45 protein-coding genes (1 of these 45 running past the window's edge) are annotated in these 57,671 nt (G+C 63.9%); 14 read left to right on the top strand and 31 right to left on the bottom strand.

The window, feature by feature from the left end; all coding sequences use genetic code 11:
- Window positions 1-2,396 (top strand): hypothetical protein (locus GR138_RS27445; protein ID WP_160862453.1); only part of this gene is annotated, 2,396 nt, incomplete at its 5' end.
- 733 nt (window positions 2,397-3,129) lie between these two features.
- Here GR138_RS27445 and GR138_RS27450 read toward each other — a convergent pair.
- Window positions 3,130-4,143, bottom strand: coding sequence for a LacI family transcriptional regulator (locus tag GR138_RS27450; RefSeq protein ID WP_246200766.1), 1,014 nt, complete (start codon window positions 4,141-4,143; stop codon window positions 3,130-3,132).
- 691 nt (window positions 4,144-4,834) lie between these two features.
- Between GR138_RS27450 and GR138_RS27455 the strand changes: the two genes are divergently transcribed.
- The gene (locus GR138_RS27455) at window positions 4,835-6,787 is read left to right on the top strand and encodes an ATP-binding protein (protein WP_160862454.1); all 1,953 of its coding nucleotides are present in this window, start codon (window positions 4,835-4,837) and stop codon (window positions 6,785-6,787) included.
- Between the two features lie 39 nt (window positions 6,788-6,826).
- Here the strand turns inward: GR138_RS27455 and GR138_RS27460 are convergent, their stop codons facing one another.
- The 5 genes from GR138_RS27460 to repA (GR138_RS27480) form a co-directional block, all read right to left on the bottom strand.
- Complete coding sequence (locus tag GR138_RS27460) at window positions 6,827-7,240, bottom strand: type II toxin-antitoxin system VapC family toxin (RefSeq protein WP_160862455.1); 414 nt, start codon at window positions 7,238-7,240, stop codon at window positions 6,827-6,829.
- Window positions 7,237-7,485 carry a type II toxin-antitoxin system VapB family antitoxin gene (locus tag GR138_RS27465; RefSeq protein WP_160862456.1) on the bottom strand — a complete coding sequence of 83 codons (249 nt, stop codon included), beginning with the start codon at window positions 7,483-7,485 and terminating at the stop codon, window positions 7,237-7,239. Before GR138_RS27465 ends, GR138_RS27460 begins: the two co-directional genes overlap by 4 nt.
- Before the next feature lie 70 nt (window positions 7,486-7,555).
- Complete coding sequence (gene repC / locus GR138_RS27470) at window positions 7,556-8,770, bottom strand: plasmid replication protein RepC (RefSeq protein WP_160862457.1); 1,215 nt, start codon at window positions 8,768-8,770, stop codon at window positions 7,556-7,558.
- Between the two features lie 260 nt (window positions 8,771-9,030).
- Window positions 9,031-10,086: a plasmid partitioning protein RepB gene (gene repB, locus GR138_RS27475; protein ID WP_160862513.1), complete on the bottom strand. Its 1,056-nt coding sequence runs from the start codon at window positions 10,084-10,086 to the stop codon at window positions 9,031-9,033.
- Entirely contained in the window at window positions 10,086-11,339 is a 1,254-nt protein-coding gene (gene repA / locus GR138_RS27480) for a plasmid partitioning protein RepA (RefSeq protein WP_420853725.1), read from the bottom strand. Before repA (GR138_RS27480) ends, repB begins: the two co-directional genes overlap by 1 nt.
- Window positions 11,340-11,725: 386 nt before the next feature.
- Between repA (GR138_RS27480) and GR138_RS27485 the strand changes: the two genes are divergently transcribed.
- Window positions 11,726-11,971: a WGR domain-containing protein gene (locus GR138_RS27485; protein WP_160862459.1), complete on the top strand. Its 246-nt coding sequence runs from the start codon at window positions 11,726-11,728 to the stop codon at window positions 11,969-11,971.
- A 417-nt stretch (window positions 11,972-12,388) separates the two neighbouring features.
- On the opposite strand, the gene GR138_RS27490 is transcribed toward GR138_RS27485, so the two are convergent.
- The 13 genes from GR138_RS27490 to GR138_RS30915 form a co-directional block, all read right to left on the bottom strand.
- On the bottom strand, window positions 12,389-14,482 hold the full coding sequence (locus tag GR138_RS27490) for a DNA topoisomerase (RefSeq protein ID WP_160862460.1): 2,094 nt from the start codon (window positions 14,480-14,482) through the stop codon (window positions 12,389-12,391).
- 73 nt (window positions 14,483-14,555) lie between these two features.
- Window positions 14,556-15,557 carry a P-type DNA transfer ATPase VirB11 gene (gene virB11 / locus GR138_RS27495; RefSeq protein ID WP_160862461.1) on the bottom strand — a complete coding sequence of 334 codons (1,002 nt, stop codon included), beginning with the start codon at window positions 15,555-15,557 and terminating at the stop codon, window positions 14,556-14,558.
- Window positions 15,554-17,005 (bottom strand): TraB/TrbI/VirB10 family type IV secretion system protein, encoded by a 1,452-nt coding sequence (locus tag GR138_RS27500; RefSeq protein WP_246200768.1) that lies wholly within the window; start codon window positions 17,003-17,005, stop codon window positions 15,554-15,556. Before GR138_RS27500 ends, virB11 begins: the two co-directional genes overlap by 4 nt.
- Before the next feature lie 78 nt (window positions 17,006-17,083).
- Window positions 17,084-17,842 carry a TrbG/VirB9 family P-type conjugative transfer protein gene (locus GR138_RS27505; RefSeq protein WP_160862462.1) on the bottom strand — a complete coding sequence of 253 codons (759 nt, stop codon included), beginning with the start codon at window positions 17,840-17,842 and terminating at the stop codon, window positions 17,084-17,086.
- A gap of 27 nt (window positions 17,843-17,869) precedes the next feature.
- Window positions 17,870-18,544, bottom strand: a complete 675-nt coding sequence (locus GR138_RS27510) for a VirB8 family type IV secretion system protein (protein ID WP_160862463.1) — start codon at window positions 18,542-18,544, stop codon at window positions 17,870-17,872.
- Between the two features lie 91 nt (window positions 18,545-18,635).
- Window positions 18,636-20,057, bottom strand: a complete 1,422-nt coding sequence (locus GR138_RS27515) for a TrbL/VirB6 family protein (protein WP_160862464.1) — start codon at window positions 20,055-20,057, stop codon at window positions 18,636-18,638.
- Window positions 20,054-20,890, bottom strand: coding sequence for a type IV secretion system protein (locus GR138_RS27520; RefSeq protein WP_160862465.1), 837 nt, complete (start codon window positions 20,888-20,890; stop codon window positions 20,054-20,056). Before GR138_RS27520 ends, GR138_RS27515 begins: the two co-directional genes overlap by 4 nt.
- On the bottom strand, window positions 20,887-21,018 hold the full coding sequence (locus tag GR138_RS30865) for a hypothetical protein (protein ID WP_261005543.1): 132 nt from the start codon (window positions 21,016-21,018) through the stop codon (window positions 20,887-20,889). The genes GR138_RS27520 and GR138_RS30865 overlap by 4 nt, the downstream gene beginning before the upstream one ends.
- The gene (locus tag GR138_RS27525) at window positions 21,015-23,375 is read right to left on the bottom strand and encodes a VirB4 family type IV secretion/conjugal transfer ATPase (protein WP_338091186.1); all 2,361 of its coding nucleotides are present in this window, start codon (window positions 23,373-23,375) and stop codon (window positions 21,015-21,017) included. The genes GR138_RS30865 and GR138_RS27525 overlap by 4 nt, the downstream gene beginning before the upstream one ends.
- Window positions 23,368-23,655 carry a VirB3 family type IV secretion system protein gene (locus tag GR138_RS27530; RefSeq protein ID WP_261005541.1) on the bottom strand — a complete coding sequence of 96 codons (288 nt, stop codon included), beginning with the start codon at window positions 23,653-23,655 and terminating at the stop codon, window positions 23,368-23,370. The genes GR138_RS27525 and GR138_RS27530 overlap by 8 nt, the downstream gene beginning before the upstream one ends.
- 144 nt (window positions 23,656-23,799) lie before the next feature.
- Complete coding sequence (locus tag GR138_RS27535; protein ID WP_160862466.1) at window positions 23,800-24,111, bottom strand: TrbC/VirB2 family protein; 312 nt, start codon at window positions 24,109-24,111, stop codon at window positions 23,800-23,802.
- Between the two features lie 86 nt (window positions 24,112-24,197).
- Window positions 24,198-26,270 carry a transglycosylase SLT domain-containing protein gene (locus tag GR138_RS27540; protein ID WP_160862467.1) on the bottom strand — a complete coding sequence of 691 codons (2,073 nt, stop codon included), beginning with the start codon at window positions 26,268-26,270 and terminating at the stop codon, window positions 24,198-24,200.
- A 626-nt stretch (window positions 26,271-26,896) separates the two neighbouring features.
- On the bottom strand, window positions 26,897-28,063 hold the full coding sequence (locus tag GR138_RS30915; RefSeq protein ID WP_160862468.1) for a GDSL-type esterase/lipase family protein: 1,167 nt from the start codon (window positions 28,061-28,063) through the stop codon (window positions 26,897-26,899).
- A gap of 118 nt (window positions 28,064-28,181) precedes the next feature.
- On the opposite strand from GR138_RS30915, the gene GR138_RS27550 reads away from it, so the two are divergent.
- From GR138_RS27550 to GR138_RS27570, 5 genes are all read left to right on the top strand, one after another.
- Window positions 28,182-29,318: an ROK family transcriptional regulator gene (locus GR138_RS27550; protein ID WP_160862469.1), complete on the top strand. Its 1,137-nt coding sequence runs from the start codon at window positions 28,182-28,184 to the stop codon at window positions 29,316-29,318.
- Window positions 29,319-29,496: 178 nt separating this feature from the next.
- On the top strand, window positions 29,497-30,807 hold the full coding sequence (locus GR138_RS27555) for an ABC transporter substrate-binding protein (RefSeq protein WP_420853726.1): 1,311 nt from the start codon (window positions 29,497-29,499) through the stop codon (window positions 30,805-30,807).
- Between the two features lie 67 nt (window positions 30,808-30,874).
- Window positions 30,875-31,747, top strand: a complete 873-nt coding sequence (locus tag GR138_RS27560) for a carbohydrate ABC transporter permease (RefSeq protein WP_202402886.1) — start codon at window positions 30,875-30,877, stop codon at window positions 31,745-31,747.
- Window positions 31,747-32,559: a carbohydrate ABC transporter permease gene (locus tag GR138_RS27565; protein WP_246200770.1), complete on the top strand. Its 813-nt coding sequence runs from the start codon at window positions 31,747-31,749 to the stop codon at window positions 32,557-32,559. Before GR138_RS27560 ends, GR138_RS27565 begins: the two co-directional genes overlap by 1 nt.
- Before the next feature lie 250 nt (window positions 32,560-32,809).
- Entirely contained in the window at window positions 32,810-33,907 is a 1,098-nt protein-coding gene (locus tag GR138_RS27570; protein WP_160862470.1) for a calcium-binding protein, read from the top strand.
- Between the two features lie 324 nt (window positions 33,908-34,231).
- Here GR138_RS27570 and GR138_RS27575 read toward each other — a convergent pair whose 3' ends face one another.
- The 4 genes from GR138_RS27575 to GR138_RS27590 form a co-directional block, all read right to left on the bottom strand.
- Window positions 34,232-34,810, bottom strand: coding sequence for a helix-turn-helix domain-containing protein (locus GR138_RS27575; RefSeq protein ID WP_160862471.1), 579 nt, complete (start codon window positions 34,808-34,810; stop codon window positions 34,232-34,234).
- Between the two features lie 298 nt (window positions 34,811-35,108).
- The gene (gene repC, locus GR138_RS27580; RefSeq protein ID WP_160862472.1) at window positions 35,109-36,452 is read right to left on the bottom strand and encodes a plasmid replication protein RepC; all 1,344 of its coding nucleotides are present in this window, start codon (window positions 36,450-36,452) and stop codon (window positions 35,109-35,111) included.
- Window positions 36,453-36,701: 249 nt separating this feature from the next.
- Window positions 36,702-37,946 carry a plasmid partitioning protein RepA gene (repA, locus tag GR138_RS27585; RefSeq protein WP_246200780.1) on the bottom strand — a complete coding sequence of 415 codons (1,245 nt, stop codon included), beginning with the start codon at window positions 37,944-37,946 and terminating at the stop codon, window positions 36,702-36,704.
- A 624-nt stretch (window positions 37,947-38,570) separates the two neighbouring features.
- The gene (locus GR138_RS27590; protein ID WP_160862473.1) at window positions 38,571-39,131 is read right to left on the bottom strand and encodes a cupin domain-containing protein; all 561 of its coding nucleotides are present in this window, start codon (window positions 39,129-39,131) and stop codon (window positions 38,571-38,573) included.
- 236 nt (window positions 39,132-39,367) lie between these two features.
- Here GR138_RS27590 and GR138_RS27595 point away from each other — a divergent pair, with 236 nt between their 5' ends.
- The 4 genes from GR138_RS27595 to GR138_RS27610 all read left to right on the top strand — a co-directional run bounded on the left by GR138_RS27595 (window position 39,368) and on the right by GR138_RS27610 (window position 43,944).
- Window positions 39,368-40,093, top strand: coding sequence for a response regulator (locus GR138_RS27595; RefSeq protein ID WP_160862474.1), 726 nt, complete (start codon window positions 39,368-39,370; stop codon window positions 40,091-40,093).
- Complete coding sequence (locus tag GR138_RS27600) at window positions 40,062-41,027, top strand: cytochrome-c peroxidase (protein ID WP_160862475.1); 966 nt, start codon at window positions 40,062-40,064, stop codon at window positions 41,025-41,027. The genes GR138_RS27595 and GR138_RS27600 overlap by 32 nt, the downstream gene beginning before the upstream one ends.
- Entirely contained in the window at window positions 41,024-43,462 is a 2,439-nt protein-coding gene (locus GR138_RS27605; protein ID WP_160862476.1) for a DAHL domain-containing protein, read from the top strand. Before GR138_RS27600 ends, GR138_RS27605 begins: the two co-directional genes overlap by 4 nt.
- Window positions 43,463-43,650: 188 nt before the next feature.
- Window positions 43,651-43,944, top strand: coding sequence for a DUF6916 family protein (locus GR138_RS27610; protein WP_160862477.1), 294 nt, complete (start codon window positions 43,651-43,653; stop codon window positions 43,942-43,944).
- A 4-nt stretch (window positions 43,945-43,948) separates the two neighbouring features.
- Here GR138_RS27610 and GR138_RS27615 read toward each other — a convergent pair whose 3' ends face one another.
- Genes GR138_RS27615 through GR138_RS27630 form a run of 4 tightly spaced genes read right to left on the bottom strand, consistent with a single transcriptional unit; the run spans window position 43,949 to window position 46,163 of the window.
- Window positions 43,949-44,494 carry a GNAT family N-acetyltransferase gene (locus tag GR138_RS27615; protein WP_160862478.1) on the bottom strand — a complete coding sequence of 182 codons (546 nt, stop codon included), beginning with the start codon at window positions 44,492-44,494 and terminating at the stop codon, window positions 43,949-43,951.
- A 20-nt stretch (window positions 44,495-44,514) separates the two neighbouring features.
- A complete protein-coding gene (locus tag GR138_RS27620) occupies window positions 44,515-45,048 on the bottom strand; it encodes a phage tail protein (RefSeq protein WP_160862479.1) in 534 nt (177 codons plus the stop codon).
- 31 nt (window positions 45,049-45,079) lie between these two features.
- Entirely contained in the window at window positions 45,080-45,610 is a 531-nt protein-coding gene (locus GR138_RS27625) for a phage tail protein (RefSeq protein WP_160862480.1), read from the bottom strand.
- Between the two features lie 22 nt (window positions 45,611-45,632).
- A complete protein-coding gene (locus GR138_RS27630) occupies window positions 45,633-46,163 on the bottom strand; it encodes a phage tail protein (protein WP_160862481.1) in 531 nt (176 codons plus the stop codon).
- Window positions 46,164-46,400: 237 nt separating this feature from the next.
- Between GR138_RS27630 and GR138_RS27635 the strand changes: the two genes are divergently transcribed.
- Window positions 46,401-54,251, top strand: a complete 7,851-nt coding sequence (locus tag GR138_RS27635; protein WP_160862482.1) for a putative Ig domain-containing protein — start codon at window positions 46,401-46,403, stop codon at window positions 54,249-54,251.
- Between the two features lie 525 nt (window positions 54,252-54,776).
- Window positions 54,777-55,079 carry a hypothetical protein gene (locus tag GR138_RS30385; protein WP_246200772.1) on the top strand — a complete coding sequence of 101 codons (303 nt, stop codon included), beginning with the start codon at window positions 54,777-54,779 and terminating at the stop codon, window positions 55,077-55,079.
- Between the two features lie 105 nt (window positions 55,080-55,184).
- On the opposite strand, the gene GR138_RS27640 is transcribed toward GR138_RS30385, so the two are convergent.
- The 4 genes from GR138_RS27640 to GR138_RS27655 form a co-directional block, all read right to left on the bottom strand.
- Entirely contained in the window at window positions 55,185-55,766 is a 582-nt protein-coding gene (locus GR138_RS27640; protein WP_420853727.1) for a DUF995 domain-containing protein, read from the bottom strand.
- Between the two features lie 93 nt (window positions 55,767-55,859).
- Window positions 55,860-56,816: a glycoside hydrolase family 26 protein gene (locus tag GR138_RS27645; RefSeq protein WP_160862483.1), complete on the bottom strand. Its 957-nt coding sequence runs from the start codon at window positions 56,814-56,816 to the stop codon at window positions 55,860-55,862.
- A 17-nt stretch (window positions 56,817-56,833) separates the two neighbouring features.
- The gene (locus tag GR138_RS27650; RefSeq protein WP_246200774.1) at window positions 56,834-57,340 is read right to left on the bottom strand and encodes a DUF995 domain-containing protein; all 507 of its coding nucleotides are present in this window, start codon (window positions 57,338-57,340) and stop codon (window positions 56,834-56,836) included.
- 28 nt (window positions 57,341-57,368) lie between these two features.
- Window positions 57,369-57,671: the final stretch of a UDP-glucose dehydrogenase family protein gene (locus tag GR138_RS27655; RefSeq protein ID WP_160862485.1), read on the bottom strand. 1,125 nt of this gene lie beyond the right edge of the window; only the last 303 of its 1,428 coding nucleotides appear in the window; its start codon lies off the right edge, out of view — the gene reads right to left on this strand; it ends in the stop codon at window positions 57,369-57,371.

Here is a 57,671-nt window from a genome sequence, read left to right on the forward strand (position 1 = left end):
TCAAGGCGACCGGTGGCTGCACCATCGACGTGCTTTGCCAGCCCAACCGCAAGGCCAACCGCGACTGCACCGGTTTTCATACCGAGATCATCGCCCGTCCTCACTCGGACAAGGACGGCCAGCCGATCGTTCTGTCGGTTCTGCTTGTTCCTCAGGAGGACGGCGACTGGCAGGTTGCCAGGACGATCATCAAGAAGGTCGTCGGCTGCGAACGCCTCGGCCCCCTCGAACCGGAGGACGATCTTTCCCGCGCCTTCTGCTCGCCCAAGGGAACCAAGGCACTCGGTCCGGCCAACATGTTGCTTGCCCTTCGACGCGACCAGTGGGCTGGAACCCTTGCGGAATTCACCCCGCTTCGCAAGATCGCATCAGCCCCGACCGAGCCCTACCATGAGCTTCCCTTCTCGGTTCACCCCACGGAATTCGTCATGTCCTTCGATGCCGACGCGGACGCTTTCTCGCAGTTCCTGCAAATCCTGGCACTCCAAGAGATTTCCGTCAGCCGCGGCGAGACCCTGACCTTCGGTTCCCACTATGGTTTCGCCTCCTGCGAGGCCTACGCGGTTACGGTCCTCAAGACCGTGCTGCCCGACCTCTTCAAAGAGATCGACCCTGCTTTCCTGACACTGCACGAATTGACCACCACGCTGGCTAAGAAAGCCGACCGCCTGTATCTGGCCAAGATCGACAATGCCCGCATCTACGACTTCGGTGACGATGACAAGCGCGACAGGGCATTCGAGGATGTCACCGACGACGCCGGGCGCTTCCACGCCGCAATTGAAGCGATCTGCACCGACGAGAAGCTGAACCTGCAGCCGAACGCGGAGCTTCCGAGCTGGAACAACTGGTTCAACAATGCTCTGGCCGTTCCCGAGGACAGACAAGCACGCTTCGTGTATCTGCAGTGCGCCAAGGCGGTCTTGACGCTTCTGGAGGAGATGGCCGAAACGCTTGCGGGCAAGACGATCCTTGTGCCGCAATCCGAGGAGGGCATGGCGGAGCTCGATGCGCTTGTGGACAACCTTGAGGAGGCCAACAGCCCTTGGGCGAACCTGCTCCAACGCACGTCCGATCCCGCCGTCGACAAGCTCATGGCGAAAATGAGTGGGACGGACCCTGCCTCCATCATCGACGCGTTGAGCTTGGAGGACATCAAAAAGGATCTCTCCAGCATGGCAGGCAGTGAGGCTCAGCGCTCGCAATGGGACAAGGCCGTGAACGCCTTGGTCAGGCTGGGTGACTTTGCAGGGCAGGTGCAAGACATCGACGGGAACAATGCTGCTTTGCGCTTTCAACAGGCTCTCTCGGAGTTCATGGCCCTTCAGGACAGCGACGACGAAGACGAGGACGAGGACGAGGACGAACCGGCAGACGAGCGCCCCCTGACTGATCGCGAAATCCGAGAGGAGATTGCCGCCGTCATTCCCGCGTTCATCCCGACACAGTCTGTGAGCGGCGCGACCCAAGTCCCAGCCGCCATCCCCGACACCACGGCCCAGGCTGAGAGCGAGGCAACCCCGGACGCCACCGAACTGAGACGCCAAGCCTATGAGCTCGTCCACATCATGATCGTCAACAACCCGAGCCGCAAGAGACGCATCCTTGCCGCCTGCCTCGCCATCTTCAAGGCTGTTCCCGATGTGGGCATCGCCCTCATGTTCTTCTGGCAGGTCATTCGATACGCAGCCTCGGCGGATGGTGGCATCCGCGTGTCCGCGGGCATGAACGCCGTTGCCGTCACCTCCTACACCCTTGCGCAGCCCGCCTTCGAGGTGCTTACCCAGCATGTCGCCTTGGCCATGGGAGCCTATCGCGCCCCCGTTGTTACTGCACTGCCCTACCCGAAGAGGATCGTCCAGGAGTACAGCTATGCCTTGAAGGGCGGGCCATTGATCGGCTTCCTGTCCAAGTTCATCAACGATGTCGAGCATCCCATGGTCGGCGGCGGGCGTCTGGGCTGGGAGCTTCTGGGTGTGGTCCCCGGACTGTTGCTCGTCTCGGCCGACAGAATTCTTGAGGACTACTACATCTTCAAGCAGGAGTACGAAATCCTCAGCTCGACCGATCCCCGCCGCCTTCGGTTTGGCAGGGCGCTGAAGCAGATCCTCAAGGACTTCCTGTCCATCGAGCACTGGGTCAAGAAGAGGGTCGTCACCTTTGCCGCCCTCTATGCCCACGAATGGACCGCCAGCAGCTGGTACTATTTGTTCCAGAACATCTCGAACCCCTACAACCGCACCTTTGTCGGTTCCGTCCAGTTCGGCACGTTCTTCGTCAGCTTTGTCTTTCTCAGCCAGATCGCCGAGAAGCTGTTCGACACTACTGCGCCGGTGGCCAAGAACATTGTTGGGAAGATGCGCCGCCGCCTTCCCGATGTGGAGCGCAGCGAATAGTTCGCTTCGGCATCATGCCGATTGGTTATGCCGTTGAAGAGTGGATGGAGTGGCGGAAAGGAGGATGGCTTGGCACGGAGGACTTCGAGAATAGGTAGATAGTAGATAGCTCAATACATGAAATTCATGCCCTGAAGAGGTTCATACCTCTGTTCCCGTGACCACCGTAAAACGCAGTGACAGGTTAGAGTTAGAGTTAGAGTTAGAGTTAGAGTTAGGGTTAGGGTTAGGGTTAGGGTTAGGGTTAGGGTTAGGGTTAGGGTTAGGGTTAGGGTTAGGGTTAGGATAACAGGATATATTCTCATGTAGTTACCGGAAGCCTTTTCGGGTCCGACGACCGCTTGCGGCCTCCCAAAGCGAAGCGTGGGCCAGGCGGCGGTCCCGAAAAGGCTGGAGGTAACTACATGAGAATATATCCTGCCACACAAAAGGCTGGAGAAGCTCGCCACACAAAAGGCTGGAGAAGCTCGCCACACAAAAGGCTGGAGAAGCTCGTCAACGGGCATCATGCCGGCGCCCGCCGAGGAACCTTTGCGGCTGGTCGTTGAGATAGGGGTGCGTGGGCGAGATCGCGTTGGATACGGTCGCCAGGTCAGTATCGCCGGTATAAGCGGCGAATACGCGTGTTGGCGTTTTCTATAGCGCCTTTCTGCCATGCTGTGCTGGAACGGCAGGCGCGAGATACCGGATCGTTCCCAGCATCACGCCGGGAAAACACCTCGCACCGCGCGCTTCAGGGAATTTCCGGGATCTGCCAGATGACGTTCGCCGGGATGGCAAGGCTTTGCAGGGCCTCGGCCGGCTGGCCGTCGATGGCGGCGATGAGGGACTTTGTCAGCTCGCGTCCCGCCTCGCGCACGTCCTCGTGCACGATATGGTACTGCTCGCGAAAGATGGGCAACCGCTTGAAGAGCTGCTTGGTGACGATGTCCACCTCGCGCCCCGGAGACACCCCGGCATCGGCCAGGCCGGCAATGATGGCGAGCAGCGCACCGCCGGTTCCGCTGACGCCGCCGGAGCTGCTGACGATGCCGTCCGGGCGAACGGGCTGCCGCATCAGGTCGCGGACGGCATAGCGGATCTGCTCGATCGAATTGTCGTTCGTCACCGCCTGGAAGCGGACCTCTTCCAGCCCGTGTTGCGAAAGTTCGCGCTGAAAGCCTTGCCGCATATGGTCGTGGAAGCTCAGATCCGCGGGGGGCGCCAGAAGCGCCAGCCGCCGTCGGCCGAGATTGGCGAGCCGGCGCACGGCGATCCGCGCGAAAGCCTCGTTGTCGAAATCGTAATAGGGATGCTGCAGCCCGGCGAATGTGCGCCCATGCGTCGCGAATGGCATGTCGTGCTCGAGCATGTAGCGCACCCGCTCGTCGTCCGGTTCGATGCGCGAGATGATGATGCCGTCGACCGATTCCGTTTCGACAAGATAGCGGATGGGCTCCATCGCATCCTTCAGCCGCGAATAGGGCGTGACGATGAGATGGTAGGCTGTGCCGGCGAGCGCCTCGGTGATGCCGAAGATCATCTCGGAGACGAAGCTGCCGACCTGTTCCTGCGTATCCAGCACGAGGCTGATGACGTTGGTCTTGCCGGTACGCAGGCGAAGTCCGGCCCGGCTGGGACGGTAGCCGAGGTTGCGCGCCTCCTCCTGCACCGACATGCGGGTCTTCAGGCCGATTTTCGGATCGTCCCTCAGGGCGCGCGACACGGTGGTGACGCCGAGCCCCAATGCGGTGGCGATCGTCTTCAATGTGGGCGGACTTCCGTGCCGAACCAACGTGATACCTCTTTCTCACGCCTTTGTTCCCCACGCCAAGGGCCGGCTGGCGCCATTCAGTCTAGGTCGCGCCCTCGTCGTTTTGCAAGCTCGACCCCGTGCCGCCGTACTGCGCAATTCCAGGCCCTGTGCGCCGGCCCAAAGCCCTGCCGCACAACAGGATTCCCGGCCGCAACCCTGACTCGAATTCATCGGCCAGTCACGAGACTCTAAGCATAGTGCGATCGACGTCAATTTCTATGGGAACCAATTTGACCGTCAAAAGTTTAATGGACAAATCGAATGTGTATCGTTACAACATGGCGGATAGGTGCCAAAAAGCGCCAAAACTACCGAGTGCATGCCACGGTCTGTCCCGCGGGGAGTGGGGTCGTCGTGGTGGGGCAGCAAATGGCCTCCTTTCGTAAGACAACGTTCGCGTGCAGGGGCAGTCACCCCGTCCGTCGTCTTCCGCTGTGAAGTGGAGGGGTGGATCCTCATGCGAACATGCCTTCCGGAAACGCCCTTTGCGGTGATGGGAAATGCGATGATCGAGCAACCGTCGGGGCTTTTCACGCCTGCATGAAGGCATGGCAGTCCCCGTCATCATCGCCGGAGCGGCACATGACGTGTTTCTCCGGGCCGGTCCGTTGCGCGATCCTGCAAACCAGGAAGTGAGGATGGCATGCTGATCGTTGAAAGCCTGACCGACCGGACCGCCGCGCATTCCGTCGCCGCACGCGCTCCGAACCCGCGGAAGACGCCATCCAGGCGATGTGCAATCCTTCCCTCCGGCGTCGTGCTGTTATGCCTCGTTCTGGCCGATCCCGCGCCGGCCCGCGCGACGGCACTGCCCCTCGACACGCGCAGCGCCGCGACCACAGGCGAGCAGATCGGCCGTCCCGACCCGTTTGCTGGCCTGTCCGAGAGCGGGTTTGCACAAGCGCCGGAGCCGGTGCGGCTCGCCTCCGTCTCCAAGGAATGGAAAACGTTTCTCAGGAAGACGCGGATCGATCGGCTGCCCCAGTCGCTTGCCCGGTCGCTGCAACGCCTGGGCCAGGATGACGAGCGGCCGTCGGTCAAGCGACGCAAGACCGTGTCCCCCGCCAAGCGGCGCTACGACCGGGACGTCGCCACTGTTCTCTGGCAGACCAACCAAATGGCCATCGAGCGTTTTGCCGTTCCGCAGCCGCGCCCCTCACGTTTTGTCCGCGACGACGAAGCCGGGCCGGTCCTTGCCGCAGCCGTCGCCATGCCCGCGCCCGGCCTTCTGTCCGCCCATCGGCACGCCCTCGGTGCGGCGACGGCGTGCCTGATGCTTCTGTCCGGCCTCCTCGCCTATCATCAGCGTGCCAGCGCGCGCCAGGCGCGAAACCGCATCCGCTCCGAAAAGGCGATCTACGATGCCATTGCCGGGCTTCCGCAGGAGGCCCACGGTTTCGCACCGGCTGTCGGCACCATCCTCGACCGTGTTGAAGAGGCCTATGGCCTGTCGGCCGCGTCGATCACCCTGCTCGATCCGGAAACCATCACGATCCAGGGCATCTACGCATCGCAGACGCGCTCCCCGACAACGGACGGGCTGGTGGAGGAGGCCATCCTCGAGCTGCACAATCGCAGCAGCACGCTGTCGGACCTGACGCTGTGGCGCTATCCGGAGCCGGCCCTCGAGGCGGCCGACGGCCAGGCCGAGCCCGACGCCATCACCTCGGTCGCCTGGCACGGCGATCGCACCGGGGTGATGCTGACCGCGCAGTGCCGGCCGGGCAGCGCCCGGCGCGCGACGGATGCCAAGACGCTGCAGTTCCTGACGCAGATCCTGGCCAAGGTCATCGAGGGGCGCCGCGACATGACGCCCTCCTTCGTTTCGAGCGCCGCGCCCGCCAAGTCGTCGCACAGCGGGGAAGAACTCGCCGGCACGATCGCCCATGAATTCAACAATCTGCTGATGCCGATCATGGGTTATGCGGAAATGGCGGCGGACGCGCTCAATCCCGGCTCCTACCCGCGCGCCTATGTCGAACGCATCCAGAGCGCCGGCGAGCGGGCAAAGCGGGTGGTGGAACAGATCCTCGCCTTCAGCCGGCAGCCGGAGCATCCCTATGGATCCTTCGACGTCGCGACAGCGACGACCGAGATCCTGCCGGACCTGAAAATGTGCGTTCCGGCCTCGACGAATTTCCGCATCCGCCTTCCCGATGGCCCGGTCTGCATCCGCGGCAACGCGCTTGCCCTGCAGCAGGCCGTGCTCAATCTGTGCAAGAATGCCGGCGAGGCCGTCAGCGACGGCGGCACGGTCACGCTCGGCGTGACGGTGATCCAGCAGACCGCGCCCCGCGCGATGACGCAGGGAGAGCTTGCCGCCGGCCGCTATGTCCGGGTGAGCGTCAGCGACACGGGCGGGGGCATTGCGACGCCGGACCTGCGCCGGATCTTCGACCCCTTCTTCACGACGCGCAGCCAGGACGGCGGCACGGGGCTCGGCCTGCCCATGGTTCTCAGGGCGGTCAAGCTTCTCGACGGCGGCATCAACGTGCGCAGCTCGCCGCGCTGGGGAACCCGCTTCGACCTGTTCTTTCCCTATCCGGTCAGGGCCAGCGCGACCCTGCCGAACTGGGCGACCATGGCGGTGGAATAGCCGGCGCAGCTCGACGGCCGCGACAACGCCCCGCCGGGCTCAAAACGCCCAGGGGTCGATCAGGTCCAGGCCGGTTCCGGCGAAATCGCGCAGGTTGCGGGTGGCAAGGCGGCCGCCGTTGACGCGGGCGATGGCGGCGATCATGCCGTCGGGCGCAGACATGACGCGCCCTCCCCTCGCCGCCTCGCCCATGATGACGCCATAGGCCAGGGCCGCCTCTTCCGTGAGCGCGAAAATTCGGTCGGCGAAGCGGCGGCGCCAGTCGTCCAGGCCCTGGCCCAGCCGGTCGGCCCGCTGGTCCGGCCTTATCTTCTCGATGCCATAGGCGATTTCGGCGATCGTCACGGTCGGCAGCGCAAGCTCCGCATCAAAACGCTCGAGCCAGGCGATCACCGGCTCCGCCGGCGTCTTCTTCAGCGTTTCCGACACGACATTGGTATCGAGAAAGATCAAAGGTCTGGCCCCGCATGCGGCGTGCGCTGCGCGCGGATCACCGCTTCGAGATCGAGATCGGCGCCGAAACTGCCAGAAACCCGGCGATAGAAGCTCTTCGCCGGCTCCCGGCCGGTCTCGCGCACGCTGTAGGCCTCAAGCGCGCGTTCGACGATGTCGGCGATCGAGCGGTTTTCCCGCCGCGCCAGACGATGCGCGAGATCGCGCGCGCGGGCGCTGCGGACGGAAAGCTGTGGTTCAACCATGGCAAAACTCCTTTGGCCGAATATAGGCGGAAAGCGCCCTGCCATCAAGATGGCAGATGATGGCAGGCGGTCACCGCCGCGGTTTCTCCAGCGCCTGCAACATGGGATAGACGCTGAAGACATTGCGCGCCGCCTTGTCCGTCAGGTCGCGCAGATAGCCGCCGGGCGACCGGATCGTCTCGGCCCGCTCGAGCATGGCGGCGATCGCCACGGCGGCGGCGGCGTCTCCCATGGCCGCCCGCGCCTTGCGCCAGGCATCCGGCGAAATGCCCAGCATCGACCGGACAAGATCGGCCGTCGCGATAAGATCCGTCCAGTTGCGGATGCCGTTCGGATTGTAATCGCCAATTTGCGGGCACAGTCGCTTCAGCCGCGTCAGGCTGATCGCCATCTTCCGCTCTGGTGCCGCCTTTTCTGTCTCCGCCGGTTCTGCCTGCTTTATGTCATGGCCGTCTTGTTCAAACGGGTAGTCTGTTTTTGAATTCTGTATATGGCGCTCGTCATGATGGTCATTGGCGCTCATTTCGTCTTCTGAAAGACTTGAAAGATAAGCATTTTCCACCTCGGCACGAAGACGCGCAAGACCATCGCGGCGCGGCGCGAGCACATCGCGCGCAGCCCGTCGGCCAAGCCCCCCGGCAAGCGCGGCAAGACGCAGCGCATAATCGGCCCAGTCCCCTGCCCTGCCCTCCTCCAGGGCGCAGGCGACGATCTTGGCGATATCCCGCTGGTGCAGCGTCACCTCGCCGCGCAGCGCCCGCAGGGCGCGGTCTTGCGCGCGCGCCATCTCGGCCGCCTCGAAGATTTCCCCGGCCCGCAGCGCAAGCGGCGCCAGATCGAAGCCGAAGGCCTCCTCCGCGACACCCCTGTCGTCGCGCCGGCAGTAGCGCTTGCCGTTGGCGCTGTCGCGCCGAAAGATCATGCCGGCCTCGACAAGGGCGGCGAGATGCCGGCGGATCGTCGCCGGCGCCATGCCGCGCGCACGCAGCGACAGCTCGCGGTTGGACGGAAAGACGATGATCGCCTCTCGCCCATCCAGCGCCCGCGCCGTCGCGAAGGAGACGAGCGCCTCCAGGACCGCGATCGTGCGGTCGCCGAGGCCATAGACCTGGCGCGCCTCCGTCAGCGCCCGCAGCAATTGCCACTTGTCGGCGCAGCCGCCGTCGTTGCCGCCCTCGCCGGCGCGCAGTCTTTCCTGCCTTTCGGCCGCGTCCTGCTGGCGCTGAAACAGGCGCGCAGTCATCCGCCCGCCGCCGAAAGGCGTCGTCGCAATGCGTTCCATCATCGTTCGGTCTCCTGGCTTGAGGCAAGGAGGTCCCGTCAACGCCGGCCATCAGGCAGACGAAGTCTCTCTTTCGCGCAACGCTACGGCCGGGCGACTCTTGACTTTGACTGTTGGAAGTGATTCTCTCGAATTGCTACATAGAAGAGGGCTTCCGAAATGGTGACGTTTTGGGGGCCTTTTTTCTTGTCTTCGCGCGTCCTTTCCGTGGTTTTCCTGGCTTTACCCGGCTCGCCTTGCGGCCGAATCACGTGGTCTTGCGATCAGGGTTTTTCCCCTGCCGCTCCCTTTCGGGCGGCGAGGAAGGCGGCATAGTCCGCCTGCAGGCGCCCCGTCACGGCGGCGATGAAATCCGCATCGACATCCGGTGCAAAGGCGATCCGCGCCGACTTGCCCTTCCGCTCCAGCCTTGCGAAGACCGCACCGTCCGGTCGGGTCAGCGCCTCGCCGGCGGCGGCAGCTTTCTTCGTCCGCCGCGTCAGCCTGTCGAACAGCAGCTGGAACCGCGTGTCGCTGCTGGCGGCCTGAAACCGTCCGGACGACACTTCGTCCGTCGCCTTCTCGATTTCCGCCCCGTTGCCGCTCGCAAAAAGCGCCCCGAACGCCATCCATCGCTCGCGGCCAACCTTCGGCGCCGGGCCGATGTCACGCACGAAGCGAAGGGGCACCGCATCGGCGACCTGCAGCAGGCGCGACAATTCGCTTTTCTGCACGGCCAGCGCGTCGCCGACGAGCTTGCGCTCGAAGCCGCGCGCAACGAGCGCATGGGCAAAGAGAGCCCGCTCGATGAAGCTGAGGTTGCGCCGCTCGGCGTTCTCCTTGCCCTGCGCCAGCACCAGCTCGTCGTCCGAGAGCGGCCGGACAATCGCCCGGACCGGCTGCCCAAGGCGCTGCGCGGCTCGGAAGCGGCGATGACCGTAGGCGATCTGGTAGCGGTCGCTCCCCTCCCCTGCCGGCCGCACGAGGATCGGCACCTGCTGGCCGTTTTCGCGCATGCTCTCGACGAGCGTCAGGAAATCGGGATCGTCGCGCTCGGCGTCGGACAGCCGGTCGTTCACGAAGGAACGGTCGATCCTGTCCGTGTCGAGTGCCACGATGCGCTCGCCCTCCTCGAGGGTCTGGCGCAGCGCGCGCGCCTCTTCCGCCTCACGGGTGAGCGAGGAGAGCGTCAGCCCCATCGCCTTGACCGCACCGGACGAAGCCCGGCCGGTCTCTGGCGCAGCGGGCAGTGATTTCGTCTCGGGCGCCCGCGCCTCGGCGGGCACGATATCGCCGCCGAACAGCGACTTGATGGAGTTCTTGCGGTCGCGGCCGGTCATCATGCGCGTCCCCATGCCTGGTGAACCAGTTGTTCGATCTCGCTGTTGACGGATTCCAGCGAATCCATCGCCCGGTCATAGGTGCCGCGCGAAAAATTCTCGCGGCCGACCTCGTAGAGTGTCTGCTTTGTGAGGCCGGCATCGGAAATCGCGGTCGATTTCAACATGGCCGAGGTCAGCACCCGCTCGCCGAACAGCGAGCGAAGGAAGCCGACGATCTGCGCCTGCGGTCCGTCATGCGGCTCGTAGCGGGTGACGAGGTAGCGCAGGAAATCGAAGTTGAGCTGGCCGCCCGCCTCGCGCACGACGCCGAGCAGGTCCGACGTCATGAACAGGAACTGGCTCATCGAGGCGACGTCGAGCATCTGCGGATGCACGGTGACGATGACCGAGGTGGAGGCGCACAGCGCCGACAGCGTGAGATAACCGAGCTGGGGCGGGCAGTCGATGACGACGACGTCATAGTCGTCGGCGACCGAGGCGAGCGCCGACTGCACGCGGGTGAAGAACAGGCCCTGCGTATCCCCTGCCCGCCGCTCGGCAAGTGCGCGCGGCGTCGAATGTTCGAATTCCTGCAGTTCGAGATTGCCCGGCACGAGGTCGAGATTGTGGAAATAGGTCTTGCGCACGATGGAGGCCAGCGGGCGGGCCTCGCCGTCATAGCGGATGGCGCCGTAGATCGTGTCATTGCCGACAAGGTCGAGTTCCGGCTGGTAGCCGAACAGCGCTGACAGGGAGGCCTGCGGATCGAGGTCGATGGCAAGCACGCGGTGGCCGGTCATGGCAAGGTGCTGGGCCAGATGCACCGAGGAGGTCGTCTTGCCCGATCCGCCCTTGAAGTTGGTGACGGAAATGACCTGCAGGTGCTCGCCCCGTGCGGGATCACGAAAGCGGACATAGGAGCGGGCCTTGGCGACATTGCCCTTGGCGCGCGCCTGCTCGGCCAGATGCTGGCGCAGCGCATCGATATCGGCGAGCGAATACATCCGCCGTCCGCCCGGACCGGTGGCGAGTTCCGGCCCCTCCCCTGCCAGCGAAATCTGCCGCAGATAGCCGTCCGACACGCCGATCAGTTTCGCAGCCTCGCCGGAGGTGAAGCTGCGCAGCGTCTTGCGCGAGGCCGGCGGGAACAGACGTTCGCGCATCGCCTTGAGCTGCAGGGACAGCGCCTGCGCATCCTCCGCGATGGTCTCGTCCGCCGGCCGCAGCGGCACTGTCTGTTCCCCGGGGCTGTTTTCCGACGGCAAGGCCATCTCCATTCTCCATCTACGCCCGATCGGCGGCGCCCATGCGCCCGCGCTGGGCGGTTCGTCCATTATGTGCGCGATTCTCGTCACCGGGGATATACGGGGATGAAAAAAGCTACAGACATTCTTGGCAGTTACGGCGAGCGACCTGATATTCGCTCCTTTCCGTAAGGGACGGTGCGGCAACGACCGAGTCGCGTCAAGTTTTTTTTGGTTAACGATTGCTTAACGCCGGAGAGCGTCGTGAGGCCGGCATCAGGCCGGTCCCGGGGCCTCTCGCGGCGTTGACAGCTGTCAACCGCATGGAGCCATCACCGGCATGAATCGATCGCCCCTGACCGATTCACAAAACGCGTTGGACAGGGTCGTACTTTGCCCGGACAGTGCCTGCCATGCAATCTGGCCCATCGATCCATTTCGAGCGTCGCGACCCGGCACGCAACATGAAGCGCTTCTACCGGCTGACGGTTCAGCAGGATCTTTTCGGGACGGTGCTGCTCGTCCGCGAATGGGGTCGCATCGGCGTCTCCTCCCACCAGCAGACGCAGGAAGCGCCAGACCTTGCCGCCGCAAGCCTGCACGCACAACGGCTCGCCGGCGAGAAACAACGCCGCGGTTATGTCCCGGTGGCCCGTTGACGCCCGGCGGTTGACAGCTGTCAACAGCGTGATGCCAGCTCGCCGCCGACATTTCCGACAATCACGGAAACCGGCACGGATGGCGGGGCCGTTCTGCCGGACCTGTTCGGACGACGAGAGCAGCACGTCGTCCAGCATTTCTTCTCAGGCGTTCCAGCGGCACCAGTTCACGCGCGCCAAGCCGCGGCCGCTTGCGCGGCGGGTCGGCCTCGTCGTCCGACGGTCTATCGGCTGCGGCGGGCAGCGGCGCCTCGGCCGCATCGTCGGGCGCCGTGTTTGAAACGCTCTCGCTTCTCGCTCTCTTGACCATGGCCGTCTCGTTCTCCGCTTCAACCGATCCCCGAAGTGCTGCCGTTGCCGGCACAAAAATCTCCGCCCCGGGGCAATGGCGAGGGCCTGCTCAGCGCGGCGCGGACGTCAGGGCGTGCCGCCTGGCCGCGCCGGCGTCCGTCTGCCGGAGGGTCTGCGTCTCTGGCGCCGTCCCCGCCGTGGTCGCTCCCGATCGGGCTGGCCGCCGCGGTCGCCGACCGTGTAGTCGCATCCCTCGGCAAAACCGCTGCATCCCCAGAAGAAGCCGGTGCTGCGCTTCTTCTGGATGCGGCGCATCGGCTTGCCGCAGACCAGACAGGCCGGCGCGCTTTTCTGCATGTCGAGGCCGTTTCGCTTGAGGGTGGCGATCTCGTCAGCGATATGCCCGACGAGATCGTGAACGAAGGTCTCGACATCATAGGCGCCGCCGAGGATCGCCTTCTGCTGCTCGTGCCACACGGCGGTCATATCGGGATATGTCGCGGCGGGGGGCAGGGCGTCGTGCAGCGCCAGACCGTCCGGCGCGGCGACGATGGAATGGCCGCGCTCGGCGAGATAACCCCGGTCGAAAAGCGCCTTGATGATGGTGTCGCGGGTGGCGGGTGTGCCGATGCCGCCATGTTCGCCCGCCTTGCCGTCGTCCTTCTCGACGAGAAGCTCGCGCAGGTGGCTGTCGCGGATATATCGGGCGACGCCCGTCAGATCGGCAAGCAGGGTTGGCATCGTGTACAGCGCCGGCGGGCGGGTCTGCGTGCGCTCGGCCGTCGCCGACGAACATGTCCCGGCCTGGCCCTCGACGAGCGCGCGCAGATCGTCGCCAGCGCCATGTTCGCGGCTTCCGTCAATCGAATCAATGGGTTCATCGCCATAGAGCACTTTCCATCCGGGCGCGGTGGTGGCCGTTGCGCTGGCGGCAAAGCGGCGGCCGGCGACCGCGACCAGCACCTCGGTCTGGGCGGCGCGGTGCTCCGGCCAGAACTGGGCGATATAGGCCCGGGCGATCAGCCCGTAGATATGCTGCTCATCCTCCCTCAGCGCCGCGCTGTCCGTCGCGCTGCCCGTCGGGATGATGGCGTGATGGGCCGAAACCTTTGCGGAATTGAACGCCCGACCGCGCACGGAGGGATCGGCGCGCGTCGCAGCGGCGCGAAGGTTCGGGGCCTTCCGCGCGATCGCCGCCAGCACGGCAGGGGCATCGCCGTGCTGCTCCGCGCTCAGATATTCGCAGTCCGACCGGTTGTAGGTGATCAGTCTGTGCTTTTCCCGCAGGGTCTGCGTGATGGCCTTCACCTCGTCCGGCTTCAGCCCGAACAGGCGCGATGCATCGATCTGCAGTTTCAGAAGATTGTAGGGCAGGGGAGGGGGCGTCCGATTCGGCCGCGTCACGGCGCTGAGGATTTTCGCCGCCCCGCCGCGCACCGCGTCGGTGATGCGCGTGGCATGGTCCGCACTGCTGAGCCGGCCCTCGCCATCGACCGGGTCGCCGGCGGCACAACGGTAGCGCGCGGAAAAGCGTGTCCCGCCGAAAACGAACAGGCCTTCGACGACGAAATAGGGGACCGGCCGATGGGCGGCATTCTCGCGACAGCGGCGCACGACGAGGCCGAGGATCGGCGTCTGCACGCGGCCGACGCTGACGACGCCCTGATGACCGCGCGCCTGGGCTGCGAGCGTATAGCCGCGCGTCATGTTGAAGCCGTAGAGCTGGTCGCCGATGCAGCGCGCCTCGGCCGCGGCCGACAGGCCGGCGAAATCGCTGTTGTCCCTGAGCGCTGCGAGCTGACGGCGCACCACCGTGATGTTGTTGTCGTTGATCAAAAGCCGCAGCACCGGCAGGCGGCATCTGGCATAGGCGAGGATCTCGTCGACCAGCAATTGGCCCTCCTCGTCCGGATCACCCGCATGCACGACGCTGCTGGCTGCCGCAAGCAAGGCGAGGATGATCTTGAGCTGCGCCTGCCGCCCGGCATCCTCCGTCGGCTTGCGCCGCCAGGGAATGTGGACGATGGGCAGGTCGTCCATCGACCACTTGCCGTAGCGCGGATCGTAATCCTCGGGCTCCAGCAGCTTGAGCATGTGGCCGTAGCACCAGGTGACCCGGTCCTCGCCGCAATCAAAGTAACCCTCCCGGCGCGCGCCTCCACCCAGTCCGGCGACAATGGCCCGGGCGAGTTCGGGCTTTTCGGCGATGAACAGTCGCATCGAATCTTCCTTGAATGTCGTGCCGCGCGGGCTTGCCGGGCCGGGCCGGCCGCCGACGCCGCGTGTGGCCGGATCAGCCGGGATTCTGGGACGGGAGGTAGATTTCGAGAACGCCGCGCTGGCCGTGGCGACGGCCGACCTGGACGACGAGATCGATGGTCTTCTTGGCGTACTGGATGATCTCGCCGTGCGACATCTGCACGCCGGAGCGCATCACCATCAGCGCCAGACGGTCGAAGGCGAGTTCGGGGCTGTCGGCATGGATCGTCGTGATGGCGCCCGGATGGCCGGTGTTGATCGCCTCGAGAAAGTCGTAGGCCTCGACGCCGCGGATTTCGCCGACGATGATCCGGTCCGGCCGCATGCGCAGGCAGCTTTCGAGCAGCCGCGAGGGACTGCGCGCCGACTTGTCCTTGCGGTCGGCGATCAGCCCCACCTGGTTCTTGTGCGGCGGGTTCAGTTCCTGCGCGTCCTCGATGGTGACGATGCGCTCGTCCGGATCCGCCATGGACAGCAGCGCGCGCGCCACCGTCGTCTTGCCGGAGGAGGTACCGCCGGAAATCAGGATGTTGAATTTCTCGTCGATCACCTGCCGAAACAGCGCCTGCAGGTCGCCGGCCTCGGCAAGTGCCCCGATTTCCTTGTGGCGCTGCCGCCGGGCCTCCTCGACCCGGATCTGGCCGCCGTCGACGAATTTGATGTCGGCGCTGTTCAAGGTGCGCGTCAGATATTTGCGGATCGACAGCGAGACGCCGTGTTCGATCGCCGGTTCGATGACGACCTGCACACGCTGCGGATTGCCCCAGACCATCACCCGGCCGGAGACGATCGGATGCAGCGCGCCCAGCGTGTTGCGGGTCTCGCCGGCGAGCTGCGCGCCGAGGCGCTTGATGGCGTGGGGCGACAGCTCGACATCGACCTGCTCCATGTGCACGGCGCCTGCCACCTCGACGAAGATCGATCCGTCAGGATTGATCGACAGCTCGTTGATACCGTCGTCGACGAGATAGTCGCGAAGCGGGCTAAGATATTGTTCGACGTAGGAAATTTCCCGGTTTGGCTGATGATAGTTCATCGGAAGATGAGATCCCTGTTGACGAAGACGCGGATTTCCTCGCCCTGCGGGACGCGGATGACGGGGGGAAGGGAAAGGTATTTTTCCAGGATGCTCGAGCTCTGTTCGGAAAGCTGGTCGCCGGCATTCGACGCCACTTCGCCGGCCACCTGCTGGCCGACGCCGACATCGCCGCCGCCCCGTGATGACGAGCCGGCGCCGTTGCCGACATTGATGGTCGTGCCGCCGTTTGACTTGCCGCCGATGGCGGCAAGCGCGGTCGGGATCGCCGTGATCGTGCTGATCAGGGCCGCGGCGCCGAACTTCGTCTTCAGCCGGTTGTCGACATTGCCCGCGGTTCCGGCACGCCCGAGCACGTCCGTCCCCGTCGAGCCGAGGGCGACCGACTTGCCCTCCGGCGTCACCGCGCGGTTCCAGGCGATAAGGACGCGCTTCTGCGCGACCTCCACGTCGTTGTTGAAGGTGCCGATCAGCACCGTGCCCGCCGGCATGAGGACGCGCCGGCCGTCGAAGGAATAGACCGGCTCGGTGACCTGCGCGCGCAGATTGCCGGGCAGTTCCGTGTCGATCGCGGTCTCCAGCACGGCCGAAATGATGGTGCCCTGGACGACGGTGCGCGACGGGTCGGCGAGCGAACTGGATTTCGCCGTCTCGAAGACCGAGCTTGCGGCCGAGGCCAGAAAGCGCTCGTTGCCGTCGAGATCGTTCGGATCGGCCTGGAAGCCGCCGAGCGACGCCAGCGAATTCTTCGAGTCGTCGACCACCACGCCTTTTGATTCCCGTTGCAGGTCGTCGAGTTCCTCGCGCTCCCTGCGGCGCTGCTCTTCAAGCCGGATCGCCTCTTCCGTGCGACGCTTTTCCTCCTGAAGCCGCTCGGCCTCGGCCCGCAGCCGCTGGTTTTCGACTGACATGCGCTTGCGCTCTTCCGCCAGCTTGTCGCCCATCTGCTCGTTGTACTTCTGCAGCAGGTCCTTCACGTCGTTGAGCGAAATCTCGGGCTTCTTGTTGGCGCGGGCGACCGCCTCGAACTCCTTCTTCAACTGCTCGAAACGCTTGCTCCATTCGACATTGGGATCGACCGCTTCGGCCTTTTCCTCCTCGAGGGGCGGGACGACGAAGTCGAGCGCCGCGGTCTCCTTGCTCAGTCTCTCAACTTCGAGATCGACCTCCGAGGTCTTCGGCCCCGTCCTGGTTTCGACGAGGCCCAGCATCTGCAACGCCGCCGTGGGGCCGACCGCGATCACGAAGCAGGCGAAGGCGACCGCCGAAAGCGTGCCGACCGCCAGGAAACGCCCGCTCCTCTGCCGCCGGCCGCCGCCCATCTGCCGGGCGCGGCGCTCTTCCAGCAGCGCGTCGCGTTCCGCCGCGCGCTGGCTGTCGGCCTCCATCTTTGCGTCGTCGATGGCGTCGATATCGTCCTGGTGATCGTCCTGTTCCTTGTCCGTCATGACGATCCTCCCTGGTGCTGTTTGCCGTGCCGTGTGAACACGCCGGAGCGGCGGCGGGCCGGCTGCCGTTGTTTCTTGTCATTTGACATGGCCGACATCCTTCCTGGTGGCCTGCGCCATCTGGATGGCACCGGCCCTGCCGATGCAGACCATCTCGTCGCCGATGCGCATGACCCAGAAGTCGCTGGTGCCGTCGACGATGATGCGATCGCCATCGGTGCGCGAATTGACCAGCTTTTCCTGGCGGTCGTGGCCGACCTTGAACACCGCGGGCCGCTGCGCGCCCTTGGGCAGGATGAACGTCGTCTGCAAAGTGTTGTCGTGCACGGCGATCGGGCGGAACGGCGTCTGCCCGGACACCATGTAGTTCTGGTTGATCGGGCCGCCCTTCACCAGGCTCTTGTCAACGGCGGTGAACTCTTCCGGATAGGTGAACACCGTGCGGAAGGCCTGGTCGGCGCCCGCTTTCATGCCCGCCTTGATCTCGCCGGCCGAAATCAGCTCGAACGTATAGACGCGCCGGTCGGTGTAGATCGTCATGTTGGTGAGCGCTTCGTCGATGATCGGCTTCAGGCTGATGACATTGCCCATCTTCAGCTTGACCACCTCCCAGGAGGCGCTGTCGCCGATCAGGATAGATTCGACGTTTTCCCCGTCGGCGAACTGCAGGGCCGTCACCGACTTCAGGTACAGATTGAGCTTGTAGACGTTATTTTCGTCATAGACATACCGCTTGATGCGGATATCGGACTTGAAACCGACGGGAGCCTGCTCCGCAAAAACGGGGTGGGAGAGGCTGAACAGGAAAAACAGGGGAAGAAAAAATCTATTCATCATCTTAAAACCTATTCAAAATCAGGAAATCTATTCAGCAGTCTCCGCATCTATTCTGTAAGCCAGCACGTTGAAGCCGAGCGGGTTCTTCCAGACGGTCTCCAGCGTCGCGTCTTCCTTCGGGGAAAACTCGTAGCCGATGGTCGCAACGAAGGTCCGTTGCGCCGTTTGCTTGCCCTTTTCCTCGCGGAACTTGGTGAGCCGCACGCGGGCGAGGTTGGTTCCGCCGCGCCGCAGCGACGGCGTCAGCGAGATCGACTTGACGGTGACCCGCACACGAACCTCGTTTCCGTAGACGTTCGGCGGATATTGCAGCGAACTCGACTTCCAGGTCTCGGCCAGCGTCTCGGCCGCATTTTTCGACGACCGGCTCATCACGTCGGGAATGCGCGAGCGGTTGTCGGCCGGATCGTAGGTTTCCCGGTCGACGACATAGGACACCAGCTCGGCCTGCAGCACGGCATCCTGCTGCTCGAGGGTGGCCGGGCGGACCTGCACGATCTTCTCGGCCTCGCCGGTGGTCTTGTCGACCATGACGACGAAAGGCTTCGTCTCGTTGAGCGGCAGAATGGCGATCAGGCAGCCCATCGAAAGGAGCGCAAGGATCACGGAGCCGACGGCGATCTTCGCCCAGTTGTTGCGCTGCTGGCGGATCGTGAAAAACAGTTCATCCTCGAAAACGTGCTGCGATGTTTGCGTGCTCATGGGACTTCCAGTTGATCTTGAGACAATGGTGGACGGTGTCGTTCTTCAGCCGAAACCTTCGATGGAGACCCGCCGGAACCGGGCGAATGTCCTAGTTCTCATAGTCTTCCGGGCTGGTACCGCGGCTGTTCTTGCGCCTCGGCGCCCTGCCGCCGCTTTCCGCCGCCCGGGCCTTTCGCGCCTCGAGAATCTCGGTGCGCCGTGCCCGCCGGACGCTGGCGCTCTTTCCCATGCCGCCGAGTGCGGCGCGCAGCATCTTGCCCCTGGAACCACCGGCTTCGCGCACCGCCATCGCGGCCCTGAATCCGTCGCGGAGAACCCGGCCTGCCAGGCCAACCCTACTGCCGGGGGAGGGTAGGGGGCTTTGGGGGGAGGATGACGAGCCGCCATCCCCGGAACCACCACCGCCGCCACCGCCGCTACCGCCCAGCCCCCGGGTTCGCCCGGAAAGACGGTCGTCGCGTCGGTTCTGGCGGGCAATCGCACTCTGGCGCATGCCATTGAGCGTGGACCACATGACGCGGCCGGGCGACGCGCCAGCCTTGCGGGCGGCGTTCGCCACCTGCGCGCCGTCGCGGATGCGCTGTGCGCCGCGGAAGGCCATTCCGGGGCCGCCTTTCGCCGCGAACGAAGCCGCCGCACGTCCCAGGCCAACGCCTGCCGCTCCGATCGCCGAACCGGATATGGTTTGGCCCATCTCCGGTAGTTTCCACAGCAGCACGAACGCGGCCACCATGACGCAGGCGAACATCAGATAGGCTTCCTTGTTGTTGCTACCGGCATTGCTTTCGACAAGCAGGCTGCTCGCGAAGAACAGGACAATCGAGGTCAGGGCCGCCAGCAGCAGCGGGATGACGAGGAAGCTGAGCACGAAACGGCTCCAGGCTTCGAAATACTGCCGCGTCTGCTCCATCATGAGCATGCAGATGGCGAGCGGCGCTAGGCTGAGCGCCATCATGAAGCCGATCTGTGCGATCATCACGATGATCGTCGCGACCGCGGTCCAGATGCCGCCGATGATGCCCATCAATATGCCGAGGCCGATATTCTTGAACGTCAGCCCGAGATTCGTGATGGACGTGTCCCTGAAGAAGTCCCCCGCCATCCAGAAAAGGGCATGGCTAAACTCGTCCATCGCCGTGTACTGGTCCGTTATGCGCCCCGGATCGAGAATGTCCGTGCGATGCGTGACGGCCGCGAAGTTCCCGGCGACGGCTTTCACCAGGAGAGCCGCGTAATGGTCGGGAATTTCGGTGATAAGCGTATAGATCCCGTTGAAGTTCTCCCATACCAGGGCGAACGTATAGATCAGCATGTATCTCATGCCCCACATGAGATATACCGAGTAGTTCACCGGCCTGAATTGCATGATGTGGTTCAGGGCAACGAACAGGACCGCGATCAGGGCGACGGACTTGAGCAATACTCCGAGGGGAGCCGAGACGGCCGTAAAGACCAGCTCGAGATACTCCATCAATGTCGTCTGCATCAGATCGGTGAGATACGAGATCATCGGAAATTCCTGTTGAAATCGTCAAAATTCAGTATCTCGTCGGCGTCCGCCTGAACGCCGGCCGCCGACATGAAGTAGAACCCTGCCAGCGTCGTCAACGCGGCTTGGCTGCGCAGCAGTTCGTTGAGCTGCTGCGTGAGCTCGATGTTCACCCGCGTGTTGATGTCCATGCTCGTCTTGAGATCCGGGCTGGCGCTGAGCGCGGTGATATAACCGTCGATCCGGCTCATGCTCTCATTGGAGCGCTTGTAGGAACTCTCCGCGGTCGATGCCGCGACCGCGCCATGCGCGGCCATATGGGCCACGACGACCTGGTTGAGTGAGCCCTTGCTCTGATAGTCGAAGGCCGGGCCGAGTTTGTAGGTCGTGACGAACTGCGAAAAGGCGGTCGCCACGTCGGTCGGGCCGGCCACGCTTCCCGCGAGGCCTTCGTTCGCCATCTCCCGGAGGCTGAGCCCGCCGTCGCGGGCCGTCACCTCGTCCGGCCCGTTGGCGAGCGGAATGGTCTTCGCGCCGGTCATCGCGGCGAGCTGCGCATTCGTGGTGTCGCGAATGAAGCCCAGGAGGCTGGTCATCGACTGGGAGGAGGCGAACAGTTGCGAAATGCCGCCGCCGATCACGCGGGAAAGCTCGACCACGTACATGAGCTGGCGGATGGTGTCTTCGTCATGCGATTCCTGTTCGCTGCTCGTGGCGGTCGGGACCGTCCCGATCGTCGGAAGCGGAATGGGCGTCACGACCGCGCTCTGCGCGTTCACTATGGTCGCCAACGGCCCGACCGGAGACAGGACGAGCGCCGTCGACAGCAGGACTGGTTTCAAGAGGGATTTCATGTGACCGCTCCGTTCTGTTGCGAGGGGATTTCCCAGTTGCATGCACAATTGTTCGTGCGCTCCTTCGGAATGCTCTGGCAGGCGCTCAGGCTGCCGATCAGCGCGAGCGCGATCAGGATCCGTGTCATCGCAACATCTCCATCTGAAAATCGGGCCGCTCCCGCCAGCCGGGCGACGCCTTGTCGCCGCGCCCGCCGCCAAGGATGTCGACGCCGCGGCCGATCGCGTTGAGCGCGAAGTCGAGCACGACGCTGTCGGTGCCCGATTTGAGCAGCACCAGGTGATTGTCGACATTGCTGGTCTGCAGGAAGGCGCTTTCCGTGGGGGTCAGGTTGAGCGGCTCGAGTTCCGCTTCCGTGTTGTAGGAGCTCGGATAGACGAGCCGGGTGACGGCGCTTTCCAGGATCGCGTCGCCGGCGGCACTGTTGGTGAGGTGCGAGACGCGCTGGGTGAGGAGGACGACCGCGACGTTCTTCTTGCGCATGGTCAGCATCCAGTCCTTGAGGCGAAGCTGGAAATAGGGGTCGTCGAGCAGCTTCCACGCCTCGTCGAGCACGAGGAGTGTCGGACTTTCGTCCTCGACGAGGCGCTCGATGCGACGGAAGACGTAGCTGAGCCACGCCGTGCGCACGGTGTCGTTGTCGAAGATCTCGGTAAGGTCGAAGGCCGTGATACCGCTGTCGAAGGCGAGCGGATCGGAGCCCTTGCCGCCAAACAGCCAACCGAACTGGCCGGTATCGTCCCAGCGCCCGAGCCGGTTGTAGAGATCACCGTCATCGTCGGTCGCGCGAAGCTGGCTGCGGAATTGTTCAAAATTCTGCAGACGCGGGTCGGCCGAGGTATTGGCCTGGACCGCATCGTTGAGCGCCTGGAGCTGGATCGGGTTCAGATGGCCGCCCTCGTTGTCGGCAAGCGCCGTCAGCCAGTCGGCAAGCCATGCGGCACCCCGGTTGTCGGCCTCCGCGCGCATCGGGTTGAAGCCGGTCTCTTCCCCCATGCGCACGGAAGAATAGCGCCCGCCCATGGCGCGGATCGCCATCTCGAAGCCGTTGTCCTTGTCGAAGACGATCATGCGGGCGCCAAGGCGCTGCGCCTGGCTCAAAAGGAAGGCCGTGCCGAGCGTCTTGCCCGAACCCGTCTGGCCGAGCACGAGGGAATGGCCGACGGTGCGCTGGCCGGGCTTGCCGGCGAGATGGAAATTGAAGCGGAAGGTTTCACCGCGGGCCGTCGGGAAGATCGTGACACAATCACCCCACGGGCATTTTTCCGGCGGATTGCCCTTCGACAGGCCGTGCATGGCGCACAGGCCGGCAAAATTCTGCGACGAGATCATCGCCGGACGCGTGCGGTAGGTGAAATTGCCGGGATGCTGGGCGAAATAGACGGCGCGTGCGGAAAAGTTCTCGCGCACGATGCCGGCGCCGGCATCCTGCATGGCGCGCGTCACATAGGCCATGGCCTCCTCGAGTTCGGCGAGGCTCTCGCAGAACAGCGCGATGCTGCAATGGTGGTCGCCAAAGACGATGCGCCCGGAGGCTACGTCGTCCTCCGCCTCCTCGAGCTGGGCCATGAGCGAGATGGCGGCGTCCTCGGCCGCCTTCATCTGCTTGCGCACGCGGGCGATCTTGCCCTGCGCCGTGATGTTGTCGATCGGCGTGAAGCTCTGGCTGACGACGGTGTCGTAGGGCAGGTTGAGCCGGTCGAAAATGCCGGGATAGGTCTCGGTCGGGTAGTCCTTGACGGAGACGATGGTGCCGTAGCGCTTGCGCGTCGGGTCGGGCGTGTCGCATTCGAAAACCCGGCCGCGAAAGGTGATCGGCGAGCTGGCCATGAGATCGGCCAGCGGCAGGAACTTGCCGCCGGGGATCAGCCGCCCGCTGGAACCGTCGATCAGCGTGCGCAACAGGCCGAGCCACTCGCCATCGGACACCGTGAGACGGCGCGGCTTTGCGTCGCCGACGCCGACCATGCAGGTGTTGATCATCTGGTCGAGGCGGACGGCGCGGACGGCAACCTCCTGGCGGCTGTAATCATCCTTGCCGCCGAACAGGCTGAGAAGCTTGGCGATGCGCTTGGGCGGGCGGATGACCATCGTCACCATGGTGATGCGGTCACGCAGGCCGATCGTCTGCAGATAGTCCTGCCAGCGGCGATCGATCTCCACATTGAAGGGATGGCCCTCGACCGGCTTGACGACCGGCCTGGTCTCGACGGAGATCCGGTGGACATAATAGGCGACGTCGCCACGCTGCTGGGCGATGAAGCGCGAAAAGGCGTTGCACAGCTCCATGGTCCGGCGGTTGTCGATCGTATCGGCATTGATGCCTTCGACGGCGAAGGACGCCATCAGGTCGCCGTCGCGCAGCATGAGCGTGCCGTCATCGACGACGCTGAGATAGGGCAGGCCGCTGACGAGGAGCTCGCTCCTGTCGGCGCGGTGATCCCGCACGCTGCGCGTCGCTTTCGTGAGGGGCGCTTCAAGCACGGTACACCACCCCTTCGCTCTTGAAGATCTCCGGGCTCATCCGGGTGCTCTTCACGGTGGCGATGAAGACGTCGATGATTTTCGGGTCATAGGCAGCAAGCGCGCGCAGCGCGGTGTAGCCCACGCCGCTCACCACGACGAAATAGATGAACGATCCGGTGAAGATGAAGCCGAGCATAACGACGCAGATCAGCAGGACCAGGTACATGATCGGCAGACCGGCAAAGGCGACCTCGCGCGTCAGGCCTATGAAAAGGGTCGTGGTTTGAATGGTCGTCACTCCCATTGGGTCAGCCGCTGCCAGCCGGTTCTGCCGGGGCCAAAGCTGAGCGATTTCGAACTATCGGAGCCTTGTCCGCTCCATGGTCGGAGAAGGCCGGCCCGCAGCCAGGGGACGGAACTGCGGGCCGGGGGCCGCCCTTCGTCAGGTGGCAGTGATGTTCTGCACGAAGGTGGCGGCGCCGAAGACGATGGCGATGCCGATGACGATCGACACGGCGAAGGTCCAATCCATCCGGCCCGTCATGAAGGAGAAGCCGACGGCCATGACCGCCAGCGCCGATATGGCAATGCCGATCGGACCGGTGATCGCCTCGACGATGGCCTCCAGGAAGGTGGTGACGCCGGCAAAGTCCTGGGCGGCACTCGGGCTGGCAAAAACCAGCGTCATGACCGCTGCCGCACCGGCGACACGCAGTATTTTCGTGTGATTGAGCTTATTCTTCAACATAGACATTTGTAAAACCCTCACTTTTTGCCGAAAATAAATAAATCTCAAAGTATAAACTGCATTCTGAAATCCAATATTGCTGGGTGCCGCCGTTACGCCGCCACCTTGCTTTCCTCCAGCACTGGAAGCTGCGGGCCATTCTCGTGCTGCTCCGCAGCGTCCTGCCCGCCATCGGGCGTGACAAGTGTCAGCGGCGCGCTGCCTTCGACGGCATCCGGGCGGCGGCCTTCATCTGAAGGCGAAGCCTGCTTGCGGTCCGGCGAAGCCCGCCGGCCGCCCGACAGATCGGCGATCAGGCTGCAGAAGCCCGTGACCAGAAAGGCAAAGGTCACCGCGGCAACGAGCTTTCCAAATGTCAGCTTGCCGGTAACCCAATCGGAAAAGGCAATCGGGCTCATCGTTGCCGCGAGGGCAGGGCGCTTCACCAGCGGCGTCACCACAGGCAATTTTGCCGGCTGTTTCGACACCACGCCGGACGCCTGCCTGGGCTCGGGCTCGGTTTTGCCGAGGCTGCGCCGCGCCAGCTCGCTCGCCACAGTCTGCTGCATCGCATGCGCTGCGGTCGCGACCAGCACATCGGGCTGTTTCTCGGGGGGCTGTTTCTCAAGCGGCTGTTTGTCGAGGCGTGCGACGACGAAATCGGGCAGCGGATCCTGCCGGATGTCGTGCAGGACATCGGCGATGAACTGCCGTGTCTTGAGATCGTCCGGAAGGGCGCCCTTTTCCTGCACGGCGACAGCGCCGGCATTGTAGGCTGCCAGCGCAAGCGCCGGAGACCGGAATTCATCCAGCAGACCGACGAAATGCGTCGCCGATGCCTCGAGGTTCTCGCGGGCGGAAAACGGATCCTTGACGCCGAGATCACGCAGCGTCTCCGGCTTCAGTTGCCCCAGCCCCTTGGCGCCTTCCAGCGACACGGCCCGCTCGTTGAAGCTGCTCTCCCGGCGGATCAGCGCGACAAACAATGCGGCAAAGGCTTCCTCGCTCAATCCCGCATTCTCGACGCCGGACGCCTTTGCATGGGCAAGGGCGATATCGACGGCGGTGTCGCGCAGCGCCTGCTGGGCTTTCGACAGTTCGCCGACGAAGACACGCGGTTCCGGCAGGGTGGAGAGGTCCGGTGGCGCCGGGGTTGCCTTCAGCGGCTTGTCGTCCGTAGCCGACGCCGGCGTGCCGTCCGCGTCCTTTTCCGGTTTCTTCTCCGGCTCCTGCCTGGGCAGGATTGCCGACGCCTGCGCCAGCTTGAAGGATGCCTTCTGCACCGTCGCGGTTTCCGGCGTGCCGGCATAGGCGGCGAGCTGGATCATCGTGTTTGCTTGCGCCCGCCGGGGCGTCTCTTTCAGCACCGTCGCGAAGGCGTCCTTTTCGACGGGCGCGGTTTCGTCCACCGCCAGCGCCGTCAGCAGGACGTCGACGTTCGGCTGTTCGTCGGGCTGCGCCACCCGCGCAGTGACGTAAAGCGGATGCGGTTCGCGCAGGATCTCATGGAAGATATCCGCGACATACTGGCGGGTCTCGCGATAGGGCGGGATGCCGCGATACTTCTCCACGGCGCCCGGGCCGGCATTATAGGCGGCAAGCGCCAGTTCGGGGGAGCCGAACTTGTCGAGCATGTCCGTCAGGTAGGTTGCCGCGCCGACAAGGTTTTCGTCGGGCGCAAACGAATCCTTCACCCCGAGCGCCCGCGCGGTCGACGGCATGAGCTGGCCGAGGCCGCGCGCGCCCACCGGAGAGACCGCGCGCGGCTCGAAGCCGCTTTCACGGTGCACCAGCGTGGTGAACAGCTTGATGAAGACCGGCTTATCGAGCCTGGCCTTTCGCACCCCCGGGCTACTGGCAAAGCGCAGGCCGACATCGGCCGCTTTTTCGCGCATCGCAATCTGCCGCTCGGAAAATTTGTTCGACAGCCGCTTCGGCGCGGGAAGCTTCAGCTTGCCGTTGAGAAGCCGGACGACCTCCAGGCCGCCCGTCGTGATGGTGGTCGTCCCGGCCGGCGGGTCGTCGCAGATGGAGGAGGGAGGGGAGGCATCCGCTGCCAAACTCGCACCGGCCGGAACGTCTGCTGCGTCTGCCAAAGGCGACAGACTGGATAGGATGATCGAGGTCGGGACGGCCTGCTGGCCATCACCGGGGAGCGACGCGCCGGACGGCACGCCACTCCCCATCGCAACAACTTTTCCACTACAGGTTTGCTCAAATACACCCGCCTGGACACCAGGTACGTGCCCAGCCAGGAATGCAGTCGCCGCCGAAGCATAGACTGCCGGAATCAATTTACGACTATTCTTTCTACGTACTTCTGAAATGGAAGACATATAAAGATCTTTCAAAAGGAATATAATATTTCTTCGTAAAATATATCCTTAATATAGATCGCCAATTGTGGCGAAAAAATGGCAAAATCTATCACGCAATATAAAGAACATGTAATACCGAAATACGAAATTCACTCTATACTTTGCATTTTTCCGTATATTCGAATTCTTATTGGAGAAAATTCTATAGTATTCCGCCTTAAATAGGCTGTGCGGTCGCCGTCGTTGAGGACAACCATGGAAAGGCGAGCGTCTCGCTCACGCCAGCCATTTCAGGCGCGCGACATCGCGATGCGGAACGGTTCAATCTGAGAGGGAAGACGCGGTGCGGGGGGTGTGATCGCGCAGCCGAAGACGCGCTTGCTCGCTACGGCAGGCGGGACATATTCGATCCGGGTGAGGGGGCACCGTTCATCTTCAGCGATTCTGCGGTGGCGGTGAAGGAGGGCGACTTGATGGTGCCGCCCCCCTCGCCCCTACTCGAAGAACGACAGATCGATCGCTTCGGCCATGGCGCGGTAGCCGGCGTCGTTGGGATGGATGTGGTCGCCGCTGTCGTAAGCCGGGCGCAGACGCGTCGGCCGAGCGGGGTCGTGCATCAGGGCGTCGAAATCCATGATGGCATCCGCGTCGCACTCGTTGCGGATAGAGTGGTTGACCGCCTGGCGGATGCGCTCCTTGGCGCTCGTGTAATAGCCGCCCTTCGGGAATTCCGGGTTCGTCCCCTCGAAGGGCAGCAGGGTGCAGAGCATGGTCTTGAGCCCGGAAAGCCGGGCGCGGGCGATGAGCTGCTGGTAGCCCGCGATCATCTCGGCCGCGCCAACCGCCTCGTGTCCGCCCGCCAGGATCGTGTTGGGCCAGACGATGTCGTTGATGCCGATCAGGATGACGAGATGGCTCACGCCGCCATAGGACAGGACGTCGCGGTCGAAGCGCGCCACCGCGCGGCTGCCGCGGCAGTCGTGCAGCAGGCGGTTGCCGCCGATGCCCTGGTTGACGACGGCGATGTCTGCCTGTCCCTCCCTTGCGGAAAGGCGCTCGGCGAAGACGTCGGGCCAGCGCCGGTCAGCGTCGATCGACGAGCCGTAACCGTCGGTGATGGAATCGCCGAAGCACACGACCGCCCGGGCATCGGCGCTGGCGCGCACATAGATGGCCGACAGGAGATAATGGCTGGTCGTCGTCTGCTGCACGATCATCTCGCCGGCCGATGTGAAGTCGCCGGGCACGGAGATGTAGGTCGTCTGCTGCGCTTCGAAATGATGCGTCTCGACCGGGACGAGGCCTTCGCCATGAAAGCTGAGCGCAAGCCGGCTGAAGGCGCGCAGCTCCATCTCCACGGGGTCGCAGATGACGGACGAACCGGGATGGATGACCGTGGAACGGCTGCCGCCGAAGGTCAGCGGCCGGCTCGTCAGCGGCTCGATACCGCCATGCTCCGCCGCATAGGCGAGGCTGACGGCGTCAAGGTGGATCGGGCTCCTGCCATAATCGTTGGTGAGGCGGATGACGACGCCGGACCCTCCTATGCTCAGGCGCGCCACTTCGCGAACCGTCTGCCCGAAAAAGCCCGATAGCGGGGCGTCAGGGCCCCAGACATTCATCGGCGCAGCACTCCACGATGCGATCCAGCGCGTCTCCACCAACTATCCTCCCGAAATAATTTGAATATGCGTATGGGTAAGCTTGACGTTCCGCGTCGTCAATAAATAAAACAGACTGAATTAAATATTGGTCGTTTCGACAGAAGGCTGGCAGACAGTGACCGGACATATCCCAGGAACCACGGTGCTTCGCGGCGCCCAGTCGGCGGACAGCACGCGCCCGGGCACCAACCACGTTGCCCTGCGCGCCGTCAACGAACGCCTCGTCCTGTCGCTGATCCGCACGCATGGCTCTCTCTCCAAGGCGCAACTCGCGGAGCTGTCGGGACTTGCCGCGCAGACCGCCTCGGTGATTTCCCGCAGCCTGATCGATGCCGGCCTGCTCCTCGCCGGCTCGCCTGTGCGCGGTAAGGTGGGACAGCCCTATGTTCCGCTGAGCCTCAATCCCACCGGCGCCTCGTTTCTCGGCGTGCATGTCGACGCGCGCGAGATCCGCACGGCGCATGTCAATTTCGTCGGGGAGGTCATCTCGGAAACCAGCGCGCCGGCAGAGCGCCTCGATCTTGATCACCTGGTGAAACACGTGCACGCCCGGGCAAGCCGGATTCGGGAGGAATGCGATCCGGACCAGCGCGCCCGCTTCCAGGCCATCGGCGTCTCCCTTGCAAGCGGCATCCTGTCCGGCGACCGGTCTGCGGCCGCATGGAACGAAATCGAGCAAGCGCTTCAAAAGCTTGGCAGCGCGCTGGATTTGCCGGTCACCGTATCAAGCGACGCCCTGGCCGCCTGCAGCGCCGAGCTCATCTATGGCCTCGGCCCGACGGTTCCGGATTTCCTCTACGTCTTTCTCGACGATGCGGTCGGCGGCGGGCTGGTGCAGGACAGGCGCATCCGGTTTTCCCGCGGCGATGCAGGCCCCAACCTTGGAAAGCTTCTCGTTCCAAGCGGAAAGGCCCGGCCGACGCCACTGCGCAACCTCGCCATCGGCGATGACGGCACGGCGAACGCGATCGGCCTGCTCGCCGAGGGCATTGCCTATGCCATCGCGAACTGCGCCGCGCTGATGCCTTGCCAGACGGTGATCGTCGACGGGCCACTGCCGGCGCACAAGCTGCGGCTCGTCATGGCCAAGCTGCGTTCGGCAATCGCCCAGCTGGATGTCCCCGACGCCGCCCACATCGCCGCGCGGGAGGGATCGATGGCGCGCAAGTCGATCGCAATGGGCGCCGCCTGCCTGCCATTGCTGGATCGCTATTACCCGGACGACCAGTTTTCGCACGCGGCAGGCGGTTAAGCACGGCCCGTTTATCGGGCCGAACCGCGTTTTAGACCACAGCTATTAATTCAGAGTGATTTAGTTATTGACAGAGGTGGCGCTTCTGGAGGACATTGCTCCTGCGAGGGTCGGAGGAGCCTCAAGTCAGATTGTGGCGCATTGCCGCCAGGACTCGATCAAACGGAGGAGGAAAACAATGTCACAGACACGCTCTGTATCAACAGGCATTTCCGCAGTCATGGCCGCGGCGCTCGTCGCCGTGACGGCATGGACAGGCGGTGCAGCGGCACAGGACAAGCCATTCGCCGGCCAGCGGCTTTCGGTGCTCATGGTGGGCCACCCCACCACCGATGCCGTGCGCAAGGCCTTGCCCGATTTCACCGCAGCGACCGGCATCGAGGTCGATCTCGAGGTGGTTCCGGAGGCTGATTCCGTTCCCAAGATGATGCTCGAATTTTCGGCAGGATCCGGCCGCTACGACGTGGTGGAGGCCAGTTCGATCCATATCAAAGGCTTCGTCGGCGCGGACTACATCGTCCCGCTGGACGACTTCGCCACCAAATACGCCGCGTTCTACGACAAGGCAGACTTCGTTCCCAGCTACCTGACGCCCAACATCGTCGATGACAAGCTCTACGGCCTGCCGCTGTTCGGCGAAAGCTCGTTCCTGATGTACCGCAAGGATCTCTTCGAGCAATACGGCATCGCCGTTCCCAAGACATTCGACGATATCGAGGCTGCGGCCAGGACCGTGAAGGAAAAGTCGAACGGCGAGATCGTCGGCATCACCATGCGCGGCCAGCAGGGCATTCAGGGTGTCTATATCTGGGCCTCCTACCTCTGGGGCATGGGCGGCTCGTTCCTCACCGACGACGGCAAGTCCGCACTCGACACGCCGGAGGCCGCCAAGGCACTCGACACCTTCGCCCGCGTCCTTCGCGACTACGGTCCGGTCGGCGTCGCGAATATGGGCTGGGAGGAAAACCGCCTGCTCTTCCAGCAGGGCAAGGCCGCGATGACGCTCGACGCGACCGTCAACGGCGCCTTCAACGAGGACCCGTCCGTCTCGACCGTCGTCGGCAAGGTCGGCTATGCGCCCGTTCCGGTCCAGACGGCAAATGCGAAAGGCGGCTCGTCGTCGCTCGCCGTCTTCAACCTCAATGTCGCGAAAGCATCGCAACAGCAGGAAGCGGCCTGGCTCTTCGTCTCCTGGGCGACGTCGAAGCAGCAGCAGATCCATTCCCTCGACACGGACCCGAATTCCGGCGTGACCTCGCTTGCCGCCATGGACAGCGAGGCGTTCAACAAACGGTACGGCACCTTCAAGGAAGCGATGCTGGCCTCGCTGGCGAACGGCAACCCGCAATATATTCCGACCGTGCCGCAGGCCAACGAACTGGTGAACAACACCGGCATCGCCGTCTCCAAAGTGCTCGCCGGAACCGCATCGGCCGCCGATGCACTCAAGGAAGCCAATGAGCTGAACAACGCGGCCCTGACACGATAGGGATCGCGGTGTCCCGTCGCGCACCCTCCCAGACGCGACGGGAACTTTGACAGGAAGAGACATTGGAATGCACCCTATTTCCCGAAATCCGACACGCCTGTTCTACCAGCCCGTCATCGGCTTCCTCGCCCTCGCGGCCTTCGCGCTGCTCGGCTATGCGCTCTGGCTTTGCCTGCACAACATCTACCTGATGGGCACGAAGGGCACGCAGTTCGTCGGACTGCAGAATTTCGTCCGCCTCGCAACCGACTGGCGCGGGCTTCAGGCCCTCTGGCGCACGGCCCTGTTCGTCGCTCTCGCGACCTCGGCTGAAGTCGTCCTCGGCATCGCGATCGCGCTGTTTCTCGACAAGGAGTTCCGCGGAAAGAAGCTCGTGCGGGCCGTGATCCTCGTGCCGATGATCATGACGCCGGTCATTGCCGGCCTGACCTGGCGTTTTCTCTTCAATGCCCAGTCCGGCATGATCAACTACTGGCTTTCGACCGTCGGAATCGCGCCGGTCGACTGGCTCGGCAATCCCAATGTGGCGCTCTACGCCGTCCTCGTCGCCGATATCTGGCAGTGGACACCCTTCGTCGTGCTGCTGGCGATGGCGACGCTCGAGACCATCCCGAAGGATCTGGTCGAGGCGGCGCGCATGGATGGCGCAAGCGAGATTCGCGTCATCTGGCACGTCATCCTGCCCATGCTCCGGCGCACGCTCGCGGTTGCAGCACTCATCCGCGCCATCGACAGCGTCAAGGCGTTCGACCTCTTCTACATCATGACGAAGGGCGGGCCGGCGCTGTCCACCGAGACGCAGAACCTCTACGGCTACACCGTCGCCTTCACCAATTTCGACATATCCTACGCCATGACGATCGCGCTGTTTCTGACGATCGTGACGAATATCGCGCTGCTGCTGCTCAATCGCTTCGCGATGCCGAAGGGAGTGCGCTGATGCTGCGGAAAATCCTGTTCTATTTCACTCTCGCGCTGATCCTGTTCGTGACGCTCTTCCCGCTCTACTGGGTGGTGACGACCTCGATGAAGACGATGCGCGACGCCTTCGCCATGCCGCCGGTCTGGCTGTTTTCGCCGACGCTGGAAAACTACGGCAAGATATTGACCAACCCGGCTTTCCTGAAGGGCTTTGCCAACAGCCTGGTCATATCGGTGACGGCAAGCGTTCTGGCGATCGTGGTCGCGGCCTTCGCGGCCTACGGCATTGTCCAGCAGGGACCGGCCCGCCGCCGGTCGATCGAAGGCTTCGTGCTGTCGCTGCGCATCGCACCTGCCATCCTGTTCGTTATCCCGACCTACTATCTCTCGATGCGCCTGGGGCTGCTCAATTCCCATGGCCTTCTCATCGCCGTCTATGCCTTCATCAACATCCCCTTCGCCATCTCGCTGCTCGTCACCTTCTTCGAGGAGGTCCCGCGGGAGATGCGGGAAGCCGGGCTGATGGATGGCGCCGGTGAACTGCGCGTCTTCTGGCACATCGTGCTGCCCGTGGTGCGCGGCGGGCTGGTCGCAACCTTGATCCTGTGCGTGCTGTTCACCTGGAACGAGTTCTTCATCGCGCTCGTGCTCAGCGGCCGCGACACGCAGACCTTGCCCGTCACCATCACCTCCTTCCTGACCTTCCAGGGCATCGAATGGGGCGCCCTCACCGCCGCCGCCACCCTCATCATGCTGCCGATGATCATCCTCGGCATGCTGGTCCAGGGCACCGTCGTACGCGGCATGGCCGCCGGCAGCGTGAAGGGGTAGGGCAGGGGTTTTACAAAGGCACGGAACGTTGCCGTCCGGCACAATACCAGCCTGCGTCGCGACAAAATCTCGGAATACTTGGCTTGACCGGTGTTTGTGGTACCATGAATGTTGCTTGGCAGGGCTATCCGCGCTGCCAAGCGCAGATATTTTGATACCGATTTCAGCATGCTTATTAAAAATTTCTTTCATCACGTTTTTAGCGAGATTCGATATGTGTGGAACTTTTCTATGTTTCCTTGCGGCATTGTTGGCTTTTGAATCCGGCTGGGACCGGGACCGCTACAAGGCCGGCATCATCCAGGACTCCCAGCTCACCGAATGGGCCAAAGGGCCCGTTCAAACGCATTACCCGGGCTACACAAGCTGGTCGCAGCTGACCGACGCGGAATGGGAGGCCATGTCCTACCGGTCGATGAATTCACTCGGCTTCGTCGGATTTCAGTTCGGCGAGGCGCTGCTCATCGATCTCGGCTACTACAAGGACGACACCTATTATGGTGCCGGCGCCGCGACCAACACCTGGGACGGCACCTGGACCGGCAAGAACGGCGTCAACTCCCTCGACGACTTCATGACCAAGCAAGCGCAGACCGTCGCCATTCAGGAGGCGTTCGGCTACAATCTCCAGATCCTGCAGAACCAGCTCGGCGTCTACGGCAAGTCGCTCGACGACTTCATCGGCCAATCGCGCACCTACACGCAGAACGGCCAGCAGGTGACCGTCACGTTGAGCCTGACCGGCATCCTGGCGGCAAGCCATCTGCGCGGCGCCTGGGGCACCGCGGCACTGCTGCTCGACAATGCGGTCAGCACCGACGAGAACGGCACGTCCATCCTCAAATATATCGAGCAGTTCGGCGGATATGAATCGCCCAGCATCGAGCAGCTGATCGCCCGCCATGAAGGGCGGGTCGTCGGCGATGAGGGGCTCGGCTCGCTGCTGCTGCCCAATGTCGAGGAACCCGACAGCGTAACGGTCGAGGAGAATCCGCCGGAGATCCCGGAAGTCATCGCCATCGTCGACGATCCCCCGGTGACATCCGGCGACGGCAAGACCATCCAGCTTGCCTATAGCTGGGGCCAGTTTTCGACCATCGACGACTTCGACCCGAAGGAAAACCGCATCGACTTCGGCAGCCTGCCTGGCGCAGACGTGCTGATCGAGGAGGTCGGCTCCGATCTGCGCATCACCATCAAGAACAATGGCGGCAGCGGCTATCTGCTGAAGGGCATCCAGGCCGAGGACCTGTCCGTCGCCAGCATCACCGCGCCGGCATGGAATCCGGTGGTCACGCAGGGCGGCGGCATTGGCGACCAGCTGCGGAGCCTTGGCGCCACATTTTAACACGCCGCCGTTTTCGCAATGCGCCTGCGAAATACGCTGGACGCCCGTCGGAGCTTCACTTCCGGCGGGCGTCCAGTCGCAACATCCCTGACGAATAGGATACTCCTGCGAGAACGGGGCAGGGACCTTGATGCAGCCCCAGCCTATGTACGACGTCGCCTCCGAAAGTGCACTCAAGCGCACAAGATACAGCAGGTCATCACAACCGCCCGCGTTTTCAACGAAGTGGTTCGGGCGCGCGACGGTCGTATCCGCTAGGGTCTTGTCCGGCAGCGGGAAATGCGGCGACGCCGACCATCGCCTGGGGCCTGCGTCGATCCCAAACTACAGCAGCGATCCCCAGGAGCCGGCCTCGGCGATCAGCAGCTTCATGATTTCGCGGTTGTAGGACGGATCGGATCGATCGGTGCTCGCCATGCGCAGGGCAAGCAGGCCGGCCAGCCGGTGAAGGCTGCCCTCGTCGAGGGCGGCGCCGTGATCGTCGACGAAACGCCGGAGGGCAGCCCTGGCCTCGTTGACCTGCCGCACGGTCGGCGGGACGCCGGCCCCGCTTCCTCCGGCGACGTCACCGGCCAGCTCGGCATCACCGATGAGTTCGGCGAGCGGCACGTCGCAGAAACGGGCGAACAGCTCGATCTTGTCGATGCTCCACGGATGTCCGGCCTGATCGTTCAGAAGCTTGCTGACGGCGCCCTGCGAAATGTTCAGGTAGGCCGCAAGGTCTTCCTGCGTCCGGCCGTGAAACCGTTTCTGCCGTTCCCATTCCTGCTTGATATTCAGCTTGGTCCGCTGGGAGATCCCGTGCCAGGCAATACTCTTGTCGTTCACGGCTTTATCGCTTCCGCCCGTCGCTTTTGCGCGCGCACCGTCATATGTCGAGAAGACCGTCTTCTCCGCATCCATTCTTCAACCTCCCGCAGCCGGTAGAATTTCAGCTTTGGATAGCATGCCGCATTATTATAATCACGAAACAATAATGCCACACACAAGCCGTTCATTTCAATGAAAATCGGACAAGACTTGTTAAAAACACTCAATTCCGTACAGTAAAAATTGAAAATACTACAACCAGCCCGAGAAACAAATTTCTATAGTCCTCGACACTCGCCTTCATCTGGACTGTATCTGCTTTTTCATCCTTCCCAGTGTCGATCCTGTCTTGCGGGCCAGCAGGAAAGGAATGTTTGCGGCGGCGACCGTGTCACGCCGGCTGCGCTGCCCGCCCGTGTGACGCGAGCTTGTCTCGCCCGCTGCTAGCCCCTTGACGTTCCTGGAACCGGCCAAAGACGCTGCGGGCCAGATGAAGCTCGCCGTTCTTCGCCTTCAGCGCCAACCCGCGCAGATAGCCGCCCGGCGACGACACCACGCCGTCGGAATATTTATCGGTGATCAGGGCAAGCGCCGCGGCCGCCTCCTCGCGGCTCATGGCGCGCTGTGCCACGGCCCAGGCGTCTTCGGAAATGCCGATGATCGGCCGGATCCGGTCGGCAACGGCGACGAGGTCGCGCCAGCTGTTGATATGGCCGGCAATGCCATGCGCCATGTCGGCAAAGACCGGGCAGGCATAGAGGATCGAGCGGATGGAGAGTTCGCCCGGCGTGCGCACCGGCTGCCGCTCCAGCCTGCTCGCGCCGCTGGTTGCTCCAGCGGCACTCGCTCGCATGCCTCCCGTCGGCGGCTCACTCGCCACCGGCGTTTCTGTCGCATGGTCCATGCCGTTACGGTTTACGGATTGAATGTCGTTTGTAATTCGTATGTGAGGGGCAGAAACGGCGCCCGTGGGGTTCATATTTGCCGGATTCCGGTTTGCTTCGACGGCCTCTGACGCGGCCTCGGCCGGCGTCTCTGCCATCTTGCGCAACGCCGATTCCGCCTCGTCCCTAAGTAGCTCGAACGACTGGTGGAGCCGGGAAAGGGCCGCCGTGTCCCGCGCGCCCTGCCGGAGCGCCGCCAGCAACTCTTCATAGCGCGGCCCGATGCCGCGCCAGAACGTATCTGCCCGGCCCGCCGGGTCGCTGTCGAGGAGCGCCGCCACGGTCCGCCGCAGAATGGTGATCCCGCGCCGCAGATCCTTGACCTGGTTCCGTTCGGCCTGCAGCGCGGCGTGCTGCGCCTCGAATTCTCCGGTCCTTGCGGCCAGGGGCGACAGGTCGAAGCCATAGGCCTCGATGATCCTGCCGTCCTTGTCCCGGTGGCCCCAGCGCTTGCCGTTGGAACTGTCGCGGTAGGCGATGAGGCCCGCTTCGGAGAGCCTGCGCAGGTGCCGCTTGACGGCGGAAAGGGAATAGCCCGTGCTCTCGATGAGATAGTCGTTGGAGGGCCAGACGATGGGCCGCGCGCCGGTCTCCCAGTCGCATGGTTTCGTGAAGACGGCGAGCGTCTCCAGCAGCATGAGATCGCCCGGCTTGAGGCCGATGACGTGGGCAACGCGGCGGAGCGCCAGCATCGCCTGGTTCTTGGGTACAGCAAGCTGCTCGCCGTCCTTCGCAAGCCCATTGGCTTTGCAAAGGCCCGGCGTCGGCTTGCGCCAACCGGATTGGGTCATGGATTTCCTACCTCCGTTGTTGAAACGAAGGCACAACAAGCCGTCGCCCGGAGACCCGGTCGCTTGACAAATTTTCGGGGAAGTGATTCTCTTTCAATTGCGACATATCAAGAGAGCTTCCGGAAATTCGTTTCTGGGAGCTTTTTTGTGCCTGCGGTTAACGTGCCTCCTCCTTGGGACCCAGCGCGTTCAATCCGGTCCGCCGGACGCCACCGCGCTGGTATGTTCTCGCGCCTGCGGGGCAGCCGCCTAACGATCCGTCCGGCCCCAGGCGGCCTTGATCAGGCCTTCGATTTCCGCCCCGACAGTCGTCAAGGATTCCATGGCGCGGTCGTAGGCGTTGCGCTGGAAATTGTCGCGCCCCAGTTCATAGAGCGTCTGCCGCACCAGGGCTGCCTCGGAGATCGCCGCCGACTTCACCGTCGGCGCCGTCAGCACGCGCTCACCGAACTGGGCGCGCAGGAACGCGGCAATCTGCGTCTGCACCCCGTCGGTCGGCTCGTATTGCGTGATGAGGTAGCGCAGGAACGAAAAGTTCGGTCCACCGCCCGCCTTGCGCGCCACCGACATGAGATCCGAGATCATGTAGAGGAACTGGCTCATCGAGGCGACATCCAGCATTTGCGGATTGACCGGAACGATCACGCCCGTCGCCGCATAGAGCGCGCTCAGCGTGAGAAAGCCGAGCTGCGGCGGGCAGTCGAGGACCACCACGTCATAATCGTCGCCAACCATGGCGATCGCCGTCTGAATGCGGCCGAAGGAGCGTTCGCCGGCCGCGCTTTCCATGTCGGCATGGCGCATGGCGAGGTTGCGCGGCGTGGCATGCTCGAACTCCTGCAATTCCAGGCTGCTCGGGCTGAGGTCAATGCCGGGAAAATGGGTCTTGTGAATGACCGAGCCGAACGGCACCTGCTCTTCGTCGTAGCGGATGGCGCTGTAGATCGATGCATTCGCGTTGGGATCGGCATCGGCCTGGTGCCCGAGCAATGCGGACATGGAGGCCTGCGGATCGAGATCGATCGCCAGCACGCGATAGCCATGCAGGGCGAGATATTGCGCAAGATGCGTTGCCGTCGTGGTCTTGCCGGAGCCGGACTTGAAGTTCGTCACGGCCAGGACCTGCAAGTGTTCGCCGGCACGCGCATTGCGATGCGGCAGATAGTACCTGGCCTTCGCGCCGCCTTGCGCCGCGAGATGGACGCGCAGCGCGTTGATGTCGTCCAGCGTATAGCCCCGCCGGCCGGTCTGGCTGATATTGGAGGGTTGCGGGCCGTCGCCGGAAAGAGACAGTTGCCGCAGGTAACCATCGGACACGCCGATCAGGCGTGCCGCCTCGCCGGACGAGAAGGTGCGAAGGCGCCGTCTGCCGGCCGGGGAAAAGAGCCTTTGCCAGATACCGGACAATTGGCCGGAGAGGAGGGCGGCATCGGCCGCCGTCTGGACATCGACCGGAACCGTCTCGTCGAACCAGACGTCGGGTCTGCCGTTCATCAGGTAGCCTGCCTGTGGCATGGCACCACTCGATTCAAACACCGTCATTGCAATCTCCCTTGTCTTCCGGCCGCCAGGACATGGGTCCGGCTGCCCTTGAACCATATCTGCCCAACCCGCATGGGGTCGGCACGCCGCGATTGGAACAATCCGATTGTTCCAAGGCATGTCCTGCATCTATGCCAATCAGGAATATTTCTGCACTTTTTTTACCGGCTCACGCCGGCCGAAACCTCAATCTTCTGCACGCTGCAAACGCCACTTGTCGTCTAAAACAGCATGCACTACAGAATGCGCCTGCGAGAAAATTAAAAGCAATATACTGTCGAATATAATTCTTACTTCCGGTGAACTTCAACAGCAAGTGCGTTGTATTCACTCTTGGATACTATTGTATTGTAACGTTACCATCGGCATTTAGTAGGCAATACTCACGGATAATTGCGATTCATGACGCAATTATTCATTCGAAATGTTGATTCTCAATTGGGGCATTTTTTCGACATAATGGGCAATTGCTCATTATAGAGCGATTACCCAGGCCCCTTTGCTGCTGGACGGACGCCGTCACAGGCGGGGCGCAGAACGGCCAAAGCCGTGGCCCCGCGCCGATCGGCGGCCGGCCTATTCGGGCAGGGGCGGGCCGATCAGGAGCGTGCCGTAATCGGCGGCAAGCTGCACCACCTCGGCGGGCGGCAGGCCCGGCATGCGCAGGAACAACGCCTCGATGCCGCCGGGCGAGAAGATCGTCAGCAACCGGGCCGGCCGGCCGCTCCGGTTGCGCCAGGCGTGCGGGGTGCCGGAGCGGATGAGAACCTGGCTCCCTTCGCGCAGGGTCGATATCTGGCCATGCACGGAAAAGACGACTTCGCCCTCCAGCACGCGGCTGATCTCGTCCTCGGCATGGACATGCATGGGCGTCGCCGTACCACTCTCGGCGATGTTCTCCAGGATGCAGAACTTCCCGTCGACCTCGCGGGAATGAAGGCGCACCGTCAGGCGTTCGCCGGGTGTCGTGTCGAGCCATGTCTGCTGGTCGAGGTGGTATCCGACATCGCGGCGCGGTTCCGGACGGCCTGCCGCACCGGCATCGTCATGTCCGTCGCGCCGCGAGCCGGCAATGTGCGTGAGACGCGGCCCGTCGCCGGCAAACGGCGCGATCGCAACCCCTGTCATCTTGTGCATGATCTATCTCCCGTCCTGTTACGGGAAAACATGTAGGAGTTGCAAGCTACCGGCAGGCTTCAGCCGCAGGGAGCTGCGTTACGACTGTAACAAAGGGCCGGTTTGGGCGGGTCGCGGGCTCGCTTGAGCATTGCAAAAACGCCGGCACAGTGTTCAAGTCGGCCGATAGGAACTGGTTTTCGTTCGATGATCCATCGCCGTTCCATCGTGCGGCGACAGCAAAGAGGGACGATCCGATGTCGACAGTGCAGGCCGCCGCGACCGTCATGATCGTGGATGACGACCCGGCGCTTGGAGCGATGATATCGGAATATCTGACGGGGCAGGGCATGGTTGCCCTGCCGGTCGCAACCGGCCGCGAGATGCTGAAGATACTGGAGACGAGGACGCTCGACCTCGTGCTGCTCGATCTGCAATTGAAGAACGAGGATGGGCTCGACGTGCTGCGCGAGCTGCGCCAGCGGTCCGACGTGCCGGTCATCATTGCCACCGGCCACCGCAAGGACGAGATCGACCGTGTGGTCGGCCTTGAACTGGGCGCCGACGACTATGTCACGAAGCCGTTCGGTCTGCGCGAACTGCTCGCGCGCATCAGGGCCGTGCTGCGGCGGCATGCAAGTGACTATTCGCATCGCAAGAACAGCGGCCTCACCTACCATTTCGGCGGGTGGAAACTTCGCGCCAAGACGCGAGAACTGTTCGATCCGCACGGCGAAACCATTCCGCTGACGAAGGGGGAGCATGCATTGCTGGTCGCCTTTCTGGACGCCCCGCAGCGCACGCTGGCACGCGAACACCTTTTGCAGGCAACGCGCATCCACGAGGATATCTTCGACCGGAGCATCGACGTGCAGATCCTGCGGCTGCGCCGGAAGCTCGAGGCCGATTCCAGCGCACCGAGCATGATCGTCACCGAACGGGGGCTTGGCTATGTCTTCACGCTGCCTGTCGAGCGTTACTGAACGGCGCCGTCGTCCCGCGACCCCGTGGCTTGGCGCCGCATTCGCCGTGGCAGCCCTCTGTACCAGCGCGGCGCTGTCGGCCGCCGCCGGCACGGACGAACCGATCAGTGTGGTGAAAGCCTTGGCAATCGAGCCATCGAAAGTGGCGCTGGGCAAGGTCCTGTTCAACGACCCGCGGCTGTCCGGCGACGGCGCGCGCAGCTGCGCCACCTGTCACGACATCGAGACGAACGGCGCCTCCGGCGCCCGCTTCGACCGCTCGCCGGAGGGGGCTGCGCTCGAATTCAACACGCCCACGGTTTTCAATGCCGCCCTGAGCTTCCGCCTGAACTGGGAAGGAAACTTCTCGGTGCTGCAGGATCACGCCCGGTCGCTGATCAGCAACCCGAACGTCATGGGCGGCACGATGGAGACGATCGTGCAGGCGCTCGGCGCCGATCCCGCCATCCGTGACCTTGTCGAAACGGCTTACGGCGCACCGCTCGACGAAACCAACCTGGTGGATGCCCTTGCCGCCTACCAAAGGTCCCTCGTGCTCGTCGACAGCCCCTTCGACCGATGGCTCGCCGGCGATGCAAACGCTTTGACGGAAGCGGAAAAACAGGGCTATCGGCGTTTCAAGGCGGTCGGCTGTGCCGCCTGTCATCAGGGGCGCAATGTGGGGGGAAATCTCTACCAGCGCCACGGCATCTTCCACCCGCTAACCTCCGGCGGCCCCGCACGCGTGCGCGTGCCGAGCCTGCGCACGGTCTACTATACGCCGCCCTATTTCCATGATGGCAGCGCCGAGACGCTGGACGAGGCGATCCGCGCGATGGGCCGGGCGCAGCTCGACGTCATTCTCGACGAGGACGACGTCCGCAACATCGCGGCGTTTCTCAAGTCCCTCACCGGCAGCCATGCGGGAAAATCCCTGCGGAAGGCGGCGCCATGAGAATACCGCTGCTGTTCGGCGTCTGTGCGCTGCTGCTTTTCGCCCTGACGGGCTATGCGCTGGTGGATATCTGGCGCCAGGAGATGACGCTGCGGCGCATCGGCGAGACACGCAAGAGCTTCGAGGCGGCGGTGAACGAGCTGGACACGACCGTGCTCCTGTCGCGCGCCGGCCTGCTGCGCAACTATGACGCCATCGTCGCGGCATCCGACCGGGCGATGGCCGCGCTGCGCGAGATCGACGCGCTGGACACCGACATGCCGGCCCTTGCGAGCGCGGTCGAAGCGGCCCGCCGGCAGCAGGAGGACAAGCAGGACCTGATCGAACAGTTCAAGAGCGAGAACGCGCTGCTGCAGAACTCGCTCGTCTATTTCACCGCGCTCGGCAAGGATCTGCAGCAGACCGGCGATGGCGCGCTTTCGAACACCGTCAGTGCCCTCGCCGCCGTCATGCTGGCCTTTACCCTCAACCCCTCGGACGACAACGCCGCACCGCTAACGGCCAGCATTTCCCGCCTGGCGACGCAGGCGATCGACCCATCCCATATGAAGAGCCGCGACAGCCTTGCCGCGCATGCGCAGCTCATCCAGTCCACGCTGGCGGGGGTCGATCAGCTCGTCCAGTCGGTGCTCACCCGGGCGCGCACCGCCGGCGTCAGCGACGCGGTCGCCGCCGCCGAGATCCGTCACACCTCCCTGACGCGGGCCTATCTCGTCGCCTTTTCCATCGCGACGGTGCTGGCGGCGTCGGCCTCCATCGCCATCGGCTTCCAGTTGCGCACCAAAATCCGCACCATCCGCGCCCGAAAGGAACTCGACACGATCGTCGCCGACATGACGCTGCATTCGATCAATGCCAGCACGGTCCAGTTGAACGCCATCGTCCAGGAGACGCTGCGGCGCCTCGCGGTCTGGGCGGGTGCGGATCGCGCGCGCTATGTGTCGGCCGGCATGCGCCGGATGAGCTACGATTCCATGCCGGGATCGTCGCAGGCATCCTGCGCCGCACTGGAAGCCTTCGCGCTCGCCGACGACGGCCGCGACTTCATCTATGTCCGACGGGGGCGGGCGGTGGAAGATGCCGCACTGTCGCGAGCGCTCGCGGGCGTCGATGTCGCGACATGGGTCTGCTATCGCTCGGGCGACACCCGGCGCGGCTCGTTGCTGACGCTGGAATGCCAGCGCGGCGGCTTCCACTACGGCGAGGAGGTGCTCAACCTGCTGCGCGGCCCGCTCGATGCGATATCGGATGCCATCGACCGCGTGATCCAGAAGGCCGAACAACGCGCGCTCGAGGCACGGCTCAACCAGGCACAGCGTCTCGAAGCCGTCGGCACCTTCGCAAGCGGCATCGCGCACAACCTCAACAACATCACCGCCGCGATCCGCGGCCATGCCGAGATGGCGGGCGAGACGCAGCACCGCCAGACGCTGGATCGCCATATCCGGGAAATTCTCAAAGGCGCGGACCGCGCCCATGACGTGGTCTCGGAGATCATGGCCTTCGGCCGCTCGGATGCGCCGGCACGCAAGAGCGCGGACCTCTCGGCCCTTGTCGGCGAAACGCTGCGCCTCCTGTCGCCGAGCGTACCGGCCTCTGTGCGGCTGGAGCCGGATATTGCCGCGGGGGTCACCGCCTCCATCGACGCGCGACAGATCGAACAGGTGCTTCTCAATCTGATCCGCAACGCATGGCAGGCGATCGGCGAGGGCAGGGGCGTCGTGCGGGTCCGTCTGGAAACCCGCGAGCAGGCGGGCGCGATGATCCTCAGTCACGGGACCGCCGAACCGGGACGGTATGCCGTTCTGACGGTTGCCGACGATGGCGAAGGCATGGACGAGACGGCTCAGGATCGTCTGTTCGAGCCGTTTTTCTCGACGCGCGAGGGCGGCAACGGTCTTGGCCTCGCCACCGTCAAGCGCATCGTCGCCGATCATCGCGGCGCACTCGACATGGACAGCACGCTCGGCCGCGGCAGCACTATTCGTGTCTGGCTGCCGGTCGATGCGGGCAATCCGGCCGACGGGGCGATCCCGGAGGCCGAAGGCACCGGCGAACGCATCCTGCTGGTGGGGCGCAACAAGGCGGAACGGTTGAAAATGGAGGAAACCGTGGCCGCCCTCGGTTATGAGCCGGTCGGCTTCTCGGATCCCGATCTCGCCGTCGGCACGCTGCCGGCCTTCGCCTTCGACGCTGTGCTGCTGCTCACGCGCAGGAACCATGCCGGCGAATACCGCGACCTGCTGAAGGCTATCGGCCGCGATCTGCCCGTGGTGATCGTCGGCCCTCCCGAGACGGTGCCCCAGGTCGTCGATGCGGCCGCGATGGTCGACGTCGTGCACCGGCCGATCACGCCATCGGCGCTGGCCGCAGCCCTCGCAAGAGCCATCCAGCAGCGCGCCAGCCTGAAAACCCTGGAAATGCCGCCGGCCTGAGCGCGGCGGCCGACGGCGTGACACGTCGCCTTGCGGCTTGCCCTTCGGCTGCTCCGGAGAGCATCGAGATAGTGCATTTGGCGGTGCACACGACAATCATGCGTTCTGTAAAGGCCTTCTGTCTTTCGCCTTCCTGTTGTAGAAAGCATCCTGATCGAGACGATCGGAACAACGGGGAACGATTGCGCATGGATGTGCTGACGCTTCAGAATTTTGCGGGTTGCGTCGGTCAGGCGTTTGATCTGTCCCTTGGCGAGAGCACCGTGCCGCTGACCCTTTCGGAAGCGAGGCCCAGCGCGCAGCAAATCCTTCCGGGGATGCGGCGGGAGCCGTTTTCCTTGCTGTTCCGCAGCCATTCGGCGATCGTCCTGCCACAACAGATCTACCGCCTGAAAAACATGTCGCTCGGCATCCTCGACATCTTTCTGGTCCCGGTCGCCCGCGACAAGGACGGTATCGTCTACCAGGCTGTTTTCAACTGACGGTTCATCCGGCTTCGGAGGCCGGGCCGCCAGGGCAGGGCCATGCCATGCCGATATGCGAGCCGCCGTCCTGCACCACGCGAAAACCGAGATTGCGATAGAGCGCCTGCGCCCGGGCGTTGTGCTGCTCGACGCTGAGGAGGACGGCCGTGGCGCCGGCGCGCGTGGCCTCTCGCTGAATGGCGGACAGCAACGCCGACCCCATTCCCCGGCCACGCCATTCCGGCAGCAGCTCGATATCGATGATGTGCCACTGCTCGGTGCTGCAATCCAGGTAGAGGCGGCCGACCGGCTCGCCATCACAATCGACGACAAGAAAATGTGCTTCGGGAAAGACCGCCAGATAGTGCCGGTGCTGGAAGGTGAACTGCTGGTCGAAAAAGGCGGTCTTCTGTTCCGGCGGCCAGGGCACCGCGGCAAACTCCTCGGCCCTCACGGAGCGATAAAGCGCGAGCAGGAAGGCCATGTCGCCCGACGCGGCGTGCCGCAACTCCATGCCCCCCGCCTTTATGACAGAAGGCACGGACCGGGCCGGAAAATCGGGCAGCATCGCAGCCCCTGGCACGACCATCAGCCGAAGGCCGGGAAAACACCCTCGAGGGCGATGCAATAGTTCACCGCCAGATAGGGTTGTCGGTTTTCATGCGGCTGGCCGCCTCCGGCCGGACCAAGCATGTTGGGCGCGAATTGCGCATCCGGCTGGCCATTGCTGGCCAGAGGCGTGCTCTGGCTGGGCAAGGTCAACGAGTTGCCGGCGGACGGTGTCCCTGACTTTTTCGCCGCATCACCCTGATTGTAGAGCCCGAACACATGGGCGTGGGCCGGCATTTCCAGCAAACTCAGCGTAAGACTGTTTTGCCCATAGGTCTCTCCGGCCGATCGTGGCGTGAGGCCAGGCCCGTTGCCCTGGTTGTTTGCGGTGCGGCCCGTGAAGTTCGGCAGCTGGAACGTCGTCATGCCGTTCCCGCCATAGGTCGTTCCCAGCAGCGAAAACAACGCGGTGTTTTGCTGGATCGCCAGCGTCGGGCCATTGCAGAACGCCCAGCCGCGCGGTGCGAAGGCGAAGCCGAACAGCTGGATTTCACCAATGAAAGGCTCTGTCATTTTTATCCCCTATCGTGAAACGGAGTTCGGATCAGCCTTGCGACGGATAGACACCGTAAACCGCAATGCAGAATTGCACCGTCAATGTCGGCATCGTGTTGTCGTGGGGTTGCGTATTACCGGCAACCTTCGTGGAGGACGATGACATGTTGAAGAGGGTCAGGCCCGTGACATCCGTGGCATACATCGTATCGCTGCCAAGCGCCCCCAGCTCTGCCGTCGGTTCGATGGTCTTGATATCCGCCGTCGTCGGTGTCGCGAAGAACGTGTGCGTATGTTGCGGCATCTGGTTGGGGATCAGGGTGACGCTCTCGTTGCCGGCCAGTTCGCCGGCAACATGGGGCGAGAGGCCCTGGCCCGTTCCCCAATGCATGGGGAGCCGACCGCGCAGATCGGGCACGCCGAACGTCGTCTGGCCGTCACCGCCATAGGTGGTGCCAAGCAGGTTATAGAGGGCATCATACTCCGCGATCGACAGCAGTGACCCATCACACGCCTGCCAGCCGACCGGCACACGCGCGAAACCGAACATGCGTATTTCCCCGAGAAAGGGCGTGCTCATTGTTGACCTCCGGCGGTGTGGTTCAGTTGCGGGACGGGTAAACGCCCGAAAGCGCGATGCAGAAGTTGATGACGCTGTAGGGCTGCATATTGCTATGTGCCTGTCCGCCGCCTACCGAGGTGACGGTCTGCGGCGACAGAGGCACCTGGGCCCCCGGCGTCTGCGCATAGAGAGGAACGGAATTCTTCGCAAAAAGCGCGCCAGTCGGGTTGCGGGCTGTGCCATCAGTGCTCGTGCCGTTGCCCTGGTGCGTATGGTTGGGCATCTGCGTCGACAATAGTGTCACGGTTTCAACCCCGCCGGTTTCGCCGATGTTGTAAGGCGAAGGCTGCCAGGATGGATCGGCGGATGCGCCGGCAGAGACCGGCGCGCGGCCCTGCAAATTCGGTAGGGCGAATGTGGTCGTCCCGTTGCCGCCGTAATAGGTTCCCAGCAGTGAAAACAAGGCCTGATTCTGCGCGATTCCCAAAATCTGGCCGTTGCAGAGCGCAAAATAGCGCGGTGCAAACGCATACCCACTCATCATGATCTGCCCGAGATAGTATTCGGCCATGGTTGCCCCCACCAACAATTTAACGACTTTGAATTTACCCTCACACTCACTTTCGCCCATAACGGGCATCTTGGGAAGAGTGTTTCAGTAATCTTTTTATAAGCGAATTTCCCCCTCGTCTGCGCTGCAGGGTTGTATTGTCTCGCGTTTCATGCAAGTCAATAGCCGCAGCGCTGAAGGGGCCGGCCGCAACGTGAGATTGCTCGTGGCGGATTCCATGCGCATTGGGGCGGGACGATGAACAAACAGCGACTTCACGAGTCAGGCGTTTCGCGCGGGCATCGCACCTGGCCGGCATTCTTCCTTCCATTGCTGACCTTGATCTCGCTGATCGTCCTGTGGCCGGCGACGGCGGCCCAAGCGGCCTGCTCCTCGCCCCAGACAGCGACCATAACCTCAGGCGGCACGGCGACCTTCACCTGCGCCGACTTCGGCTTCATTTCGCCGGCCAACCAGTCTCCGTCCCATGGCAGCCTGACCTTCGGGATACCATCAAATACCAATGCGCTCATCTATACTCACAACGGTGACGGAGCGACGTCGGACACGTTCATCGTCAAGGACGATTTCGCAGTTCCGATTACCTTCAACATCACGATCAACCCGTCGGCATCGCCGCTGACGGTCACGCCCGCGAGTGTTGCGACGCCGGCAATCGGCACGTCCTACAATCAGGCGCTCAGCACGACCGGTGGAACAGGACCCTATACCTATTCGCTGGTCGCCGGCAGCAACCTGACGCCCGGCCTCTCCCTTTCGTCCGGCGGTGTCATCTCCGGCACGCCGACCGGCTCGGGTCCCTACAACTTTACCGTCCGCGTGACGGATTCGACGACGCCGACGGCCAATACGCGCGACAAGGCTTATAGTGTCAACATCGCCGCGCCAGTCATCGACGTGACGCCTGATAGCCCGCCGGACGGTGGTGTCGGCACGGCCTATAGCGTGCAGTTTTCCGCAAGCGGCGGCACCCCGGGCTATACCTATACCCGCGACAGCGGCAGCCTGCCTGCCGGGCTATCCCTGTCGGCGAGCGGTCTCCTGTCCGGTACACCATCGGCGGTCGGCAGTTCGACCTTCAAGCTGAAGGTCCAGGACAGCACCACCATCTCGACCGGCGGCGTGCACTTCCTCGCGCAGGACGTGACCGTCACCATCAATGCCTTCCCGCCGGTATCGTTGACGCCGGCAAGCGGCACGGCCCTTTCCGCCGGCGTGGTGGGAAGCTCCTATTCGAACACGTCGATTTCAGCGACCGGAGGTTCCGGTGCGATCAGTTATGCGGTAACCGCCGGCGCCCTGCCGGCGGGGCTCAGCATCAACGCATCGACCGGCGCGATCACCGGCACCCCGACTGCGGGCGCGATCGGAACCGCGAATTTCACGGTGACCGCGACGGCCGCCACCAGCGGCTCGGCCGCCGCCAACTATTCGATCACGGTTGCAGCACCTCCCGTGGTGCTGACCCCGACGACAGGAACGGCGCTGACGGCCGGCGTGGTTGGCTCGTCCTACTCGAACACGTCCATTTCAGCGACCGGCGGTGTCGGAACGATCACCTATGCGGTGACATCGGGTTCGCTGCCAGCCGGCCTCAGCTTCAATACGTCGACCGGCGCCATAACGGGCACACCGACAGCCGGGGCGCTTGGTACGGCAAACTTCACGGTGACGGCAACCGCCGCGACGACCGGATCGGCCGCCGCCAGCTATTCGATCACCATCACGGCGCCGCCCGTGGTGCTGACGCCGACGACCGGTACGGCGCTTTCCGCCGGCGTGGTGGGAACGGCCTATTCCAACACCTCCATCTCGGCGACCGGCGGTGTTGGAACGGTCACCTACGCGGTGACGACCGGCACGCTGCCCGCAGGGCTGAGTCTCAACACATCGACCGGCGCGATCACCGGCACGCCGACAGCCGGGGCGCTCGGCACGACGAACTTCACGGTGACGGCAACGGCCGCGACGGCCGGATCGGCCGCTGCCAGCTATTCGATCACCATCACCGCGCCACCCGTGGTCCTGTCGCCCGCGAGCGGCGCATTGCCTTCAGGCACGGGCGGCATCGCCTATTCGATGACCATGTCGGCAACGGGCGGCGTCGGCACGATCACCTATGCGGTGACGGCGGGTGCGCTGCCGCCAAGCCTCACACTCGATACATCGACCGGCGTGATCAGCGGCGCAGCCACGGCCACCGGCACGTTCAACTTCAGCATCACGGCAACGGCCGCCACCAGTGGCTCGGCTGTGAACGCCTATTCCATAACGATCATAGCGCCGTCGCTGAATCTCTCGCCAGCGACCGGTACCGCATTGACGAGCGGCGTGGTCGGCACTGCCTATTCGGACGCCTCAATCTCGGCGAGCGCCCCCATCGGGCCGGTCACGTTCTACGCGAACCCGCTTCCGGACGGCTTGACGATCGACGCAACGACAGGCGCGATCACCGGTACGCCCACCGCGAGCGCACTCGGCACGACGACCGTCACCGTGGACGTCGAATCGATTGTTTTTGGCAACTTCGAGCAAGCCAGCTACACGATCACAATCGCCGCACCCCCGGTGGTGCTGACACCGGCAACGGGAACCGCGCTTTCGGCTGGCACGGTCGGCGTCTCCTATTCGAATACGTCAATTTCGGCGACCGGCGGCGTCGGCGCAATCAGCTACGCCGTGACGACGGGCGCGCTTCCCGATGGCCTCACTTTGAACACCACGACCGGCGCGATCACCGGCACGCCGACGGCGGCTGGATTCGGCACGGCGAATTTCACGGTGACGGCGACCGCCGCCACGGCCGGAACGACCTCGGCCAGCTATACGCTGGAAATCGAGGAACCGCCGGTGGTGCTGACACCGGCAAGCGGCGCCCTGACGGGTGGCACCGTGGGAACGGCCTATTCGGCGGCAACGATTTCGGCGAGCGGCGGACTGGGGGCCTTCGCCTACACGGTCACCGTCGGTGCGCTCCCCGACGGACTGAGCCTCGACGCAACCAGCGGCGCGATCACCGGCACGCCGACGGCAGCAGCCCTGGGAACGTCCAATTTCACCGTAACGGCAACCGCTGCGACGGCAGGTTCCAACGCGAACAACTATTCGATCACGATCGTCGCGCCGCCCATGGTGCTGACACCCGTGTCCGGCACAGCGCTGACGGGCGGCACGGTCGGAACCGGCTATTCGGATACGTCGATCTCGGCAACCGGCGGGGTGGGAACGATCAGCTATGCCGTCACCGCCGGTTCGCTGCCGACGGGGCTGAGCCTCAATGCGTCGAGCGGTGCCATCACCGGCACGCCTGCGGCCGGTGCGCTCGGCACGTTCAATTTCACGATAACGGCAACGGCCGCAACCACAGGCACGGTCTCGGCCGCCTATTCGATCACGACGGTGGCACCCCCCATGGTGCTGACGCCGGCATCCGGCACGGCGCTGACGGGCGGCACGGTCGGGACCACCTATTCGGACACGTCGATTTCGGCGACCGGTGGCGTGGGAACGATCAGCTATGCCGTGACGGCCGGTTCGCTACCGACAGGACTGAGCCTTGATACATCAAGCGGTGCCATCACCGGCACGCCGACGGCCGGTGCGCTCGGCACGTTCAATTTCACGATAACGGCAACGGCCGCAACCACAGGCACGGTCTCGGCCGCCTACTCGATCACGACGGTAGCACCGCCCATGGTGCTGACCCCGGCATCCGGCACGGCGCTGTCCGGCGGCACGGTCGGGGTTACCTATTCCAACAGCTCGATTTCGGCGACCGGGGGCGTGGGGGCGATCAGCTATGCGGTGACGACCGGCGCTCTTCCCGATGGCCTGACGTTGAACACAACCACCGGCGCGATCACCGGCACGCCGACGAACGCCGCCTTCGGTACATCCAGCTTCACGGTGACGGCAACCGCGGCGACCACAGGCACCGCGTCGGCGAATTACACCATCCTGGTGGGCGGGACGGCGGTCGTGCTGACGCCGGCGACGGGGACCGCGCTTTCGGCCGGCACAGTCGGGCTTGCCTATTCGAACACATCGATCTCGGCCGGCGGCGGCGTTGGCGCAATCAGCTTTGCCGTGACCACCGGGTCGCTTCCCGCCGGCCTCAGTCTCAATACGTCGAGCGGCGCGATCACCGGCACGCCGACTGCCGGCGCACTCGGAACGGCGACCTTCACGGTCACGGCCACGGCGGCAATCAGCGGCGCCGCTTCGGCGAGCTACACGATTACCGTGGCCGGACCGGCGGTCGTGATAACGCCGGTCACCGGCACGGCGCTTTCGGCCGGTACCGTTGGCGTGGCTTATTCGGATACGTCGATCTCGGCCGGCGGCGGCGTGGGGACCATCAGCTTTGCCGTGACCGCGGGCTCGCTCCCCGCGGGCCTCAGCCTCAATGCATCGAGCGGCGCGATCACCGGCACACCGACGGCCGGCGCACTCGGTACCGCCAACTTCACGGTGACGGCAACCGCCGCGACCACGGGTTCCGCCGCAGCAAGCTACAGCATTGCCGTCGGAGCACCGGCCGTGGTGATCACACCCGCCACGGGCACGGCCCTTTCGGCCGGCACGGTCGGCGTGGCCTATTCGAACACTTCGATTTCGGCCACCGGCGGTGTCGGAACTATCACCTACGCGGTGACGACTGGCACGCTTCCGGCAGGGCTGAACCTCAACGCATCGAGCGGTGCGATCACCGGCACGCCAACGGCCGCGGCACTCGGAACGGCGACCTTCACGGTGACGGCAACCGCCGCAACCGCGGGTTCCGCCTCCGCGAGCTACAGCATTACGGTCGCGGGAACGGCCGTCGTGCTGACGCCGGCATCCGGCACGGCGCTTTCGGCCGGTACGGTCGGCGTGGCCTATTCGAACACCTCAATCTCGGCCACCGGCGGCGTTGGCGCGATCACCTTTGCGGTGACGACTGGCGCACTTCCTGCAGGGCTGAACCTCAACGCAGCGAGCGGTGCAATCACCGGCACGCCAACGGCCGCGGCACTCGGCACGGCAACCTTCACGGTGACGGCAACCGCGGCCACCGCGGGTTCTGCCTCGGCAAGCTACAGCATTGCGGTGGCAGGGACGGCCGTCGTGCTGACGCCGGCATCCGGTACGGCGCTTTCGGCCGGCACGGTCGGCGTGGCCTATTCCAACACCTCGATTTCGGCCACCGGCGGTGTCGGAACCATCACCTATGCGGTAACGACCGGCGCACTTCCTGCAGGGCTGAACCTCAACGCATCGAGCGGTGCAATCACCGGCACACCGACGGCCGCGGCAATCGGGACCGCTAACTTCACGGTGACGGCAACCGCCGCGACCGCGGGGTCCGCCTCGGCGAGCTATACGCTTGCCGTGGGCAGCACCGCCGTGGTGCTGACGCCACCATCCGGCACGGCGCTTACGGGTGGCACGATCGGCGTCGCCTATTCGAACACCTCGATTTCAGCGACCGGCGGCGTCGGCGCGATCACCTTTGCTGTGACGCGCGGTGCCCTTCCGGCCGGCCTGACCCTCGATGCGTCGACGGGCGCGATCACCGGCACGCCGACGGCCGCCGCATTCGGTACGGCAAGCTTCACGATCCGGGCAACCGGCGCCTCCGCGGGTGCTGCGTCGGCGCGGTATACGCTGCGGGTGCGCGGACCCGCCGTCTCGCTGACGCCGGCAACCGGCACGGCGCTTTCGGCCGGCACGGTCGGGATCTCCTATTCGGAACGGGCGATCTCGGCCACCGGCGGGGTCGGCAGAATCACCTATGCGGTCACGAGCGGGTCGCTTCCGGCCGGGTTGAACCTCAACGCCGCGACGGGTGCGATCGCCGGCAGGCCGACGGCGGCTGCGCTCGGCACGGCAAGCTTTACCGTCAAGGCAACGGCTGCGACCGCGGGCTCCGCCTCGGCACGCTACACCATCACCGTGCGTGGACCTGCCGTCGTGCTGACGCCGGCCACCGGCACGGCGCTTTCGGTCGGGACCGTCGGCAAACCCTATTCGGACACGTCGATCTCCGCGAGCGGTGGCGTCGGCCGGATTGGCTATGCGGTGACGAGCGGTGCGCTTCCCGCCGGTCTGAGGATCCATGCATCGACAGGTGCGATCAGTGGCACGCCCACATCCGGCGCGTTCGGTCCGGTGACGTTCACGGTGACGGCGACGGCGGCAACGGCCGGTTCGGCCGCCGCGCGCTACACGATCACCATCAAGGCGCCGGCCGTGGTGCTGAAACCGGGATCGGGAACGGCACTTTCCGTCGGCACGGCGGGCGTCGCCTATGCGAACACGTCGATCTCGGCAAGCGGTGGCGTGGGTGCGATCAACTATGCCGTGACGGGCGGCGCGCTTCCGGCGGGCGTCAGCCTCAATGCCGCGACGGCCGCAATCACCGGCACGCCCACGGCAAGCGGTGACTTCTCCTTCACCGTCACGGCAACGGACACGGTCGGTACGAGCGGTTCGGCGGGTTATTCGCTGAAGATCAAGCCGCCGAAGGTAACCTTCGTCTTCACCCCGCCCGGCGGCGCGCTGGATGAAGCCATGGCAGGCGAAGACTACCGCCAGTCGATCACCGCACGGGGCGGAACCGGCGCACTGATCTACAGCGTCGCATCGGGCCGGTTGCCGAAAGGCCTGGTGTTGAACGTCTCGACCGGCGAGCTCACCGGCCCGCTTTCCGCCGACGCGGCCGGCACGTACAGCTTTGCCATTCAGGTGCGCGATGGCACCGGCGCAACCGGCAAGGCGACGTTCAGCCTGCGGGTGAAGCGGCGGACAGCCACGGTCATCGACCTCGTCGTCGAGGTGCCGGCCGGCGGCACGCCTGCGAATGTGTACCTCAACCGCGGTGCGACGGGTGGTCCGTTCACCGGGGCCGAGCTTGCCTTTGTCGAACCGGCCAATGCCGGCACGGCGACGATCATTCGCGGCGAGGTGGCGGCGGTTGGCGCGGCCGCAGCCCCTGCCGGCTGGTATTTGCAATACAAGCCCGATCCCGCCTATTCCGGCGAGGTACAGGTCGGCTACAGGCTGATCAGCGCGCTCGGTACGTCCAATACCGGGGTCGTCACCTACCGGCTGGCGCATGATGCGGACCAGGTAGCCGAGGACATCGACGCGCTGGTGCGCGGCTTCGTCGAAACGCGGCAGAACATGATCTCTTCGGCCATCAAGGTTCCGGGGCTTCTGGAGCGCCGGCAGATGGAGACGGCGACCGATCCGATCACCGCGCGCATGATGCCGTCGGAGGAGGGCATGACGGGCAGCCTGTCCACCAGCCTGCGGCAGATGGAGGCCGCGCGCGACAATGCCGATGGCGTGAGTGCGGCCGCGTCCTCGCCGTTCAACATCTGGATCGACGGCACCTTCCTGGCGCACAACCGGGATGACAATGACGGGCGCTGGGGCAGCTTCGCGATGATCAATGCCGGCGCCGACTATCTGCTGACGGACAAGGTGCTCGTGGGCCTGTCCTTCCACCTGGACCGGATGACCGACCCGAGCGATGCGGATGCGGAACTGACCGGCAACGGCTGGCTGGCGGGTCCCTATGCCTCGTTCGAGGTCGCCCGCAACATCTTCTGGAACGCCAGCCTGCGCTATGGCGGTTCGTCGAACGATATCGACACGGCATTCTGGGACGGCACGTTCGACACGACGCGCTGGATGGCCGACACCTCGCTCGAGGGGCAGTGGGATATCGACGAGGCGACGACCTTCACGCCGAAACTGCGGATCGTCTATTTCTCCGAAAGCGTTGACGACTACAAAGTCCGCAACGATGCCGGGGAGACGGTGGATATCGAAGGGTTCGACGAGGAGCAGTTCCGTGTCAGCCTGGGCGCGGAAATCGCCCGGTCGTTCACACTGGAAAACGGCACGCAGATGACACCGAAGCTGGGCGTGACGGGGGGCTATTCGGGCCTCGACGGGTCCGGCGCCTTCGGCTCGGTGACGGCCGGCGTGTCGTTGCAGACCGCGGACCTGTGGATGCTGGACCTGAGCCTGCTGCTCAACATCGCCGACGGCGGCGAGACATCCGCCGGCGGACGCGTGCGCGCGGCAAAGCAGTTCTGAGGCGCGCCATCCCGTCTCGACAGGTTGAGACGGAAGCGGGGCGTGTCCGGGCTGTAGCAAGGCGTTTGTCGCATCGGGTTGAGATGCGGCTGAGCTGCTTGAGCGTGGCAAAGAAGCGCGCAACGGGATTGCGTCCCTATAGCGGCCCCGTGTGCATGCATGCGGGCGCCGTCGTTCGGATTTCGGCAGAACAACGGGGCTTGCGCCTGCAGGCGGCGGCGATCGGCGAGGATGGCTGCCGGCAGGATCGGGCTAACCGAAAATCTCCCGGTGCGAAGCCGTTGTAATCATTGGCATGCCGCGCTTCATCCTTGAACCCGCCCGGCTACATCCTCGAATCGGATAAGTTCTATTATGGAACTAACCATTTGATATATAATGCCAATTTATGAAAGTTAGCCCTACGATGACCGACCTGCCCGAGGTATTTTTCAACCTACTAAAATTTGCCGCAACATCTTGGCCGAAATATTAAGCCGGCTGCGATAGACCTCGCTCCAGGATAAAGAGCACCGGAGACGAAACATGAATTCGCATACGACTCTTCCCTTGGCACAGAAGGCGCGCCTGAGGTGGGCTGTGACCGTTGCACTTGGGGTCGCTCTCACCGCAGTTCTTGGCGCGGGTGCCCAGGCGGGAGAAACCGGCAGAAAAAAACAAACGAAATCCGTCTATCTCGTGAAGTATCGTGTGGGTGGCGAAGTCCGCTACGGCAAGAACCCTGCCGGCAATGTCGTGAAAATCACCGTCGGGGAATACATGAGCAACAATTCTTATGTCTGCACGCCCAGCGGCTTCGGCAGGAAGGCGTTCTGCCGCGCTATCTAGCCGCCGAAGCAATGCCGCTTCGGCTGGAAATGCTCCAGGCACGCTCGTGCAACGACGGCCAAGACAAGACAGGCGCTGCCGTGTGTTTCGCCGGCAGCGTTTGCTTCACCGGCGCGTGGTCTTCATGCGTGCCAGTTCCTGGCTGACACGATCGCCTGCAATCAACTTGCGTGCCTCATCGGTCACCTCAGCCGGATTGTGGCTGAACACATACCATCTGCCGCCAACGGAACGTTTTTGATAAATGACGCCGTCCTTTTCCCGGTGCAGGAAACAGGTGCGTGCGGAAGAGCGCCAGTCTTCGTCGGTCCAAAGCGCATGCAAGCATAGCTTTCCGTCATTGGTTGCGAACCAGCTCCCCTCCCCATAGGACCATCTACGGCCCTGGCGAGACCAGGCGGCGAATCGCTTCCAGTCGGCAGGCACGAACCAACTGTTGCTCGCCTCGGCAGATAAGAAGCCGCCTCCGGTTTTCCACTTCCAAGTCCTGCCGGCGTACAGTTTTACAAGTGCATCAGCCTTCATCGGCGAAGCGGCCTCAGCAAGCTTCGCCGTTTCGTCGACAGGTTTGGGCTTCGAGACAGCGGCTGCGCTACCCGCCAAAAGCAGCGCAGAAAGCGCGGCGTTGATGAATATGAAGCGGATCGAAAACACTTTTACCTCCTGTTTGAACAAAAACTCCAGCAAGAAGGTTCGGGATCCTGCATCTGGAATTACGCAAGGGCGGTGATGGAGAGGCCCGGCGCTACGGATAGCGCGCGCCTCTCCCATAGTGGAGCGTCAATTCAGCGGAACGAGCGGATGGTCGGCGACACGCCAATCCGGTCGACCGACTTTACGCGGCCAAGGGTAGACCTCGAGGTCGTTGAAGTAGACGACGGCGTTCAAGGCCGGAAATTCCGTATGCGGCTTGTTGACTTCAAGAGCCCAGGCGCGCACGTAGTCGTCACTGCCGGCATAACCGAGTTCGGCGATGACGACCGGCTTTCCAAAATCCTTCACCCGATCGTAACCCGGTGTCGTGCGCTCAACGAAGGTCGTATCGCGGCCGACTTCCAGCCTGTCATAGGGTTGATAACCGAAAACCGACAGACCGATAACGTCGACATAGTCGTCACCCGGATAATAGGCCTTCAGTCCCTTCTCCCCCTTCGGCGACCACATGTACTGGGCCGTCGGCAGATGCTTTCGACACACGTCGACGACGCGCTTGTAGGCTTTCACATAGTCCGCCGGCTTCCAGAAGGCCCAGGTGAACTGGCCGTCGGCGTCCTCCATTTCCTGGGCCCAGCGAATGGTGACGGGGCTCTTCAGCTTTGCCGCTGCCGAGCAGACACTCGCCATGTTGGAATCGTATTGACCGGACAGAATGCCCGCCAGAAGATCGCCGGGACTGACGCGCCAGTCGCGCGCCCAGGACCAGGGTTCGACCGTCACGAGCAAGGCTCGCCCCCGCGCTCGTGCGTAATCGTCAGCGGCGCCGAGCGTGGCAAGATCCACGTCCTCCCAGGGAAGGAACAGATGCTCGATCTTGGAATTGGAATCGCTGGCATAGTCGCCGTGGGGATCATAGGCGCCTGGCGTCACCGCGCCAGCGTTGATAACGGGCCGCTTGTCGAGAAAACGCCCCCGGCTATCCACGTTTGCTCCCGACACGCCGCTGGCGGCGTGTACGCCCGTGGCAATGACAAGACCGCTACAGAAAACGGTAACGGCCAGTTTCAAGAGATTGGTCATAACCTCCTCCTCATCGCTTACTGTTCAGTTACGAGAGGCACACCCAGTGCAGCCTGGATCGTGTCGCGTTGTTCGGAAACCAGATCTGCGGCGATCAGCTTGCTGGCTTCATCCTCCTTCCGGGGTGTCGCGTGGCGGAAGATGTACCAACCGCCATCTGGCTCCCGTTTCTGGTAGATGGCACCCGAGGCGAGCCGGTGGGAAAAACAGGTCTTGGCAGGGAAAGCGCCCTTGTCCGTGTGCCACGTCGCCTTGAGGCACATGAGGCCCGTCTCGGTTATGACCCATCGCCCCTCGGCCCAGGTCTTGCCGGTCTCGCCATTCGACCATGCGCTGAAGCGCCGGTTCGCGTCGGTCATCATCCCGGCGCCGTTTTCCCAGCGCCAGCTCTTGTCCCTGTAGAGCTTGTAAAGCTCGAGGGCGCTCATGGCGCGCGCGCCCGCGGGCAGCGCGGAATCGTGTGACAATGCCATCTGTGCGGATCCGGCGAGCAAAGCCGCGGTAGCAGCGACCTTTGCCAGCATACGCAGACCCCGCGCATACGATAGAAAACTAGCTGTTGTCATTGGAGCCTCCTGCCATCTCGAAATATGCAAGATCCGTTTTGCGTGCGGCGGAAACGTGCAGCGCAGCAGAGGACGGCGTTGCAGTGGTGACGTCATGCCGCGCCACCGTCGGGCGACCGATGCCGGAAACGCGAAAGCCCGTTCGTTCGGCAGCACCCGGCTCGAACGCGTTTCTCAGATCGACCAGGATCTTTTGGCGCATCACGGCTTTCAGGCTCGCGAGATCGAGGTGGCGGATATCGTCCCATTCGGTGACGACGACGACCGCATCGGCGTCGCGCGCGCATTC

Origin of the sequence: Shinella kummerowiae, assembly GCF_009827055.1 — a bacterium.
Lineage (GTDB): Bacteria > Pseudomonadota > Alphaproteobacteria > Rhizobiales > Rhizobiaceae > Shinella > Shinella kummerowiae.

What these genes read in the sequence shown, in the direction of transcription:
- virB11 (WP_160862461.1), bottom strand. Translation starts at nt 15,557, where the DNA reads ATGAACTATCATCAGCCAAACCGGGAAATTTCCTACGTCGAACAATAT.
- GR138_RS30865 (WP_261005543.1), bottom strand. Translation starts at nt 21,018, where the DNA reads ATGACACGGATCCTGATCGCGCTCGCGCTGATCGGCAGCCTGAGCGCC.
- GR138_RS27465 (WP_160862456.1), bottom strand. Translation starts at nt 7,485, where the DNA reads ATGGTTGAACCACAGCTTTCCGTCCGCAGCGCCCGCGCGCGCGATCTC.
- GR138_RS27645 (WP_160862483.1), bottom strand. Translation starts at nt 56,816, where the DNA reads ATGACCAATCTCTTGAAACTGGCCGTTACCGTTTTCTGTAGCGGTCTT.
- GR138_RS27455 (WP_160862454.1), top strand. Translation starts at nt 4,835, where the DNA reads ATGCTGATCGTTGAAAGCCTGACCGACCGGACCGCCGCGCATTCCGTC.
- repC (WP_160862472.1), bottom strand. Translation starts at nt 36,452, where the DNA reads ATGACCCAATCCGGTTGGCGCAAGCCGACGCCGGGCCTTTGCAAAGCC.
- GR138_RS30385 (WP_246200772.1), top strand. Translation starts at nt 54,777, where the DNA reads ATGAATTCGCATACGACTCTTCCCTTGGCACAGAAGGCGCGCCTGAGG.
- GR138_RS27510 (WP_160862463.1), bottom strand. Translation starts at nt 18,544, where the DNA reads ATGAGCACGCAAACATCGCAGCACGTTTTCGAGGATGAACTGTTTTTC.
- GR138_RS27615 (WP_160862478.1), bottom strand. Translation starts at nt 44,494, where the DNA reads ATGCTGCCCGATTTTCCGGCCCGGTCCGTGCCTTCTGTCATAAAGGCG.
- GR138_RS27515 (WP_160862464.1), bottom strand. Translation starts at nt 20,057, where the DNA reads ATGATCTCGTATCTCACCGATCTGATGCAGACGACATTGATGGAGTAT.
- GR138_RS27650 (WP_246200774.1), bottom strand. Translation starts at nt 57,340, where the DNA reads ATGCTGGCAAAGGTCGCTGCTACCGCGGCTTTGCTCGCCGGATCCGCA.
- GR138_RS27540 (WP_160862467.1), bottom strand. Translation starts at nt 26,270, where the DNA reads ATGGGGAGTGGCGTGCCGTCCGGCGCGTCGCTCCCCGGTGATGGCCAG.
- GR138_RS27485 (WP_160862459.1), top strand. Translation starts at nt 11,726, where the DNA reads ATGCAATCTGGCCCATCGATCCATTTCGAGCGTCGCGACCCGGCACGC.
- GR138_RS27575 (WP_160862471.1), bottom strand. Translation starts at nt 34,810, where the DNA reads ATGGATGCGGAGAAGACGGTCTTCTCGACATATGACGGTGCGCGCGCA.
- repB (WP_160862513.1), bottom strand. Translation starts at nt 10,086, where the DNA reads ATGACCGGCCGCGACCGCAAGAACTCCATCAAGTCGCTGTTCGGCGGC.
- repA (WP_420853725.1), bottom strand. Translation starts at nt 11,339, where the DNA reads ATGGCCTTGCCGTCGGAAAACAGCCCCGGGGAACAGACAGTGCCGCTG.
- GR138_RS27590 (WP_160862473.1), bottom strand. Translation starts at nt 39,131, where the DNA reads ATGCACAAGATGACAGGGGTTGCGATCGCGCCGTTTGCCGGCGACGGG.
- GR138_RS27520 (WP_160862465.1), bottom strand. Translation starts at nt 20,890, where the DNA reads ATGAAATCCCTCTTGAAACCAGTCCTGCTGTCGACGGCGCTCGTCCTG.
- GR138_RS27630 (WP_160862481.1), bottom strand. Translation starts at nt 46,163, where the DNA reads ATGGCCGAATACTATCTCGGGCAGATCATGATGAGTGGGTATGCGTTT.
- GR138_RS27555 (WP_420853726.1), top strand. Translation starts at nt 29,497, where the DNA reads ATGTCACAGACACGCTCTGTATCAACAGGCATTTCCGCAGTCATGGCC.
- GR138_RS27500 (WP_246200768.1), bottom strand. Translation starts at nt 17,005, where the DNA reads ATGACGGACAAGGAACAGGACGATCACCAGGACGATATCGACGCCATC.
- GR138_RS27595 (WP_160862474.1), top strand. Translation starts at nt 39,368, where the DNA reads ATGTCGACAGTGCAGGCCGCCGCGACCGTCATGATCGTGGATGACGAC.
- GR138_RS27620 (WP_160862479.1), bottom strand. Translation starts at nt 45,048, where the DNA reads ATGACAGAGCCTTTCATTGGTGAAATCCAGCTGTTCGGCTTCGCCTTC.
- GR138_RS27600 (WP_160862475.1), top strand. Translation starts at nt 40,062, where the DNA reads ATGTCTTCACGCTGCCTGTCGAGCGTTACTGAACGGCGCCGTCGTCCC.
- GR138_RS27560 (WP_202402886.1), top strand. Translation starts at nt 30,875, where the DNA reads ATGCACCCTATTTCCCGAAATCCGACACGCCTGTTCTACCAGCCCGTC.
- GR138_RS27505 (WP_160862462.1), bottom strand. Translation starts at nt 17,842, where the DNA reads ATGATGAATAGATTTTTTCTTCCCCTGTTTTTCCTGTTCAGCCTCTCC.
- repC (WP_160862457.1), bottom strand. Translation starts at nt 8,770, where the DNA reads ATGATGGAACGCATTGCGACGACGCCTTTCGGCGGCGGGCGGATGACT.
- GR138_RS27625 (WP_160862480.1), bottom strand. Translation starts at nt 45,610, where the DNA reads ATGAGCACGCCCTTTCTCGGGGAAATACGCATGTTCGGTTTCGCGCGT.
- GR138_RS27610 (WP_160862477.1), top strand. Translation starts at nt 43,651, where the DNA reads ATGGATGTGCTGACGCTTCAGAATTTTGCGGGTTGCGTCGGTCAGGCG.
- GR138_RS27535 (WP_160862466.1), bottom strand. Translation starts at nt 24,111, where the DNA reads ATGTCTATGTTGAAGAATAAGCTCAATCACACGAAAATACTGCGTGTC.
- GR138_RS27605 (WP_160862476.1), top strand. Translation starts at nt 41,024, where the DNA reads ATGAGAATACCGCTGCTGTTCGGCGTCTGTGCGCTGCTGCTTTTCGCC.
- GR138_RS27565 (WP_246200770.1), top strand. Translation starts at nt 31,747, where the DNA reads ATGCTGCGGAAAATCCTGTTCTATTTCACTCTCGCGCTGATCCTGTTC.
- repA (WP_246200780.1), bottom strand. Translation starts at nt 37,946, where the DNA reads ATGAACGGCAGACCCGACGTCTGGTTCGACGAGACGGTTCCGGTCGAT.
- GR138_RS27490 (WP_160862460.1), bottom strand. Translation starts at nt 14,482, where the DNA reads ATGCGACTGTTCATCGCCGAAAAGCCCGAACTCGCCCGGGCCATTGTC.
- GR138_RS27635 (WP_160862482.1), top strand. Translation starts at nt 46,401, where the DNA reads ATGAACAAACAGCGACTTCACGAGTCAGGCGTTTCGCGCGGGCATCGC.